The 48786-nt window shown below is 61.8% G+C and carries 52 protein-coding genes and 2 pseudogenes; 33 read left to right on the top strand and 21 right to left on the bottom strand.

The features are described 5' to 3' along the window. Together ACIPSK_RS30835 and ACIPSK_RS30830 are read left to right on the top strand one after the other, a co-directional pair. Positions 1-112, top strand: a pseudogene (locus ACIPSK_RS30835) (IS630 family transposase); the annotation flags it as partial. Between the two features lie 42 nt (positions 113-154). Continuing rightward, on the top strand, positions 155-649 hold the full coding sequence (locus ACIPSK_RS30830) for a hypothetical protein (protein WP_246709579.1): 495 nt from the start codon (positions 155-157) through the stop codon (positions 647-649). 86 nt (positions 650-735) lie between these two features. Here ACIPSK_RS30830 and ACIPSK_RS30825 read toward each other — a convergent pair whose 3' ends face one another. Continuing rightward, complete coding sequence (locus tag ACIPSK_RS30825; RefSeq protein ID WP_162115442.1) at positions 736-1200, bottom strand: Lrp/AsnC family transcriptional regulator; 465 nt, start codon at positions 1198-1200, stop codon at positions 736-738. A gap of 99 nt (positions 1201-1299) precedes the next feature. On the opposite strand from ACIPSK_RS30825, the gene ACIPSK_RS30820 reads away from it, so the two are divergent. Next, a complete protein-coding gene (locus ACIPSK_RS30820) occupies positions 1300-2214 on the top strand; it encodes a DMT family transporter (protein WP_170257355.1) in 915 nt (304 codons plus the stop codon). Between the two features lie 43 nt (positions 2215-2257). On the opposite strand, the gene ACIPSK_RS30815 is transcribed toward ACIPSK_RS30820, so the two are convergent. Continuing rightward, on the bottom strand, positions 2258-2776 hold the full coding sequence (locus ACIPSK_RS30815; protein WP_162115444.1) for a Dps family protein: 519 nt from the start codon (positions 2774-2776) through the stop codon (positions 2258-2260). 230 nt (positions 2777-3006) lie between these two features. Between ACIPSK_RS30815 and ACIPSK_RS30810 the strand changes: the two genes are divergently transcribed. After that, positions 3007-3624, top strand: a complete 618-nt coding sequence (locus ACIPSK_RS30810; RefSeq protein WP_162115445.1) for a LysE family translocator — start codon at positions 3007-3009, stop codon at positions 3622-3624. A gap of 144 nt (positions 3625-3768) precedes the next feature. Next, positions 3769-4731, top strand: coding sequence for a cysteine synthase A (gene cysK, locus ACIPSK_RS30805; RefSeq protein ID WP_162115446.1), 963 nt, complete (start codon positions 3769-3771; stop codon positions 4729-4731). Between the two features lie 157 nt (positions 4732-4888). Here cysK and ACIPSK_RS30800 read toward each other — a convergent pair whose 3' ends face one another. From ACIPSK_RS30800 to ACIPSK_RS30775, 6 genes are all read right to left on the bottom strand, one after another. Beyond that, complete coding sequence (locus ACIPSK_RS30800) at positions 4889-6421, bottom strand: YifB family Mg chelatase-like AAA ATPase (RefSeq protein ID WP_162115447.1); 1533 nt, start codon at positions 6419-6421, stop codon at positions 4889-4891. A 269-nt stretch (positions 6422-6690) separates the two neighbouring features. Further along, complete coding sequence (gene gshB, locus ACIPSK_RS30795; protein ID WP_162115448.1) at positions 6691-7638, bottom strand: glutathione synthase; 948 nt, start codon at positions 7636-7638, stop codon at positions 6691-6693. An 85-nt stretch (positions 7639-7723) separates the two neighbouring features. Continuing rightward, positions 7724-8227, bottom strand: a complete 504-nt coding sequence (locus ACIPSK_RS30790) for a cupin domain-containing protein (RefSeq protein WP_162115449.1) — start codon at positions 8225-8227, stop codon at positions 7724-7726. Between the two features lie 115 nt (positions 8228-8342). Beyond that, positions 8343-8711, bottom strand: coding sequence for a YraN family protein (locus ACIPSK_RS30785; protein WP_162115450.1), 369 nt, complete (start codon positions 8709-8711; stop codon positions 8343-8345). Beyond that, positions 8701-9618 (bottom strand): 16S rRNA (cytidine(1402)-2'-O)-methyltransferase, encoded by a 918-nt coding sequence (gene rsmI, locus ACIPSK_RS30780; protein WP_162115451.1) that lies wholly within the window; start codon positions 9616-9618, stop codon positions 8701-8703. The genes ACIPSK_RS30785 and rsmI overlap by 11 nt, the downstream gene beginning before the upstream one ends. Beyond that, entirely contained in the window at positions 9615-9785 is a 171-nt protein-coding gene (locus ACIPSK_RS30775; protein WP_168724646.1) for a hypothetical protein, read from the bottom strand. The genes rsmI and ACIPSK_RS30775 overlap by 4 nt, the downstream gene beginning before the upstream one ends. A gap of 93 nt (positions 9786-9878) precedes the next feature. Here ACIPSK_RS30775 and dnaN point away from each other — a divergent pair, with 93 nt between their 5' ends. From dnaN to ACIPSK_RS30735, 8 genes are all read left to right on the top strand, one after another. Continuing rightward, positions 9879-10997 (top strand): DNA polymerase III subunit beta, encoded by a 1119-nt coding sequence (gene dnaN / locus ACIPSK_RS30770; RefSeq protein WP_162115452.1) that lies wholly within the window; start codon positions 9879-9881, stop codon positions 10995-10997. A gap of 54 nt (positions 10998-11051) precedes the next feature. Next, a complete protein-coding gene (locus ACIPSK_RS30765; RefSeq protein WP_162115453.1) occupies positions 11052-11963 on the top strand; it encodes a DUF72 domain-containing protein in 912 nt (303 codons plus the stop codon). Positions 11964-12058: 95 nt separating this feature from the next. After that, positions 12059-12658, top strand: coding sequence for a phospholipid N-methyltransferase PmtA (gene pmtA / locus ACIPSK_RS30760; RefSeq protein ID WP_162115454.1), 600 nt, complete (start codon positions 12059-12061; stop codon positions 12656-12658). A gap of 1 nt (position 12659) precedes the next feature. Continuing rightward, positions 12660-13241, top strand: a complete 582-nt coding sequence (locus ACIPSK_RS30755; RefSeq protein ID WP_162115455.1) for a histidine phosphatase family protein — start codon at positions 12660-12662, stop codon at positions 13239-13241. Positions 13242-13247: 6 nt separating this feature from the next. After that, positions 13248-13955 (top strand): orotidine-5'-phosphate decarboxylase, encoded by a 708-nt coding sequence (pyrF, locus tag ACIPSK_RS30750; protein ID WP_017966664.1) that lies wholly within the window; start codon positions 13248-13250, stop codon positions 13953-13955. Positions 13956-13984: 29 nt separating this feature from the next. Then, positions 13985-14272: a DUF1330 domain-containing protein gene (locus ACIPSK_RS30745; RefSeq protein WP_017990037.1), complete on the top strand. Its 288-nt coding sequence runs from the start codon at positions 13985-13987 to the stop codon at positions 14270-14272. 113 nt (positions 14273-14385) lie between these two features. Then, positions 14386-15366 carry a complex I NDUFA9 subunit family protein gene (locus ACIPSK_RS30740; RefSeq protein ID WP_162115456.1) on the top strand — a complete coding sequence of 327 codons (981 nt, stop codon included), beginning with the start codon at positions 14386-14388 and terminating at the stop codon, positions 15364-15366. A 287-nt stretch (positions 15367-15653) separates the two neighbouring features. After that, positions 15654-15806, top strand: coding sequence for a hypothetical protein (locus tag ACIPSK_RS30735; RefSeq protein WP_003544729.1), 153 nt, complete (start codon positions 15654-15656; stop codon positions 15804-15806). Positions 15807-16050: 244 nt separating this feature from the next. On the opposite strand, the gene ACIPSK_RS30730 is transcribed toward ACIPSK_RS30735, so the two are convergent. Next, the gene (locus ACIPSK_RS30730) at positions 16051-16848 is read right to left on the bottom strand and encodes an undecaprenyl-diphosphate phosphatase (protein ID WP_162115457.1); all 798 of its coding nucleotides are present in this window, start codon (positions 16846-16848) and stop codon (positions 16051-16053) included. Positions 16849-17080: 232 nt separating this feature from the next. Between ACIPSK_RS30730 and ACIPSK_RS30725 the strand changes: the two genes are divergently transcribed. From ACIPSK_RS30725 to ACIPSK_RS30685, 9 genes are all read left to right on the top strand, one after another. Continuing rightward, the gene (locus ACIPSK_RS30725) at positions 17081-17773 is read left to right on the top strand and encodes a glutathione S-transferase family protein (protein ID WP_162115458.1); all 693 of its coding nucleotides are present in this window, start codon (positions 17081-17083) and stop codon (positions 17771-17773) included. 12 nt (positions 17774-17785) lie between these two features. Continuing rightward, positions 17786-18943, top strand: coding sequence for a tRNA epoxyqueuosine(34) reductase QueG (gene queG / locus ACIPSK_RS30720; protein ID WP_162115459.1), 1158 nt, complete (start codon positions 17786-17788; stop codon positions 18941-18943). Next, positions 18943-19812 (top strand): SDR family oxidoreductase, encoded by an 870-nt coding sequence (locus ACIPSK_RS30715; protein ID WP_162115460.1) that lies wholly within the window; start codon positions 18943-18945, stop codon positions 19810-19812. Before queG ends, ACIPSK_RS30715 begins: the two co-directional genes overlap by 1 nt. 406 nt (positions 19813-20218) lie before the next feature. Next, positions 20219-20581 carry a septal ring lytic transglycosylase RlpA family protein gene (locus ACIPSK_RS30710; protein ID WP_162115461.1) on the top strand — a complete coding sequence of 121 codons (363 nt, stop codon included), beginning with the start codon at positions 20219-20221 and terminating at the stop codon, positions 20579-20581. Positions 20582-20725: 144 nt separating this feature from the next. After that, a complete protein-coding gene (locus ACIPSK_RS30705; protein ID WP_162115462.1) occupies positions 20726-22015 on the top strand; it encodes an RsmB/NOP family class I SAM-dependent RNA methyltransferase in 1290 nt (429 codons plus the stop codon). Between the two features lie 283 nt (positions 22016-22298). Then, positions 22299-23576, top strand: a complete 1278-nt coding sequence (locus tag ACIPSK_RS30700; protein ID WP_162115463.1) for an imelysin family protein — start codon at positions 22299-22301, stop codon at positions 23574-23576. Positions 23577-23623: 47 nt separating this feature from the next. Further along, complete coding sequence (locus tag ACIPSK_RS30695) at positions 23624-25162, top strand: di-heme oxidoreductase family protein (RefSeq protein ID WP_162115464.1); 1539 nt, start codon at positions 23624-23626, stop codon at positions 25160-25162. Then, positions 25162-26262, top strand: coding sequence for an imelysin family protein (locus ACIPSK_RS30690; RefSeq protein ID WP_162115465.1), 1101 nt, complete (start codon positions 25162-25164; stop codon positions 26260-26262). Before ACIPSK_RS30695 ends, ACIPSK_RS30690 begins: the two co-directional genes overlap by 1 nt. A gap of 4 nt (positions 26263-26266) precedes the next feature. Next, a complete protein-coding gene (locus ACIPSK_RS30685) occupies positions 26267-27346 on the top strand; it encodes a DUF1513 domain-containing protein (protein WP_162115466.1) in 1080 nt (359 codons plus the stop codon). Between the two features lie 118 nt (positions 27347-27464). Here the strand turns inward: ACIPSK_RS30685 and ACIPSK_RS30680 are convergent, their stop codons facing one another. Further along, positions 27465-28541, bottom strand: a complete 1077-nt coding sequence (locus ACIPSK_RS30680) for a DUF2252 family protein (protein WP_162115467.1) — start codon at positions 28539-28541, stop codon at positions 27465-27467. A 267-nt stretch (positions 28542-28808) separates the two neighbouring features. Between ACIPSK_RS30680 and ACIPSK_RS30675 the strand changes: the two genes are divergently transcribed. After that, the gene (locus ACIPSK_RS30675; RefSeq protein WP_003544704.1) at positions 28809-29258 is read left to right on the top strand and encodes a PaaI family thioesterase; all 450 of its coding nucleotides are present in this window, start codon (positions 28809-28811) and stop codon (positions 29256-29258) included. Then, positions 29255-29893: a 5'-methylthioadenosine/S-adenosylhomocysteine nucleosidase gene (locus tag ACIPSK_RS30670; protein ID WP_162115468.1), complete on the top strand. Its 639-nt coding sequence runs from the start codon at positions 29255-29257 to the stop codon at positions 29891-29893. Before ACIPSK_RS30675 ends, ACIPSK_RS30670 begins: the two co-directional genes overlap by 4 nt. A gap of 240 nt (positions 29894-30133) precedes the next feature. On the opposite strand, the gene ACIPSK_RS30665 is transcribed toward ACIPSK_RS30670, so the two are convergent. The 3 genes from ACIPSK_RS30665 to ACIPSK_RS30655 all read right to left on the bottom strand — a co-directional run bounded on the left by ACIPSK_RS30665 (position 30134) and on the right by ACIPSK_RS30655 (position 34349). Then, a complete protein-coding gene (locus ACIPSK_RS30665; RefSeq protein WP_162115469.1) occupies positions 30134-30916 on the bottom strand; it encodes an ATP-binding cassette domain-containing protein in 783 nt (260 codons plus the stop codon). After that, positions 30909-33164: an ABC transporter permease gene (locus ACIPSK_RS30660; protein ID WP_162115470.1), complete on the bottom strand. Its 2256-nt coding sequence runs from the start codon at positions 33162-33164 to the stop codon at positions 30909-30911. Before ACIPSK_RS30660 ends, ACIPSK_RS30665 begins: the two co-directional genes overlap by 8 nt. A gap of 102 nt (positions 33165-33266) precedes the next feature. Next, the gene (locus ACIPSK_RS30655; protein WP_024322249.1) at positions 33267-34349 is read right to left on the bottom strand and encodes a substrate-binding domain-containing protein; all 1083 of its coding nucleotides are present in this window, start codon (positions 34347-34349) and stop codon (positions 33267-33269) included. A gap of 285 nt (positions 34350-34634) precedes the next feature. Here ACIPSK_RS30655 and guaA point away from each other — a divergent pair, with 285 nt between their 5' ends. Beyond that, a complete protein-coding gene (gene guaA, locus ACIPSK_RS30650; protein ID WP_162115471.1) occupies positions 34635-36197 on the top strand; it encodes a glutamine-hydrolyzing GMP synthase in 1563 nt (520 codons plus the stop codon). Positions 36198-36218: 21 nt separating this feature from the next. Here guaA and ACIPSK_RS30645 read toward each other — a convergent pair whose 3' ends face one another. Next, positions 36219-36830, bottom strand: a complete 612-nt coding sequence (locus ACIPSK_RS30645) for a TetR/AcrR family transcriptional regulator (RefSeq protein WP_162115472.1) — start codon at positions 36828-36830, stop codon at positions 36219-36221. A 161-nt stretch (positions 36831-36991) separates the two neighbouring features. Between ACIPSK_RS30645 and ACIPSK_RS30640 the strand changes: the two genes are divergently transcribed. The 6 genes from ACIPSK_RS30640 to ACIPSK_RS30615 all read left to right on the top strand — a co-directional run bounded on the left by ACIPSK_RS30640 (position 36992) and on the right by ACIPSK_RS30615 (position 41241). Then, complete coding sequence (locus ACIPSK_RS30640; protein ID WP_206120204.1) at positions 36992-37765, top strand: alpha/beta hydrolase; 774 nt, start codon at positions 36992-36994, stop codon at positions 37763-37765. Positions 37766-37958: 193 nt separating this feature from the next. Then, positions 37959-38393, top strand: coding sequence for a YybH family protein (locus ACIPSK_RS30635; RefSeq protein ID WP_162115473.1), 435 nt, complete (start codon positions 37959-37961; stop codon positions 38391-38393). A gap of 35 nt (positions 38394-38428) precedes the next feature. Next, positions 38429-39217 (top strand): enoyl-CoA hydratase/isomerase family protein, encoded by a 789-nt coding sequence (locus tag ACIPSK_RS30630; RefSeq protein WP_162115474.1) that lies wholly within the window; start codon positions 38429-38431, stop codon positions 39215-39217. Positions 39218-39310: 93 nt separating this feature from the next. Further along, a complete protein-coding gene (locus ACIPSK_RS30625; RefSeq protein WP_162115475.1) occupies positions 39311-39820 on the top strand; it encodes a nuclear transport factor 2 family protein in 510 nt (169 codons plus the stop codon). A 14-nt stretch (positions 39821-39834) separates the two neighbouring features. Continuing rightward, on the top strand, positions 39835-40611 hold the full coding sequence (locus ACIPSK_RS30620; RefSeq protein ID WP_162115476.1) for an alpha/beta fold hydrolase: 777 nt from the start codon (positions 39835-39837) through the stop codon (positions 40609-40611). A gap of 138 nt (positions 40612-40749) precedes the next feature. Further along, complete coding sequence (locus ACIPSK_RS30615; protein ID WP_162115477.1) at positions 40750-41241, top strand: DUF302 domain-containing protein; 492 nt, start codon at positions 40750-40752, stop codon at positions 41239-41241. A 480-nt stretch (positions 41242-41721) separates the two neighbouring features. Here the strand turns inward: ACIPSK_RS30615 and ACIPSK_RS30610 are convergent, their stop codons facing one another. Then, complete coding sequence (locus ACIPSK_RS30610) at positions 41722-42324, bottom strand: NADPH-dependent F420 reductase (protein ID WP_162115478.1); 603 nt, start codon at positions 42322-42324, stop codon at positions 41722-41724. A 195-nt stretch (positions 42325-42519) separates the two neighbouring features. Next, the gene (locus ACIPSK_RS30605; protein WP_162115479.1) at positions 42520-43254 is read right to left on the bottom strand and encodes an SDR family NAD(P)-dependent oxidoreductase; all 735 of its coding nucleotides are present in this window, start codon (positions 43252-43254) and stop codon (positions 42520-42522) included. Positions 43255-43527: 273 nt separating this feature from the next. Here ACIPSK_RS30605 and ACIPSK_RS30600 point away from each other — a divergent pair, with 273 nt between their 5' ends. Beyond that, positions 43528-44424: a LysR family transcriptional regulator gene (locus tag ACIPSK_RS30600; protein ID WP_162115480.1), complete on the top strand. Its 897-nt coding sequence runs from the start codon at positions 43528-43530 to the stop codon at positions 44422-44424. A gap of 79 nt (positions 44425-44503) precedes the next feature. Here the strand turns inward: ACIPSK_RS30600 and ACIPSK_RS30595 are convergent, their stop codons facing one another. Next, positions 44504-45034: a dihydrofolate reductase family protein gene (locus tag ACIPSK_RS30595; protein ID WP_162115481.1), complete on the bottom strand. Its 531-nt coding sequence runs from the start codon at positions 45032-45034 to the stop codon at positions 44504-44506. Between the two features lie 208 nt (positions 45035-45242). Continuing rightward, complete coding sequence (locus tag ACIPSK_RS30590; protein ID WP_162115482.1) at positions 45243-46124, bottom strand: AraC family transcriptional regulator; 882 nt, start codon at positions 46122-46124, stop codon at positions 45243-45245. A gap of 289 nt (positions 46125-46413) precedes the next feature. On the opposite strand from ACIPSK_RS30590, the gene ACIPSK_RS30585 reads away from it, so the two are divergent. Then, positions 46414-46905 carry a GNAT family N-acetyltransferase gene (locus tag ACIPSK_RS30585; RefSeq protein ID WP_162115483.1) on the top strand — a complete coding sequence of 164 codons (492 nt, stop codon included), beginning with the start codon at positions 46414-46416 and terminating at the stop codon, positions 46903-46905. 105 nt (positions 46906-47010) lie between these two features. Here the strand turns inward: ACIPSK_RS30585 and ACIPSK_RS30580 are convergent, their stop codons facing one another. The 3 genes and pseudogenes from ACIPSK_RS30580 to ACIPSK_RS30570 all read right to left on the bottom strand — a co-directional run. After that, a complete protein-coding gene (locus ACIPSK_RS30580; protein WP_162115484.1) occupies positions 47011-47556 on the bottom strand; it encodes a YbhB/YbcL family Raf kinase inhibitor-like protein in 546 nt (181 codons plus the stop codon). 39 nt (positions 47557-47595) lie between these two features. After that, complete coding sequence (locus tag ACIPSK_RS30575) at positions 47596-48450, bottom strand: helix-turn-helix transcriptional regulator (RefSeq protein ID WP_162115485.1); 855 nt, start codon at positions 48448-48450, stop codon at positions 47596-47598. A 230-nt stretch (positions 48451-48680) separates the two neighbouring features. After that, a pseudogene (locus ACIPSK_RS30570) lies at positions 48681-48786 on the bottom strand (IS5/IS1182 family transposase); the annotation flags it as partial.

Below are 48786 nucleotides of genomic sequence, written 5' to 3'. Positions count from 1 at the left end.
GCAGGCTCGAACCCGACAGGCCATCGACGACGCGCTGGCAGCCACCCTTCAAACCGTCTCGCCGAAAGAGTGCCAAAACTACTTCAAGGAAGCCGGATATGAACGGACATAAAACAATCCCGCTCTAGAGTTTTTCCGCGCGTTTTTTGGGCTGATGGCTTACGCAGACGTTCGTCTCAATTTCAACGCCAGCCAGTCGATAGATTACTCAGTTGGAGCGCCATATGCCCCTTTCGGTGATCAGAACCAGCCGTCAAACACCCAGACCGTCGAAGTATTCGTTGATCGTGATGCGGTCAAGCTGGCAAAATTGGGCCAGATAGCAGTGCACGATATAGACATGCTTCGAAGCAAGCCGGACACATTAGAATGCTACCATGAGCGCCGAAAAGGATACCCGGTTATCAACGTGATCGTTGACCGTGATATTAATCCGGTAGGCTGCCTTTACTCAGTGTTGCTGCAGTCGATCGGAATTGAGGGACCTTTCGGTGGGGTTGCTCCAACATATCGCGCCGGGGACATTCCCGGCTTCAGACGCAATGCCGAAATGGCGGCAGCATATGCCATTCGCGAATGCCGATCTGTCGTCGATAAAAAAGATCAGCTTGAGAAATGCCTGAGAGGAGTTCTCAAGGAAGGGAACTAAGGACCGCGGATTGGCCGATGCCGCCTCGAATTTCCGCGCGAGGCGCCGTCGATGGCAAATTTCCAGGGCTCCTGTTCAGCCAATACCTACCTTTTCCGTGAAAGCGGTGGCAGGCGGCGCTTGACGGGAGAGGCTTTGATCATCGCGGTGTTGGTCTCCGCCCTTTCGGCGACCTTATCGAGGATGCCGTCGAGGTCGGCCATCGAGCGGATGACCAGGCGGGCGATAAAACAATCCTCGCCCGTCACCTTGTCGCATTCGATGATTTCGGGAATGTCCTGGATGATCCGCTCGACGATGTGCAGCTGTCCCGGCAGCGGACGCACGCGCACGATCGCCTGCAGGGGATAACCGACGGCGGCGGGATCGAGATCGATGGTGAAGGCCTTGATGACGCCGCGCTCCTCCAGCCGGCGCAGACGCTCGGCGGCACTCGGTGAGGACAGGCCGACCTGCTGCGCCAGTTCTTTCAGCGAGATCCGCGCATTGCCGGCCAGCGCCTCCAGAATGGCCTGATCGATTTCGTCGAGCGATTGCACATCATTAGCCATGGCGATATATTTTCCTATTATGATTAGGCCAAGTCGGTTATTTTCTTTCTTATTATTATATAAAATCGCCTCCCGTCGCAATATTCTTCTGCCACCAAAATGGAGGCAATCATGGGCAGCGACATTAGACGAGGCACGGCGGAAATGACGGCAGCGATGCTGATCTCGGGGACCATCGGCTGGTTCGTCGTCATGTCGGGTCAGCCGGTCAGCGGGGTGGTCTTCTGGCGCTGCCTGTTCGGCGCGGTCACTTTGCTGGTCATCTGCGGCGCTCTCGGGCTGCTGCGGCCCGGCATCATCACGCTGCGCGCCTTCGGCATCGCCATATCAGGCGGCATCGCCATCGTCTTGAACTGGCTGCTGCTGTTTGCCTCCTATTCTCATGCGACGATCTCGATCGCGACGACCGTCTACAACACCCAGCCCTTCATGCTGCTGGTGCTCGGCGCGCTCTTTCTCGGCGAGAAGATCACCGCCACCAAGCTGTTCTGGCTGACACTCGCCTTCGCCGGCATGATTGCCATCGTCGAGGCAAAACCGGGGGCAGGCGGGGCGGCCTCTGACAGTTACGGCCTCGGCATCCTGATGGCGCTCGGTGCGGCTTTCTTCTACGCGCTCGCCGCCCTTGCTGCGAAATGGCTGAAAGGCACGCCGCCGCATCTGATCGCGCTCATCCAGGTCGCCACCGGCATGCTGATGCTGGCGCCGATCACGGACTTTTCAAATCCGCCGCAAGATGCAGGAGGCTGGGCGATCCTGGTGACCGTCGGCGTCGTCCATACCGGGCTGATGTATGTGCTGCTCTATGGCGCGATCCAGAGGCTGCCGACGCATCTGACAGGCGCCCTGTCCTTCATCTATCCGATCGCGGCGATCATGGTCGACCGGCTGGCCTTCGGCCACGCGCTGCAGCCGATGCAGATCGCCGGTGCCGCGATCATCCTGCTTGCCGCCGCCGGCATGAATCTCGGTTGGACGCCGCGTTGGCTGCGGCCGCGGGCGCTGGAGAGCTGAACCGGGCGTTCCGATAGGGAGGGCTGAGACGCCCGGGCCGACATTACCTCTGCGGGCGCGTCGTTTCGAACAGGAACCAGGTGCGGCGCTCGCCCTCGTCGATCCAGTTCTCGATCAGGCTGGCGGTCGCGACGTCATTATGCTCGTCGCAAAGGCCATGCACCTCGCGCAGCAGCGAAACCAGCTGAGCGTTATCCTCGCGCAGTTCCGACAACATGTCCTCGGGCGTGACGAAATCCGCGTCATTGTCCGAAAGGCGCTGCTGGCGAGCGATCTGGCCGATGGAGCGCAGCGTCGCGCCGCCGATCTTGCGGGCACGCTCGGCAATGTCGTCGGTCATGGCGAAGATCTGTTCCGCCTGTTCGTCGAGCAGCAGATGATAGTCGCGAAAATGCGGGCCGGACATGTGCCAGTGGAAATTCTTGGTCTTCACATAAAGCGTAAAGACATCGGCGAGCAGTGCGGTCAGCGCCGCCGAAATATCGGTAATGGCGTTGGTCGACAGGCTGGACGGCGTCTTGAGTGGCGAAAGTCTGCGGGCTTCGGCCGGCGTATGGGACATTTAATCTCTCCTTGGTGATGAAAATCTCCAGCGTCACCGGCCGGGAAACCGCGGCGGGCGCGCTGATCGCGCATTTGCAGAGAGAGAAATAGCAAGGCCTGGTCGCTTTCCAAGTAGATCATGGTCCAGCAGACCTATTCCTTATGGTTATGGACCGATCAGCGCCAATGCATTGATGAGGAAGCAGCGCTTGCCTATAGATGGGCGGTTGAACCCTGAGGGTTAAGAAGATGAGCCTCACCGTCCTGATCACCTATGCCGGAGCGCTGTTCATCGCCGCGGCCATTCCCGGACCCGGGATTACCGCGATCGTCGCACGCGCGCTCGGCTCGAATTTCCGCGAGACCTTCTTCATGGGTCTCGGCCTGGTGCTCGGCGACATGACCTATCTGACGGCGGTCATTCTCGGCCTTGCCTTCGTGGCGCAGACCTTCACCGAGGTTTTCATCGTCATTAAGATCGCCGGCGCCCTTTATCTCGGCTACATTGCCTGGAAACTCTGGACAGCGGGGCTGCTGCCGCAGGATATCACGGCACGCAAATCCACCAATATCGGCCTATCCTTCCTCTCCGGCCTGCTGGTGACGCTCGGCAATCCGAAGACGATGCTCTTCTATGTCGCCCTGGTGCCGACGCTGATCGACATCGGCAATATCGGCCTGCGAGACTATGCGATCCTGCTCGCCGTCACCTTCGTCGTGCTGATCGTCGTGCTCGTGCCCTATATGCTGCTTGCCTCGCGGGCCCGGACGATGCTGAAACAGCCGCGCGCCCTGCAGGCGCTGAACCGGGTTGCCGCCGGCATTCTCGCCGGCACGGCCGCCTTCATCGCCACGCGGGCCGCCTGAAATAAACATTCGGCAAGAAACGGTTTTCAAAGGTTTTTTTCTCTCCTGACCGCTCCTCCAGGTCGAACGCGGTCTGGCCTAGAACGGCCTTTGACCCTATTCTCCCCTTCGATTTCAGGAGCTGGATTTCAAAGGGAGAGCACCATGTCGCACAAGCCCGGCCGCGGCCGCATCTATTCTTCGATCACCGAGACCATCGGCGACACGCCGCTCGTGCGCTTCGACAAGCTGGCGCGGGAAAAGGGCGTCGTGGCGAACCTGATCGGCAAGCTCGAATTCTTCAACCCGATCGCCTCGGTCAAGGACCGCATCGGCGTCGCGATGATCGAAAGCCTCGAAGCCCAGGGCAAGATCACCCCCGGCAAGACGGTGCTGATCGAGCCGACCTCCGGCAACACCGGCATCGCGCTTGCCTTTGCCGCCGCCGCCAAGGGTTATCGGTTGATTCTCACCATGCCGGAGACGATGTCGGTCGAGCGCCGCAAGATGCTGGCGCTGCTCGGCGCCGAGCTGGTGCTGACCGAGGGACCGAAGGGCATGAAGGGTGCCATCGCCAAGGCCGAGGAACTGGCGTCCTCGCTTCCCGATGCCGTCATTCCACAGCAATTCGAAAACCCGGCCAATCCGGAGATCCACCGCAAGACGACGGCCGAGGAAATCTGGAATGATACCGAAGGCACGGTCGATATCGTCATCTCGGGCATCGGCACCGGCGGTACGATCACCGGCGTCGGACAGGTGCTGAAGAGCCGCAAGCCCGAGATCAAGATCATCGCCGTCGAGCCGGCCGATTCGCCGATCCTCTCCGGCGGCAATCCCGGCCCGCACAAGATCCAGGGCATCGGCGCCGGCTTCGCGCCAAAGATCCTCGATACCGGCATCTACGACGAGGTCGTCACCGTAACGAATGACGAGGCCTTCGAACAGGCGCGCCTGGTCGCCCGGCTCGAAGGCGTGCCGGTCGGCATCTCCTCGGGTGCGGCGCTAGCCGCCGCCATCAAGGTCGGCATCCGTCCCGAGAATGCCGGCAAGAACATCGTCGTGATCATCCCCTCCTTCGCGGAACGGTATCTCTCGACGGCGCTGTTTGAAGGGCTTGGGAGCTGAATAGCGAATAGTGAATAGTGAATAGTGAATAGCGAATAGCGAACAGCGAATAGCGAATAGCGAATAGCGAATAGCGAATAGGATGCGAATGGGTTTGGCATTCAGGCAAGCCAATTAGCTAACTATTCCCTATTCGTACTCCTATTCGCTTCTATCCTCACGCCGCCGCCGTCAATCTCTCCCCAGCAATCCGGTAGGAAATCGCTTCGGCGAGATGGATGCGGCCGACGGTCGGTTTGCCGTCGAGATCGGCCAGCGTGCGGGCGACCTTCAGGACACGGTGGTAGCCGCGAGCGGAGAATTTCATCTTTTCGGCGGCGTCGCGCAGCAGCTGCAGGCCGCTGGCATCGGGCTCGGCCAGTTTCTCGATCATCGCGGTTGAGCAGCGGGCATTGGTGCCGATGCCTTTTGCGCCTGCGCTTTCGAAGCGCTCCTGCTGGATCTCGCGGGCGCGGGCGACGCGGCGGGCGACGTCGGCGCTGGTTTCGGCGGCCATCGGCCGGATGAGATCGGCGGCGGAGACGGCCGGCACGTCGATGCGGATATCGATGCGGTCCATCAGCGGGCCGGAGATGCGGGCCTGGTAATCGCTCATGCAGCGCGGGCCGCGGGCGCAGGAATGGCCCGGCTCGCCGGCCATGCCGCAACGGCAAGGGTTCATTGCCGCGATCAGCTGGAATTTTGCCGGATAGGAGACGCGGTGGTTGGCGCGCGCAATGACGCATTCGCCGCCTTCGAGCGGCTGTCGCAGCGCATCGAGCGCCTGCGGCGTGAATTCGGGAAACTCGTCGAGAAACAGCACGCCGTGATGGGCAAGCGACGCTTCGCCCGGGCGGGCGCGTATCCCGCCGCCGACGAGGGCCGCCATGGTGGCGGAATGATGCGGGGTGCGGAAGGGCCGGCGATCGGAAAGCTTGCCGCCGGAGAGCTGGCCGGCGATCGAATGGACCATCGACACCTCCAGCAGCTCGGCGGCGGAAAGCGGCGGCAGGATCGACGGCAGCCTGGCCGCCAGCATCGATTTGCCGGAGCCCGGAGGACCGACCATCAAAAGATTATGGCCGCCGGCGGCCGCCACTTCGAGCGCGCGCTTGGCGCTTTCCTGGCCCTTGATCTCGGCAAGATCCGGCAGGTTTGCGGCATTGGCGCGGATCGACGCCTCCGGCCTGGAGAGGACCTGCGTGCCGCGGAAGTGATTGGCAAGGGCAATCAGGCTGCGCGGGGCGAGAATATCGACCTCGGCGCCCGCCCAGGCGGCTTCGGCGCCGCTTTCGGCCGGGCAGATCAGCCCCTTGCCGAGCGCATTAGCGCCGATCGCCGCCGGCAGCGCGCCTGAGATGGCGGCGATCGTTCCGTCGAGATTGAGTTCGCCGACGACGACAAAATCCGACAGCGCATCGGCGGGAATGGCGCCGAGCGCCGCCATCAGGGCAAGCGCGATCGGCAGGTCGAAATGCGAACCTTCCTTCGGCAGGTCGGCCGGCGCCAGATTGACGGTCACGCGCTTGGCCGGCAGCGCCAGGCCGGAGGCGTGGAGGGCCGCCTGCACGCGCTCGCGGCTTTCGGCAACCGCCTTGTCGGGCAGACCGACGATCTGCATGCCGACCTTGCCGGGCGCGACCATGACCTGAACCTCGACCGGCACACCTTCGATGCCCTGAAATGCCACCGTACTGACACGCGCGACCATATGCCCATCCCCTTGCCGCAAACTCTACGATACCGCCCGCCGACCCTTGAAGCGCGTCGCATCGATGCGATGCGCTTCAGGTCTTTATTTGATGCATGTCGTGGCCCCAAAACCGTTTCGCACTTTTGGGCGACAGGCATTAAGGCCAGCGGTTGCAATCTGGCATGGACGCCGGAATAAAACAAGAACAATCAAAGAACGTAGTCAGGCATTCGTTGTGACCTTGGTTGCGCTCGGCCGCGGGACCAGAACGGTCATGGGCAGCAGGCTCAGCCGCGCTTGCGCTCGATCGCGTCCCAAAGCAGGCTCGCGATATCGGCGCCGCCGAATTTCTTCACCTCGCGGATGCCGGTGGGCGAGGTGACGTTGATTTCGGTCATGTAATCGCCGATCACATCGATGCCGACGAGCAGGAAACCGCGTTCCCTCAGCGCCGGGCCGATGCGGGTGCAGATTTCCTGTTCGCGCGGCGTCAGCTCGGTCGCCTCGGCGCGGCCGCCGACATGCATGTTGGAGCGGCTGTCGTGTTCGGCCGGCACGCGGTTGATGGCGCCGGCGAATTCGCCGTCGACCAGGATGATGCGTTTGTCGCCCTTGCGCACGTCAGGCAAATATTGCTGGGCGATGAAGGGCTCGCGGAAAAGCTGGCCGAACATTTCGAGCAGCGAAGAGAGGTTGCGATCGTCGCGGGTCGAATGGAAGACGCCGGCGCCGCCATTGCCGTAGAGCGGCTTCAGGATGATATCGCCCATCTCGTCGCGGAAGCGGCGGATCTCGTCGGCATCCTTGGTGATCAGCGTCTTCGGCATCAGGTCGGAGAATTCGGTGACGAAGATTTTTTCCGGCGAGTTGCGCACCCAGGCCGGATCGTTGACGACGAGCGTCTTTGGATGGATGCGCTCGAGCAGATGCGTCGAGGTGATATAGGCCATGTCGAAGGGCGGGTCCTGGCGCAGCAGCACGACATCCATAGTCGAGAGATCGACGCGCTCCGGCGCGCCAAGTTCAAAGTGATCGCCCTTGACGTCGCGCAGCACCATCGGCTCGACGCTGGCATAAAGCTTGCCGTCGCGAAAGCTCAGGCGCTCGGGGGTGTAATGGAAGAGCCTGTAGCCGCGCGTCTGCGCTTCCAGGCTCATGGCGAAGGTGGAATCACCTGCGATATTGATGCCGGCGACATGGTCCATCTGGACCGCTACATTGGTGATCTTGGCCATTTCCATCCCTCGCTGAATGCCGGACAGATGTAGGTCGGCCAGATATCAAACGCAACGGGCAATCAAGGGCTTCCGGTCGCGGTTTTCAGGCAGCGATGCCCTGGTTGCCGCCGTTGCGCAGCATGTTGCGGAGGCGGTAGGCGATCGCCAAGGGCTTCGGGAAGGGCTTGCGCAGGAAGGCGACCTTGCGGACGTAATTGTCAACCCGCCAGCTCGCCCAGGTTCCGCCGGCAAAAAAGGCAACGTCGCCGGCGCAGAGCGTTCGTTCGGTGCCGTCCTCGGCGGTGATATGGACCTTGCCTTCGAGGATCATCACCGTCTCGTCCCAGCCGAAATACCAGCGGAATTCGCCCGCCGTGCAATCCCAGATCGCCGTTAGTGACGCCTCGTCATGGCCGCGCGAATGTTCGGCGGTGCGGGCCTGCGGATTGCCGCTGACGATCCAGTCCGGATTGATCGGCGTGGATTTCAGCGGCAGTAGATCGCTCGCATGTGCGACGAAGGATTTTCCGGCCGGCTTCGCCACGACATACGGCACGGAGCGCGCGGCCGTGGCGACCGCACTTGCAAGCATCAGCTTCCAGGCCATGAAACAACCCCCAATTGTTATCCCTACCGAGGGGGTAGCAGAGAGTCGTAAGAACCTGGTTCACGCGGGGACTAAAAGTTTAACGATCCGGAAATCCAATGGGGTCGAAAGGAGGTCAGAAGGCATCAATAAAGTGCCGCGGCAATCGGCCGGGCATGATTGCGACGATATCATAACGCTGGGAAAGGCGGACCTGATCCGCCTGACGGGCGAGCCAGAGATCGCTTGCCGCCCGTATGCGCTTCTGTGCGGCGGTAGAGACGGCATCGACTGCCGCGGCCTCGCCATGGCGGGCCTTGACCTCGACGAAGACGGCGAGATCACCCTTGCGGGCGATGATATCGATCTCGCCGAGCCGGGTGCGATGGCGCAGCGCCAGGATGCGATAGCCCTTCAGCATCAGGAAGACGGCCGCGACATATTCCGACATGCGGCCCCGGCGGAGCGCCTTCCTTCTGATGGCGGTGAGATCACTATCGCCCATCAGCGTTCTTGATCTCCAGCAGGCGCTGGTAGAGCACCTTGCGCGGCAAGCCGGTGAGGCGGGCGGCCTCGGTCGCGGCGCTGGCCGTCGGCATCGACTTCGACAGGTCGGCCAGCATGGCTTCGACATCGGCCGCATCAGTTTCGATCGGCTCCGGCGGACCGATGACGAGGACGATCTCGCCCTTGACGTTTTCCACCTGCTGATAATGCGCCGCAAGGTCGGCAAGCGTGCCGCGACGGAACTCCTCATAGGTCTTGGTCAGCTCGCGGCAGACGGAGGCGAGCCGAGCGGCGCCCAGCACATCGGCGGCGGCGAGAAGCGTTGCGCCGATGCGGTGCGGCGATTCAAAGAAGATCAGCGTTGCGGGTGCCGTAGCAAGTTCACCCAGACGGTCGCGGCGGGCCTTGTCCTTGGCCGGCAGGAAACCGGCGAAAAGAAAGGCATCGTTCGGCAGGCCGGAGCCGACAAGGGCTGCGAGCGGGGCCGACGCCCCGGGAATGGGAATGACGCGGTAACCTGCCGTTATCGCCTGCTGCGCCAGCCGATAACCGGGATCGGAGACCAGCGGCGTGCCGGCATCGGAAACCAGCGCCACCGAGCGGCCAGCTTCGAGCGCCTGCAGCAGCCTTGGGCCAGCCTCATCGGCATTATGCTCGTGATAGGCGAAAGGGCGGTTCTGGATGCCGTAGCGGTCGAGCAGCACGCGGGTGACGCGCGTATCTTCACAGGCGAGCACATCCGCGCCGGCCAGCGTTTCCAGCGCGCGCAGGGTGATGTCGCCGAGATTGCCGATGGGGGTGGCGACGAGATAGAGCGCCGGCTCCAGCGGCCGCGCCGGCACCGCCATATTGTGCAGGCGGAAGCTTCGCCGGCTGGCGGCGTCCGCTGTGGTTTCCTCAGTCATGCCATTTGCTTTCGTCCCGCCGGCTCGTCGTCGGCATCGAAGCCTTTATGGGCGAGCCGCACCGCTTCGGCAAGGGTTCGGATTTCTGTGAGCATTGCTCTGGAAAACCGCAAATGCAGGGGCGCCGGCGTCCATGCCTCTTGCAAAGCAATGCTGAAGTCTGCCATTTTGCCCGTCCACTCCCCCGGCTTCAGGCCGGGACAGCATTCTTCGGGTGCTCGACGCGCCCGGACAGTCACGGTCGAAAGCGGTAGCATCCCATGCGTATTACTATTGAGCGGTCAAACCTGTTGAAATCGCTGAACCACGTCCACCGCGTGGTCGAACGTCGCAACACGATCCCGATCCTGTCCAACGTATTGCTCAAGGCCGACGGCCAGAAGCTCGACATGAAGGCGACCGACCTCGACCTCGAAATCACCGAGGCGACCCCGGCAAGCGTCGAGCAGCCCGGCGCCACCACCGTTCCCGCCCATCTTCTCTACGATATCGTGCGCAAGCTCTCCGACGGCTCGGAAGTGCTGCTTGCCACCAGCACCGATGGCGGCTCAATGACCGTGCAATCCGGCCGCTCGAAATTCTCGCTGCAGTGCCTGCCGGAATCGGACTTTCCGGATCTCACAGCCGGCACCTTCACGCATTCCTTCAAGCTGAAGGCGACCGATCTGAAGATGCTGATCGACCGCACCCAGTTTGCGATCTCGACGGAAGAGACCCGTTATTATCTGAACGGCATCTTCTTCCACACGATCGAGAGTAACGGCCAGCTGAAACTCAGGGCGGTTGCGACCGACGGCCACAGGCTGGCGCGCGCCGATGTCGATGCGCCCTCCGGCTCCGAGGGCATGCCCGGCATCATCATTCCCCGCAAGACGGTCGGCGAACTGCAGAAGCTGGTCGACAATCCCGAGGTGACGGTGACCGTCGAGGTCTCCGACGCCAAGATCCGCCTGACGATCGGCTCGATCGTCATGACCTCGAAACTGATCGACGGCACCTTCCCGGACTATCAGCGCGTCATCCCCACCGGCAACGACAAGGAAATGCGCGTCGACTGCACGAGTTTCGCCCAGGCCGTCGACCGCGTCTCCACCATCTCCTCCGAGCGCGGCCGCGCCGTCAAGCTGGCGCTTTCCGAGGGGCAGCTGATGCTGACCGTCAACAATCCGGATTCCGGCAGCGCGACGGAGGAAGTTGCCGTCGGCTACGACACGGATGCGATGGAAATCGGCTTCAACGCCAAATACCTGCTCGACATCACCGCCCAGCTTTCCGGCGAGGAAGCGATCTTCCTGCTTGCCGATGCCGGCTCGCCGACGCTGATCCGCGACACGGCGGGCGACGATGCGCTCTACGTGCTGATGCCGATGCGCGTCTGACCGGAACGAAGGCCGCCCATTGCCGTTTTTCCTCCTGTCAAAATGGAGGATCCCATGACCAAAAAGACGGCAACGGTGCGCATCGGCGTATCCGGCTGGACCTATGCGCCCTGGCGCGGTCAATTCTACCCGAAGGACCTGCCGCAGAAGCAGGAACTTTCCTACGCCGCCCGGCACTTCCGGTCGATCGAGATCAACGGCACTTTCTATGGATTGCAGCGGCCCGAAAGCTTCGGCCGCTGGCGCGAGGAAACGCCGGATGATTTCGTCTTCGCGATCAAAGGACCGCGCTTCATCACCCATATGCTGCGGCTGCAGGATATCCAGACGGCGCTCGCCAATTTCCTCGCCTCCGGCGTTTTGCGGCTCGGCCCCAAGCTCGGGCCGATCCTCTGGCAATTCCCGCCGAACATGGTCTTCGACCCATCCCTGTTCGAAAGCTTTTTGTCGCTGCTGCCGCACACCCGCGACGCGGCGATCGCGCTGGCGAGACGGCACGACTGGCATATCAAGGCACCGGCCTGGCTTACATGCGACGGACATCAGCCGATCCGCCATGCGCTGGAGATTCGCCACGAAAGCTTCCGCGCACCCGCTTTTATCGAGATGCTTAGGCGCCACAAGGTCGCCCTCGTCTGCGCCGATACGGTGCAATGGCCGCTGCTGATGGATATCACCGCCGATTTCATCTACTGCCGCCTGCATGGCTCGGAAAAGCTCTATGTCAGCGGCTACGAGGACGAGGCGCTGGACATGTGGGCACAACGCATCCGCGCCTGGGCCACGGGCGGGGAACCGGAGAATGCGACGCGGGTGCTGGCGCCCGTACCGGCGCGCAACAAGGGCCGCGACGTCTATCTCTATTTCGACAATACCGACGTGAAGCTTCGCGCGCCCGTCGACGCCGATCATTTGAGCGAAAGGCTTGCCGACCTCATGCCGGGTTCGGCGCCGAAAGCCGCATGAGCTGTTGATGTCGATATCCTTGTTGCGAAAATCCTTGTCCCTTAAGCGACAAGCGGCATATTAAGGCATTCGATCAACATGCGGATGGGTGGAGAATGAGCTTACGGGTCAAGGTGAAGGAACGGCTGGGCAAGAGGTTCGACGACGAGATCCGCTTCTTCCGGGGAATGATGCAGGGGCCGAAGACGGTGGGCTCGATCGTGCCGACCTCCTCGATCACGGCGAAGCGCATGGCAAGCGTCGTCGATATCCATTCCGGGCTGCCGGTGCTTGAACTTGGACCGGGCACGGGCGCCATCACCAAGGCCATCCTCGGCCGCGGCGTCCGGCCGGAAAATCTCGTCGCAATCGAATATTCGACGGATTTTCATAAACATCTCAAGCGGACCTATCCCGGCGTACACTTTATCAACGGCGACGCCTTCGATCTGCAGAAGACGCTCGGCGATTTCACCGATCAGATGTTCGATTCCGTCGTCTCGGGCATTCCGCTGCTGAATTTCCCGATGGCGATGCGGATCTCGCTGCTTGAAAGCCTGCTCGATCGCCTGCCTGCCGGCCGGCCGGTGGTGCAGATTTCCTATGGCGCGATCTCGCCGATCGCCGCCAATCCCGATCGCTACCATATCCAGCATTTCGATTTCGTCATGCGCAATATTCCGCCGGCGCAGCTCTGGATCTATAAGCGCGGCTGAGATGTTCGGGATCTACATTACCCATCCGCAAGTCAGGATCGATGCCAACGTGCCCGTGCCGAAATGGGGGCTTTCCGATGTCGGCGCGGCGCGCGCCCGCAAAGCGGCCGAGAGCGGCTGGGCGAGGCAATTGCGGCGCATCGTCTCCAGCGACGAGACGAAGGCGATCGAGACGGCCGAAATACTGGCGGAAGCTTCCGGCGTGCCCGTCGAGGTCGTGCACGGCATGCACGAGAACGACCGCTCCGCCACCGGCTTCCTGCCACCGCCGCAATTCGAAGAAGCCGCCAACTGGTTCTTCGCGCATCCGGAGCAGAGCTTCAAGGGTTGGGAGCGCGCCGTCGATGCGCAGACCCGCATCGTCGAGGCCGTTAATGCCGTTCTTGCCACGCATGATGCGACGGCGCCGATCGCCTTTGTCGGCCATGGCGGCGTCGGCACGCTGCTCAAATGCCACCTGGCGGGCAGGCCGATCGGCCGTGACCGCGACCAGCCCGGCGGCGGCGGCAATCTCTATGCTTTCGGCCTTGCGGATCGCCGCTTATCATGCGACTGGACACCCATCGAAGACTGGCAAGGGTGACTTCAGATGGACGCACGCGAGCGGTTGATCGTCGGCCTGGATGTTCCAACGATCGGCGAGGCGGAAAGACTGGTTTCCACGCTCGGCGACGACATTCTCTTCTATAAGATCGGCTATCAGCTGGTCTTTGCCGGCGGCCTGGAATTCGCCCGCGATCTTGCCGCCAGCGGCAAGAAGATCTTCCTCGACATGAAGCTGCTCGACATCGACAACACTGTCGCCTCCGGCGTCGAGAACATCGCCAAGATGGGCATGTCGATGCTGACGCTGCACGCCTATCCGAAAGCAATGAAGGCGGCGGTCGAGGCCGCGGCCGGCTCCGGCCTCTGTCTGCTCGGCGTGACCGTGCTGACCTCGATGGATGCCGATGACCTTGCCGAGGCCGGCTACAGCCAGGATCCGCACAGCCTGGTGCTGCGCCGCGCCGAACAGGCGCGCGCAGCCGGCATGGGCGGTATCGTCTGCTCGGCGGAGGAAGCGACAGCAGTGCGCGAAATCGTCGGACCCGACCTGGCGATCGTCACCCCCGGCATTCGCCCTGATGGTAGCGACAGGGGCGACCAGAAGCGGGTGATGACACCTTTCGACGCGCTGAAGGCGGGAGCGACGCATCTCGTTGTCGGCCGGCCTGTCGTCAAGGCGCCGGATCCCCGAGATGCCGCCCGCGCGATCCTCAGCGAGATGGTGAGCGCACTCTGGCCGGCAAACCGCTAACCAGATTCAGGGACAAAAGGGAGAAGACCATGGCCAAAGGATACTGGATCGCCCGCGTCGACGTTCGCGATGCCGAGCGCTACAAGGATTACGTGACGGCGGCCAAGCCGGCCTTCGAAAAATATGGCGCGAATTTCCTGGCACGCGGCGGCGCCTTCACCGAACTCGAGGGCAAGGCGCGCGTCCGCAACGTGGTGATCGAATTCCCCTCGATGCAGCATGCGGTCGACTGCTATAATTCGCCGGAATACCAGATCGCCGCGAAAATCCGCCAGGAAGTCGCGGATGCGGAAATGGTCGTCGTCGAAGGCGTCTAGAGCGACGTTGTACCCTAAAAAACTGACGGTGTGATGGGCCTTCCCGTCGCGCCGGGATTCGGCTAAGACGAGAGCCAATCAAGCATCCCGCAAAGCCTTTCGAGGAGCCTGCCATGACCCTTGCCAACCTGCCGCCGCTCGTCACCGTATTCGGAGGGTCTGGCTTCGTGGGCAGGCACGTGGTTCGGGCGCTGGCCAAGCGCGGCTATCGCATCCGCGTCGCCGTGCGCCGTCCCGACCTCGCCGGTTTCCTGCAGCCGCTCGGCAATGTCGGTCAGATCTCTTTCGTGCAGGCGAACCTGCGCTATCGCAGCTCGATCGACCGCGCCGTCGACGGTGCGAGCCACGTCGTCAACTGCGTCGGCATTCTGCACGAAACCGGCCGCAACACTTTCGACGCCGTGCAGGAATTCGGCGGCCGTGCGATTGCTGAGGCGGCGCGCGGCGCAGGTGCGACGCTGACGCATATTTCGGCGATCGGCGCCGACGCGAAATCCGATTCCGACTATGGCCGCACCAAGGGCCGCGCCGAAACGGCCATCCTCTCGGTCAAGCCCGATGCAGTGATCTTCCGTCCGTCGATTGTCTTCGGACCAGAGGACAGCTTCTTCAACAAATTCGCCGAGATGGCACGCATGTCGCCGATCCTGCCGCTCGTCGGCGGCGGCAAGACGAAATTCCAGCCCGTCTATGTCGAGGATGTCGCCGAGGCCGTCGCCCGCGCCGTCGACGGCAAGGTCGCCGGCGGCCGAGTCTATGAGCTTGGCGGGCCGGAGGTGCTCAGCTTCCGCGAATGTCTCGAGACGATGCTGAAAGTAACGTGCCGCAAGAACCGGCTGATATCCCTGCCCTTCGGCATCGCTTCGATGATCGGCAGCATCGCCTCGCTGATCCCCTTCATAACGCCGCCGATCACGCCGGATCAGGTGCGCCTGCTGAAGCGCGACAATGTCGTCTCGAGAGAAGCGGAGGCGGAGGGCCGCACGCTGAAGGGCATCGGCATTGCGCCCACCATGGTGGCATCGGTGCTCGGCTCCTATCTCGTGCACTATCGTCCGCACGGCCAATACACCGGCACCGGCAAGGCCGCCTGAGCATCTTTTCCAGACGATGAGATTTGGCCGTCTGCGGATCCCGCGGGCGGCCTTTTTTGGCGTTGCCGTGTCCCGCAAAGCCCGGCGCAAGTTTGAAGTGTTCTGGTGCTCGGCATATTCAGCGGCGTTGCATAAAAGACGCATCGGAATTTTTGTGGAATTAACGCCAAATTTAGCGGGAACGTTTATTGCTATTTGCCATTCCACTGACTACCAAACCCGCGCGTCTTCCAACGGACTCAACGCCTGTGGTCGCGCGCGACAATCACTGTGAAAGGCAATTCTCGATGGGCAAGTCAATCGCGCTCCTGTTTGCGTGTGCGGCGCTGGTTATCCTTGCAGGCTCTTTCGTTGCGCCCGGTTCGGTCGCGGCGGTGAAGGGCGATTGCTCGCCGGCCTACGGCGTCGATCCTTGCTCGACGGCTTCGATCATCCATTGACGAAAAGCCCAGCCCCGCGCCGGCATCCTGCTCCAAGCAAGCAGTCGATCGGAATGCCTGAAACAGGGCACTCCACAGTGAACGTTACGTCTCGCCTGCATCGAAAGGGCGACGGGAGCGTATCCCCTTAATGGCTAACTGAAAGATCGGCACCTTGCCGGTAATCGGGTGCCTGCTTGTGCGGTCCGGCGGGGCATTTGCATTCGCGCCGGGAGTTGCGCGAATGCAATGCGGGATGGATGTCTCAGGCAATCAAGCCGGTCGCGGCCATGCCGAGCAGCAAGACACCGAGAATGATGCGGTAGATGGCAAACAGGGTAAATCGGTTGCTTCTGATGTAAGCAAGCAGCCATTTGACCGCGATGAAGGCGACGACGGTGGAAACGACGAAGGCGATGCCGAGCGCCGTCCAGTCTTCGCCTGCCGCTCCGCCATCCTTAAACGTCTTCAGCAATTCATAGCCGCTGGCGGCATACATTGTGGGTATGCCGACGAGAAAGGCGAATTCGGTCGCCGCGGCGCGGTTACCGGTACCCGCCAGCATCGCGACGAAAATCGTAGCGCCGGAGCGCGAGGTTCCCGGGAAGACGCCGGCAACGATCTGGGCGATGCCGACCAGGATGGCGACAAGCCAGGTGATCTCCTTATGCGGCGGCCTGCGGGCGGCGGCCCATTCGGCAAAGATCATCCAGATACCGCCGATGATGAGCGCCCAGGCGATCGGTGTTGCGGTCTCCGGAAGTTCAAAGCCGAGCTTCTTGACGATAAGTCCGAGAATCGCGGTGATGAGAAAGGCGACGATCAGCTTGGCGGCATAATCGCGGTTGGCGGGGTCGCGCCAGCCAAGCACCAGATCCAGCAGACGACGCCAGTAGATGATGGTGACGGCGAGGATAGCGCCCGCCTGAATGACGATGTTGAACATATCCGACCGATGTCCGAGCCATTGCTCGGCAATGATCAGATGGCCGGTGCTCGAGATCGGCAGGAACTCGGTGATTCCCTCTATGACACCGAGAATTGCAGCATTTATATAATCCATACATTGTCTCCGGTTTAAAGTTCGGTCGGGCCTGAGCGCTTGGGCCGATCGGGCTGCCGCTTCCATTCGTTCGTTAGACCGTGTTTCGCCATTATCAGATGGCCCGAAAAATCCGATTCGCTTGTATTGGCGGGGTCAAACTCCTATAGCTTCAACCAATGAGTCATGACTAGGGCGCTATAATCGAGCTCCCACACGGTCCTGTAACAGCAATCACAACGCCCGAGTATCGATGCCCACGCTTTATCATCATCCCATGTCATCCGCATCTCGCTTCGTTCGGCTGATCCTGGCGGAATACGGCTATCAGGCGGATCTGATCGAGGAGCAGACATGGGAGAAGCGCCGGGATTTCCTAGCGCTCAATCCGGCCGGCACCCTGCCGGTCTATGTCGACGACAGCATGCGCGCGCTTTGCGGCACGAGCGTCATTTCCGAATATCTGGACGAGACGCACGGCGTCTTGAAACGCGACCGGCGGCTGCTCGCCGAAGACCCTTTCCAGCGGGCGGAAATCCGCCGGCTGACCGAATGGTTCATGCAGAAGATGGAAAACGACGTGACCAAGCCGCTCGCCCGCGAGCGTGTCTATAAGTTGCAGATGAGCGCCGATCAGGGCGGCGGAGCGCCGGATTCGAAGGTTTTGCGCACGGCCCGCGCGAATATCCGCCAGCACATGCGTTATCTCACCTGGCTTGCCGGCTCGCGTCAGTGGCTGGCCGGCGAGCGGATGAGCTATGCCGACCTTGCCGCCGCGGCCTCGATCTCGATCCTCGATTATCTCGGCGAAATCGAGTGGGCGGATTCGCCCGTCGTCAAGGACTGGTACCAGCGGCTGAAGTCGCGTCCATCCTTCCGGCCGATGCTGACCGAGCGCGTACGCGGCCTGACGCCGGTTTCCCACTATGCCGATCTGGATTTCTGACGAGGGCTCTTCATGCCCGAAGCTAACAATGATGACAAAGAGCGCCGGCGCCGCGACAATTTGACCGAGTTCGTCCGGACGGAATCTGCCGCCAAGGGCTTCGATCTCTGCCGTATCACGCGCCCGGACGCGATCCCCGAAGCCAAGGAGCGTCTCGGCCAGTTCATCGATGCCGGGCGCCACGGGACGATGGACTGGATGGCGGAGACGCGCGAGCGGCGCGGCGATCCGCGCACGCTGTGGAGCGAGGTGCGATCCGTCGTCGTCTTCGGCCTCAACTACGCCCCGGAGGAAGATCCGCGCGGCATTCTCGACAAGCCTGATAAGGCAGCGATCTCCGTCTATGCCCGCAACCGCGATTATCACGACGTCATCAAGGGCCGGCTGAAGGAGATCGCCACGCGCTTTGCGGCGCGGGCGGGCGCCGATGTCAAAGTGTTCGTCGATACGGCGCCGGTCATGGAGAAACCGCTGGCGGCGGCGGCCGGGCTCGGCTGGCAGGGCAAACACACCAATCTCGTCAGCCGCACGCACGGTTCCTGGCTGTTCCTCGGCACGATGTTCACCACCGCCGATCTCGTGATCGATGAAGCGGAAATCGATCATTGCGGTTCCTGCCGCGCCTGCCTTGACATCTGTCCGACGGCTGCCTTCCCGGCGCCTTACCAGATCGATGCGCGGCGCTGCATCTCCTATCTCACCATCGAGCACAAGGGACCGATCGATCCCGATCTGCGCGGGCTGATCGGCAACCGCATCTATGGCTGCGACGACTGTCTTGCCGTCTGTCCTTGGAACAAGTTCGCAAGGTCTGCCTCCGAGATGAAGCTACAGGCGCGGGAAGATCTGAAGGAGCCGTCGATCGCCTTTCTGCTGACGCTTGACGATGCCGCCTTCCGTGCCTTTTTCAGCGGCTCGCCGGTGAAGCGGATCGGCCGCGACCGCTTTATCCGCAACGTGCTGATCGCCGCCGGTAATTCCGGCGACAAGGCGCTCATCGGGCCTTGTCGTCTGCTTTCGGAGGATCCCTCGCCCGTGGTGCGCGGCATGGCGGTCTGGGCGCTTTCGCGGCTGATGGAGGCTGGCGAATTTGCGGCCTTTGCCGCACAAAGGGCGGATGAGAGAGATGACGACGTCCTGAACGAATGGCGATTGGCGGGAGTGGGCTGATGCATGTGATGATCTTTGGCTGCGGTTATTCCGGCACGGCGATCGCCAAGGCCTTTACCGGCGACGGCGTGCGGGTTTCCGGCACCACGCGCTCGCCTGACAAGATGGACGCGCTCCGCCAGAACGGCATCGAAGCTTTCCTTTTCGATGGAGAGAGTATGGAAGGGGGGCTGCGCCAGGCTTTGGACGGCGTCACTCATCTGGTGCAGTCGATCGCCCCTGGCAAGGCCGACCCACTGCTGCGGCTGCTCGGTAAAGACGGCGCATACCTGCTGCCGAAGCTCGAATGGATCGGTTATCTCTCGACCGTCGGCGTCTATGGCGATCACCAGGGCGCCTGGGTGAGTGAGGAAACGGCGTGCCTGCCCGTTTCCGGCCGGTCGACCGAGCGGCTCGAGGCGGAAGAGGGCTGGCTGGCAATGGGCCGGGAGCGCAGCGTGCCGGCGGCGGTGCTTCGCCTTTCCGGAATCTATGGGCCGGGACGCAACGCCTTCTGCAATCTGGACAAGGGCACGGCGCGACGGCTGATCAAGAAGGACCAGGTGTTCAACCGCATCCGCGTCGAGGATATCGGCGCGGCGACGCGTTTCCTGTCGGAGCGCGGCCTCGGCGGCATCTATAATGTCACCGACGACCGACCCGGCCCGCCGCAGGATGTGATCGTCGAGGCAGCCCGCCTGATGGGGGTGGAACCGCCGCCGGAGCAGAACTTCGAGACCGCCGAATTGACGCCGATGGCGCGCACTTTCTACGGCGAGAACAAACGGGTTTCGAATGCGAAACTGAAGGCCGCCGGCTTCGCATTTTCCTTCCCGAACTATCCTATGTCGCTTGCGCAATTGTGGCGGGACGGATGTTGGCGCGGTTAGAACGCAGTCTTGTTTGCGACGGACGCACTCACCCAGAATGAGTAGGAAATTCCTACTTTCCCGCTTTGGCCGGACAATTTTCGCCGCATCTTATGGTTAACGGCCTTTGAATTTGCCCAAATGTGGCAGTAAATATGGCGAAATCGGAAAAATATTTTCGCGATTTTCGTGAACGCCGAGGCGTTAACTATCCCTTCGGAAAATTCGTTCGGATTTTAGCTGATTTTATTAGGTTTTTTCCACTCTTGGGCGCGGCGTGCATTCTCGGAATCCCGACATCACACTCACGAATGTTACAGATTGTAATATTCCGTGAAGATGCGCGGCACTTTTTCGCCACTTTTTCACAGATTTAAGCCCCGCCGCCTGCAAGGGCGCGAGTTCAATAGTTGAGGGATACTCTGTTTTGAAGAAAACACGTCGTTCTATTGTCGCCGCTGTAACTATTGCAGCCTGTTCTTCCATGCTTCCAGCGGAAGGTTTTGCTGGCAATGGCTGTGGCGGTGCTTCATGGTACGCACTTCGCTCCAAAACTGCTTCCGGGGAACGTATGAACCCTGCCATCTTGACTGCCGCACATCGTTCGCTTGCTTTCGGCACCAAGGTGAAGGTCACCAACAGCAACAATGGCCGCACCGTCGTCGTTCGCATCAACGATCGTGGTCCGTTCATCCGCGGTCGTGTGCTCGACCTGTCGCGCGCCGCCGCACAGAATATCGGCATGGTGAGCTCCGGCACTGCGAAGGTCTGCTACCAGATCATCAGCTGAGGCCAGCACTGACTGCGCCGGAAGCGGCGCTTGCTCTTGCCGTCAATCGCGGTTACCACGCGGTTGAGACTTGTGAACAATTGACTGCGTGACACTCGCGTTTGCGCTGGTCGTTCCCACGCCACGGCAACAGGAGACATGTGAATGCGTCTGGGCGGCCGCCTCGAAGGGGCGATTTCTGTGCTCGCGGACATCGATGCCCGCAAGCGGCCCGTCGCCGACGCGCTGAAGGACTGGGGCCTCGCGCACCGCTTCGCCGGCTCCGGCGATCGTGCAGCGATCGGCAACATCGTCTATGACGCACTGCGCATGCGGCTTTCCCACGCCTGGCTGATGGATGATGACAGTGCGGCGGCCATTGCCCATGCCGTCATGTTCCGCCAATGGGGTTTCACGCCAGACAGTCTTGCCACTGAGCTGGCAGATGACAAGTTCGCGCCGGCGCCGCTTTCAGCCGACGCCGTCTCGGCTTTTCAAAGCCGCTCGCTCGACGATGCGCCGCCGCATATCCGCGGCGATATTCCCGAATGGGTCCAACCCTCCTTCGAGCAGGCCTTCGGCGCCGCCTGGCTCGCCGAGGCACAGGCACTCGCGGCGCGCCCGACGCTCGATCTGCGCGCCAACCTGCTCAAAGCCTCCCGCGACAAGGTCGTCAAGGCGCTCGAAAGAGCCAACGCGCATGCAGCGAAGATCGCCCGCCACGGTATCCGGATTGCCGCCGGCGAAGGCGCCTCGCGTCTTCCCAACGTAACAGCCGAGCTATCGTTCCAGAAAGGCTGGTTCGAAGTTCAGGACGAGGGATCGCAGATCGTCGCCGACCTGGTGCTCGCCCATGATGGCGAACAGGTTCTCGACTATTGCGCCGGCGGCGGCGGCAAGACGCTCGCCATGGCGGCGGCCATGCAGAACAAGGGACAGGTTCACGCCTATGACGCCGACCGCAAACGGCTGGCGCCGATCATCGAGCGGCTGAAGCGGGCGGGCACACGCAATGTCCAGGTGCATGACGACGCCAGGGCGCTCTCCGGCCTTGCCGGACGCTGCGACAAGGTGCTGGTCGACGCACCCTGCACCGGCACCGGCACGTGGCGCCGCCGCCCCGATACGAAGTGGCGGCTGACGGCGAAGAACCTCGACGAGCGCACCGCCCAGCAGCAGGACGCGCTGGCGCAGGCGAGCGGCTTCGTCAAATCAGGCGGCGACCTGATCTATGTGACCTGCTCGGTCCTGCCTCGGGAAAACGAGGAACAGGCGCGCCGCTTCACGGCTGACAATCCTGATTTTCAGATCGTCAGTGCCCTGCCTGCCTGGGATCAGCTCTTCGGCAAGGACGCCCCGCGTCCGCACTCTTCCGACGGCCTGTCGGTGACTTTGACCCCCGCCTCCACCGATACCGACGGCTTCTTCTTCTGCCGCATGCAGCGCAAGGGTTGACGCGGTTTAGCGGAGGCCTACGCAGCTGCCGGTTTTTCAAGCAAATTCCGTTCAAAATGACCGGTTAGCCGCGCCTGTCCATTCTTAAAATCATTCCAAACTAGAGTGTTTGACACCAGTTTGCTTTTGCGCGAAGAGACGAAGCCCGATGACAGCGCCGCGCGTCTGATCAGACGCGCAAAGGACGCTGTAACACTTTGAATCGACGCATCGCGCTTTCCGAAAATCGATTCCGATTTTCGGGCCGGTGCGGTAGACGGAAAATCCGTCACAGGAGAGGATCATGAAGCTCAACCGCAAATTCCGCGCAGCCGTGCTGGCGATCGCCCCCGCCGCCCTGCTCGCCCTTCCCGCGCATGCCGAGACCGATGCCGCTAGCGTGGTGAAACACTATGCCGATGTGGCGCATGCGAAATACGAGGACTCGCTGACGACGGCCAAGGCGCTCGACGCTGCGATCGACGCCTTCCTGAAGGCGCCGACCGATGCGACGCTCAAGGCCGCCAGGGAGGCCTGGATCAAGGCGCGCGTTCCCTACCAGCAGACGGAAGTCTATCGCTTCGGCAATCCGATCGTCGACGACTGGGAAGGCAAGGTCAATGCATGGCCGCTCGATGAAGGCCTGATCGACTATGTCGATGCCTCCTACGGCACCGAGAGCGACGAAAATTCTCTCTATGTGGCCAATGTCATCGCCAACAAGACGATCAAGATCGACGGCAAGGATGTCGACGCCTCCAAGCTGACGCCGGAATTCCTCTCCGGCACGCTGGCCGAGGCCGGCGGCATCGAAGCCAATGTCGCGACCGGCTACCACGCCATCGAATTCCTGCTCTGGGGACAGGATCTGAACGGCACGGGCCCTGGCGCCGGCGACCGCCCGGCAACCGATTACGACCTCAAGAATTGCACGCACGGCAATTGCGACCGGCGCGCCGAATATCTGAAGTCCGCCTCCACCCTGCTGGTTTCCGACCTGCAGGAAATGACCGACAACTGGACGCCGGACGGTGCGGCGACCAAGAACATCGAAGCCGATCCGAAGGCCGGCCTCGTGGCGATCCTGACGGGCATGGGTTCGCTTTCCTATGGCGAGCTTGCCGGCGAGCGCATGAAGCTCGGCCTCTTGCTGCACGATCCGGAAGAAGAACATGATTGCTTCTCGGACAATACCTACAACTCGCATCTCAACGACGCGATCGGCATCGCTGCTGCCTATACCGGCAACTATACCCGCGCCGACGGCACCAAGCTCAGCGGCCCGTCGCTGCACGATCTGGTGGCCGCCAAGGACAAGGCGCTCGATGCCGAAGTGGAAGGCAAGCTCAACAAGACGCTCGATGCGATGAATGCCATGGCAAAGCGCGGCGAGACCGTCGAGAAGTACGACCAGATGATCGGCGAGGGCAACAAGGACGGCAACGCCGTCGTCCAGGCCGCCATCGACGGCCTGATCGACCAGACGAAATCGGTGCAGCGCGTCATTGCCGCACTCGATCTCGGCACGGTTCAGCTTGAAGGTTCCGACAGCTTGGATAATCCTAACGCCGTCTTCAAATAAGCAAAAAGGCGGGCCGCTTCGAAAGCCGGGGCGGCCCGGACCCTGAAATGTCGCATGTCCCGGCCCGCCGATTGATCGCCAGCGCAGCGCTCTGCGCCACACTTGCCGGTTATTCCGTCAGCATCGCCGCCGGTTTCGATCTGCCGACGAAACGCACCGACCTTTCCGAAGCCGATCTGCAACGTGTCGCCGACGTCACCCGGCCGACGGCGGATTTTTCCAAGGCCGAACAATACGAAGCGATGCAGGCAGGGGCGGCGACCTCGATCGACCCTGTCACCGAGGACAGCTTCTCGCATATTTCGGCCAATATCCCCTTCGAGGAAGAGCAGAATTTCAAGCTCGGCAACGCGCTCTTCCGCAAGCTCTGGGTGTCCGCTCCGTCCTCGACGCAGGCCTCCGATGGTCTCGGGCCGCTGTTCAACGCCCGCTCCTGCATGAGCTGCCATGTCAATGACGGCCGCGGCAGGCCGCCGGAGGGAGGCCCAAGCGCCACCTCGATGTTGCTGCGGCTTTCGCGTGCGGCCAGGACGCCGGAGGAAGAAAAGGCGGTTGCGCGCGCCGATGTCGTCAATTTTCCCGATCCGGTCTACGGTCATCAACTGCAGGACCTCGCCGTTCCCGGCCTTGCTGCCGAGGGGAAGATGGCGATCAGCTACCGCGAAGAGAGGGTGACGCTCGGCGACGGCGAGATCGTGTCGCTGCGCCGGCCGAGCTATGCGGTTGTCAATCCCGCCTATGGACCGCTCGATCCCGCGACGACGATTTCGCCACGTGTCGCCTCGGCGATGATCGGCCTCGGACTGATCGAGGCCATTCCCGAAGCCGATATCCTCGCCCATGCCGATCCGGACGATGCCGATGGCGACGGCATTTCGGGGAAGGCTGCGGTTGTGCGCGACCATCGCAGCGGCAAGATCGCCCTCGGACGATTCGGCTGGAAGGCGCAGAACGCCACGGTGCGCGACCAGAGTGCCGATGCCTTCGCCAATGATATCGGCATCTCGACGCCCGATCAGCCGGATGCGCAGGGCGACTGCACCAAGGCGGAAGAAAAATGCCTTCCAATGCCCACCGGCGTGCAGAAACGGCTGGGCGCAGAAGAAGCGCCGGGTCCCATTCTCGACCTCGTTACCTTCTATTCCGAAAACCTTGCCGTTCCGGCACGGCGCAAGGCAAGCTTCGCCGAAACGCTGCAGGGCAAGCGGATCTTCTACGAAAGCGGCTGCATTTCCTGCCACGTGCCGAAATTCGTCACCCGGCGGGACACGCCTGAAAAAGCACAGTCCTTCCAGTTGATCTGGCCCTATTCCGACTTTCTGCTGCACGACATGGGCGACGGGCTTGCCGACGGGCAGCAGGTCGGTCTTGCAAGCGGACGTGAATGGCGCACGCCGCCGCTATGGGGTATAGGACTGACCCGGACTGTCAGCGGACACAGCTTTTTCCTCCATGACGGCCGTGCGCGGAGCCTCACCGAAGCGATGCTCTGGCATGGCGGCGAAGCTGAAAAGGCCCGCAACGCTTTCTCCTCCCTGCCGAAAGACGACAGGGCGGCCCTGATTACATTCCTGGAGTCACTTTGATGCGCCTTTGGCACCCTCTGCTCTGCCTTACTCTGATCGGCCTCGCCACATCAGCAGCCGCCCAGACCGTAGCTCCCCCGGCAGGGCTGAACGAGGATGCCGTTCCCGCCGTCATGCAGCGCGCCGTCGACGAGGTGATCCGTCCCGGCTATCGCAACATGCAGCAATCGGCCGCCCGGCTGACGACGGCGATGAAAGATCTTTGCAGCGACGGCACGCAGCAGACGCTCGACAAGGCGAAATCCGCCTTCGACGATACGATCCGCTACTGGTCGATCATCGAAATCGTCCAGACCGGACCGATTATCCAGGACAATCTCTTCGAGCACATCCTGTTTTATCCCGACCGCAAGGGCGTCGGCCTCAAGCAGGTGCAGGCGCTGATTGCCAAGGCCGATCCGAAGGATGCGACGGTCGATGCGATCGCCGGCAAGAGTGTTGCGCTGCAAGGCCTGACGGCGCTGGAATACGTGCTCTACGGCAATGGCTCCAACGATCTCGTCGGGCAGAAAAACGGCTTCCGCTGCCTTTACGGCCAGGCGGTCGCCGGCAATATCCAGCGTGAAGCCGGCGAAGTCGTCGCCGCCTGGGAAAAGCCCGACGGCGTGCAGGCGAGCTGGAAACATACAGGCCCGCAGAGCAACGATTTCATGGACAACAAGGAAGCGGTGACAGCGCTGCTCGGCATTCTCGTCCATGGTGCGGAGAATGTCCGCGACCAGCGGCTGGAGCAGTTCTACAAGGGCAAGGACGCTGCGCCACGGCCGCGCATGGCGATCTACTGGCGCTCCAAGAATACCTGGAAATCGATGGCCGCCAATCTGGAAGGCCTGCGCACGCTCTGGCAGAAGGCCGGCATGGCCGAGCTTCTGCCGCCGGACAAGCAACCGATTGCCGCCTCGATCGACGAGGACTTCAAATCGCTGCTCGACAGCGTACCGAAGCTCAATCCCGACATCGACGTCGCCACCAGCGATGCAGAGAAGGCCAAGCTCGATACGCTGCTTGCCGACAGCCGCAACCTGATCACCCGGATCAGCGACGAATATGGCGCAGCGATCGGCCTTTCGGCCGGCTTTTCCTTTTCGGACGGAGATTGAGACGATGATGCGAAGTGCCGCAATCAACCGACGCAGCTTCGTCAAGGCGGCCGGCCTCGGCTTCCTTGCCACCTTGACGCCAAGGTCGCTGATGGCGCTGGAGCGGACTGATGCGGTCTATGCCTCGGGCATTCGGGCAGCCGACGGCTCCTTTGCCATTGCGACCGTGACCGAGCGCGGCGAGATCGTCGATCAGGTGGCGCTGCCCGCCCGCGCCCACGGCATGGCCTTCAGCGCCAGCACCGGCAAGACGGTCGCCTTCGCGCGCCGGCCGGGCACCTTTGCGATGATCTTCGATCCCCGGAACAAGGGCGAGCCGATCGCCATCAGTTCGCCAGAGGGCCGGCATTTCTATGGTCATGGCGCTTTCTCTCCCGATGGTTGTCTGCTCTATGCCAGCGAGAACGACTTCGACGGCAATCGCGGCATGATCGGACTCTACGACGCCACCGACCGCTTCACCCGCATCGGCGAATTCGAGACCTACGGCATCGGCCCGCACGACATGACGGTTTCCGACGACGGACGCCTGCTCATCGTCGCCAATGGCGGCATCGAGACACATCCGGATTTCGGCCGCACCAAGCTCAATCTCGGCGAGATGCAGCCGTCGCTGGCGCTGATCGATGCGGCGACCGGGGCGCTGATCGAAAAACATGTGCTGCCGGCGGAATGGGCGGAACTCTCCACCCGCCACGTCGATCTCGACGGCGAGGGCCGCATCTGGTTCGCCTGCCAGTATGAAGGTCACCGCAAGGATTTGCCGCCGCTTGTCGGCCATTTCGCCAAGGGCGAGAATCTCTCCTTCATCGACCTGCCGGAGGAGACGACGCGCCGGCTAGCCAATTACGTCGGAGCGATCGCGGTCAATCGCAGCGAAGGTCTCGTCGGCATCACCTCACCGAAGGGCGGCGCCTCGGTGACGATCGACGCAAGGACGGGCAAGGTGCTGGCCGAAGCGACCATTCCGGATGCAGCGGGCATCGCGCCGGCAAAGAGCGGCTTTGCCGTCTCCTCCTATGACGGCGATTTCCTGTCGACCCGCAGCGACGTCGCCTGGGATCAGCACATCGTGCGGATCTGATCACGGAAGCAGAGCTTCAGAGCAATTCCAGGAAAAGTGTGAAGCGGTTTTCCGTCCGGAATTGCGTAAAAACCAAAGCCTAGAGCGGTCCTGCGTTTCCGTTAAAAGCTGAACCGCTCTAGCCGGAACGCGAATAGGCTTTCTGCTCGGCGCTGACGCTCGATGCCGCGGCTCTTGCCGCCTCGTGCAGCCATTCGTTTCCCCGCACCGCCAGATCCTTCAGGATCGCCGCAACCGCTGCCGCATCGTCGGAATGGCAATTGGCGATCTCAAAGCCCATCAGTTCGAGCATTGTCGGCGAAAGCAGGATCTCGGGACGCCGGTCGATTTCGATCTTGCAGCTGTTCGGCGAGAGCCGGCGCACGAGGATGCGGCCGGAAACCCGGTAGTGCGGATCGGCTGAGCGCGCCCGCCCATTGGCGATCTCGCTTGCATGGATCGCCACGTCCTGTGGCCTGTGGCGAAGCGACCAGGCCGACGGCAGCAGCGCCTTTGCCTCACGCAGCACCGGCCCGCCCTGCCATTCGGCATAGGCGACGAAACGCGGCCGGCCGAGACTGCCGGTGCCGCCGCTGCGCGGCTTTGGCACGAAGGGCTCCGCCCCGGACGGCAGCGCGGCGGCGAGCGCCTTGGCGTAGGCTGGTGGCGGCGGCTTGCTGCCGGGAAGCAACATTTCGTATTTCTCCCAGAATTCCCTGCGTCCGGAATTCGGCAGCATCAACGCCTTGCGCAGCCATTTGTGGTCGCGCTCGAGGATGACGGGCAGCGGATTTTCAAGGCCCCTGCGATAGCCGCTCAAGATCAATTCGCCGATCATGCGAACCGAGGGACCGTCGTCACCGCGCGCCAAGACGGCGCTTGCCGCAAGCCGAACGAGATCAAATGCATAGGGCATCACCGCCGCGTCGTCGAAATCATTGACGCCCCAGACGAGCCGGCCCTCGATATCGCGCCAGGTGCCGAAATTCTCCAGATGCGTATCGCCGATCGCCAGCACCTCGGGCGCGCCTGTGAGTTCCGGACAGATATCGAGGATGATCTCGCACCAGCGCCAATAGGTGGCGCGCAGGAAGACGAAATCGCCGCTTCGCATCTTCTCGTGCTTCTCCCTGAGATCGTCCTTGACGAGATCGTCGCCGAGTTCGCCGGCCAGCCAGGTCTCGAAATTCCGGACCGATTGCGATATCGTCGTCATGCCGGCGCTCCATCATTTCGCGACCCGATGCGGAGAATACGCACACCGCGCGAAGCTGCAATCGTCTTCGCATCGGATCGCCATAATCAAGCGGTACTGGCCAGCGGTATTGGCCAGCGGTACCGGCTTGCCCGGCGACGGAAAGGTGAAAGGTTGCCCCGGCGACACGGTCCCGGGTTTCCATCGGCGCCCGGACCGATTTCAGCAATGTCCAGCTTGTCGAATGCGGCGCGCCATGCCACTTTCGCGGCTGTAAGAGGGGCAGACATGAGCGAGACTGACAGGGGCGATTTCCGCGCGCGAATCCGCCGCAATTTTGCGCGGCAGGCGGCGATGGAGACAATCGGCGCGGAGCTGACGCGCGTCGAGCACGGCGTCGTCGAGATCGAGCTGCCCTTCGACGTCAAACTGACACAGCAGCACGGCATCCTGCACGCAGGCATCATTTCCGCAGCGCTCGATTCGGCCTGCGGTTTTGCCGCCTACAGCGTCATCGACCCGGAGGCCTCGATCCTGACGATCGAGTTCAAGGTCAATCTCATGTCGCCGGGGCGTGGCGATCGTTTCCTGTTTCGCGGGGAAATCACCAAACCCGGCTCCACCATCATCGTCGCCGACGGACGAGGCTACGCGATCAGCGACGGGCCGGCGAAACTCATCGCCTCCATGACCGGAACGATGATGGTGATCCGCGGTAGAGAGGGCATTACGGGATGAAGTTCGAACTGAAATCGGTCGCGGGGAAATCCATCCTTTTCGTCATGGCGGCGGAGGCCGAATACGGTCCCTTCCTGCGTTCGCGCATCGAACCTTTGATGACCGGCGTCGGCCCGGTCGAGGCGGCCATCGCGCTGAGCAAGACATTGGCGCGGCTGGATGCCGTCGATGACCTGCCTGATCTCGTCGTCTCCCTCGGCTCGGCCGGCTCGGCGAAACTGGAGCAGACCGAAATCTATCAGGTGACCTCGGTTTCCTACCGCGACATGGACGCCTCGCCGCTCGGCTTCGAAAAGGGCAAGACACCCTTTCTCGACCTGCCGGCAACGCTCGAGCTGCCGCTGCGCATTCCCGGCATTGCCGAAGCAAGCCTTTCCACCGGCGGCAACATCATCTCGGGCGCCGCCTATACGGGCGTCGACGCCGACATGGTCGATATGGAGACCTATGCGGTACTGCGGGCCTGCCAGGGCTACAAGCTGCCGCTGATCGGCCTTCGCGGCATTTCCGACGGCGCCGTCGAACTGCAGCATATTTCGGGCTGGACCGAGTATCTGCACATCGTCGACCGCAAGCTCTCTTACGGCGTCGACAGCCTGTTCACGGCGCTGGAAGACGGGGTTTTCTGGTTCTGAGCCCCTGAATGGATCGTGTCCGGGCAGGTGGTGTAGGGGTCGGGAGATAGCAATGACCCGCGCTTGCTCAGGAACGTCTTTGCACTGTGAACCTCTTCAGGGCCGCGAGCGTTTTCCGGGCTGACATGATGCTCGATCGGTGCCGGTCGTGACCCGCCTGCGCGTCGAATTACGATCGACAATACATGATGCGTTTCACCAGACCGGTGTCAACCTTCGCTTCTGATTCACAGTGGCTATTCAAATGGATCTTGCCTCATCGGCTGTCAGCGCATTCTCTCGCGTGCCGGAAACGATAATCTCCAGCACTTCATGCTCGTCGGTATTCCTGATGTACCGATCGCCGACATATTCGCCGCGCTTGAGGACCATGACGCGATCGCCCACGGCAAAGATATCGATAAGGCGGTGTGAGATGATGATCTGGGCAACGCCCTGCTTCTTCAGTTCCAGCATGGTTTCGAGCAGCCGTTCCGTCGCCATCACGGAAAGGTTGGCGGTTGGCTCGTCGAGGATCACGACGCGCGGCTCGAACGAGATTGCGCGGGCGATTGCGACGGATTGCTGGCGGCCACCCGACAGGCTTTCGACCTTCTGATAGACGGAATTCACGTCGACCTTCAGCCGTTTCAACACGCTGTCGGCTTCCGCATACATCTTCCGCCTGTTAACGAAAGGGCCTTTGAGCGGCCAACGGCCAAGGAAGATGTTCTGGCCGACATCCATATTGCCGCAGAGCGCGAAATCCTGGTAGATCATCTCGATGCCGACGTCGCGGCTCTCGTGCGGGCTCTTGAACCGCACCGGCTGCCCGGCAACGAGGATATCGCCCGCATCGCGCTGATAAGCGCCGGTCAGGATCTTCATGAGCGTCGATTTGCCGGCGGAATTGTCGCCGACCAGGCCGAGGATCTCGCCGGGATACAGCGTCAGATCGACCTTGCGGAGCGCCTGCACGGCCCCGAAGGCCTTTTCGATGCCCTGCATTTCCACGATCGGCGCGGATGGTGTCGCATCAGCCATGACTGCTCTCCCGTGCTGTCGCGCTTCTTGCGAGGCGGGTTCGCAGGCGCCCGAAAATATTGGCCTGGCGCACCCATATGTCGATCAGCACCGCGACGATGAGGATGACGCCGATAAAGACGTTGATCCAGTGCTGCGGCATGCTGAACCCCTGAACGTTGAGTTGAAGCAGCGCCCGCACGAGCGTGATGACGGCGGCGCCCGCAAGCGAGCCGATCATCGTGCCGTAACCGCCGAAGATCGATCCGCCGCCGATGATGACAGAAGCGATCGCATCGAGCTCGCGAAACTGGCCGGCAACCGGGTTGAAGCTGCGAAAATAGGCGACGTTGATGATCCCGGCCATGGTGGCGCAGAGCGCCGACAGCATGAGCGCGATGAAGCGCACGCGGTTGGTGTTGATGCCGGCATAAGCGGCGGCGCGCACGTTGCCGCCGGCCGCGCAGACCTTCAGCCCGAACGGCGTATAGGCAAGCACGATACCGGCGATCACGGCGATGAAAAACATCCAGATCGTCTGGATGCTGACGACCTCGGCCACCGTGCGAATGATCCCCGGCGGCAATGCAAGGCCGAAATGCAGGAGAACGTCATTCACCTTGCGCCCGAGCAGGTTATAGCCCTCTGGCCAGCCGGTCAGCTGCTGTCCCGCGACGAACCAAGCGGCGAGCCCACGGGCAATGTAGAACATGCCGAGCGTGGCGATGAAGGCAGGCAGTTTGAAGCCGACGACGACCATGGCGTTGACGGCTCCGGCCGCCGTCCCCGCAAGCAGGCCCATCGTCACGGCGGTGAGCGGATCGGCGCCGAGCACCTTCAGGAAATAGGCCGCGGTGCTGCCGGCAAGGGCAAGCACCGCGCCGACGGAGAGATCGATATCGCCGGCTGCGATGACATAGGTGAGCCCGACGGTGATGAGGGCCAATTCCGTGTAATTGAGCAGGATGGCAAAGGTGTTGGGCAGGTTCCACCAGTAGTCCGGCCTGAGCACGAGGCCCGTCAGCCACAACACGACGGTCAGGATGATGGCCAGTGCGTCGCGGCGGGCGAGAAACTTGCCGAGCCCGGTGGCAGACAGCGCCATGTCGGTCGCCATCGCCCCCTTTGTCTGGACACCTTCGATCGCCACGCCGCCGATCTCGTAGGCCGGCGGGGGTGGCCGGCCGCGCAGCCATGCCCATAGCCGGGCCGCGACCTGGCGCCGAATGAGTAAGGGCTCGATCAGCACGGCGATGACGAGAAGCAGACCCAGGAAAACCAGCACGGCGCCCGCCGGCAGGGTGAACTTGGCGCCGACCGAGACATTTTCACCGTCGATCACGACGATGCGCGTGATCGGCCATCCCTCGCGCAGCACCTTGTCGATCAGCACGACGACCGCGGCACCCAAGCAAGACCCGATCACGCGCCCGCGCCCGCCAAGGATCGATGCTCCGCCGATGACGACCGATGCGATGACGGTGAGTTCCCAGCTGACACCATAGAGGGGGGTGACGCCCTTGTCCTGCGCTGCCGACAGGAGAGCTGCAAGGGTCGCGCAAAGCGAGGAGAGCAGATAGGCGCGAATGCGCACCCAGCGCGTGCGAATGCCGGCATAGGCCGCCGCCTGCTCGTTTCCGCCGGTGGCGAAAGTCTCATAGCCCCAGCGGGTCTTGGCAAGCACATAGGCCCCAACCATGGCGATGAGGAAGAAGATCGCGATCTGGTTGTTGAAGCCGAGGATATTCGTCTCGCCTAGGTGGAAGAACAGCGGATGGTCTTTCGCCTTGTCGGAGTAATAGATTGCCTGGCCATGCGTCAGCGCCAGCACGAAACCGCGGCCGATGAAGAGGATCGTCAGCGTCGCGATGAAGGCCGGCACTTTCAGGAGGGTGACGAGCACGCCGTTGATCAGGCCGATCGCCGTGCCCAGCAGCACGCACAGGAGCACCGACTGGATCACGCCGAAATCGAGAAAGCTCGGGGCAAAAAGCCTGGCGAAGACGACGGCGACCAGGCCGTATGTCGAGCCGACCGAAAGATCGAGATCCTTGTTGGCGATGACGAACGTCATTCCGACCGCGATGATCCCCACGCGGGACGTATCGCGCAGCAGCGCGTGAAGGGCTTCCGTCGATCCGAAGAAGGCCGGGTTGACGATGGCCCCGGCGAAGTAAAGCAGCGCAAGGAACAAGAGGAGTCCCGCCTCCCAGCCGCCGACGAGCTGGGGTGGCGCACGGCCGAGCGATGTCGTCGTGGAGGGCTCCATGAGTTTCTACCGACCAAATGCGTTTCTACCATCCGATCCTTGCTGTTGCTTGGCGGGGAGGCTCGCGCCCTCCCGCCACAATTTCAGGCGTCCCAGACGAAATCAGTTCTCGAAGCGCTTGCCGACCTTGGCGACGTTATCCTTCGTCACAAGCTGGGCGCGCGTGTCGAGATTGGCAGCCGAAATTCCGCGATCGATCTGGAGATAGAGCTGCATGACGGGCCAGAAGCCCTGCAGGAAGGGCTGCTGGCCGAGCGAGCCGGTCAGATTTCCCGCCGCGATGCCTTCCTGCTGTGCCGGGCCGAGATCGAAACCAAAGGCGCAGAACTTGCCGGTCTTCCCCATCTGGGCAACCGCCTTGACCAGCGGCGGCGTAAAGACGTTGTTGGCCGTGAAGGCGCCGACCACGTCGCCACGGGACTCGAAGAGCGAAACGAGTGCGTTGACAGGGTCGTTCGGGTTCGTGTCGATGCCGACATTCTCCGGGCCGGCGTCAACCTTGAAGGCATCGAGCTTGCCGGCATTCTTCAACGTCTTGACGATGGCATTGAAGGCGGCGGTGACACGGTTGTTCACCTCGATATTGCCCATCGCGGTGGAGGACGGCAGCACGATCGAGCCGCTGGCAGCACCACTGGCAATAACGCAATTTGCGAGCGCCTCGCCGCCGATTGCCGCCGCCGACGCATCCTGGCCGGTGTGGCTGATCGCGCTGCGGTGCAGGATGGTGGCGTCGAACGAGTTGGTCGTCGCTATCGGGATGCCGGCCGCCTCGGCAGCCTTGACGATGTCGTTATAGGCACCGACCTGCGGCGTCGTCATGATGATGCCGTCGATCGTCGGGTCCTGAACGATCTGGTTCAGGATCTCGATCTCGCGGGCGGGGTCGTCCACCGGCGACTCCGAACCGAGCAGCAATATCTTGGCACCGATCATATTGCCGGCGACGGTCGCGCCGACGTAGACAGGGTCAAAGAAGCCATTGCCTGCCGTGTGCGTCACGATCGCGAAGGTCAGATGACCATCAGCCGAATGGAAATCCTTCGTGCCGGGGGCCTCTTTTGCCGCTTCCTCGAAGTTATAGCCGCCAACCGCTTTCTCGACACCGCCCGACTGCGCAAATGCATGCGAGACACCGAGCGACAGTATCGCGGCCGATGCCGCGTAGAACAATACCCGCCTCATGATTGGTCCTCCCTTGAAACTAAGGGAGGAAAGCCGTTCGAGCGCAATCTATCGAGAGTGGGGCCGAAGGCTTATCCTCCCATTCTCTAATATTCCGCGCAATTCTGGTTCAAGTAAACCGCAAACCCATCGTACTTGTGAACTTTTCGCTTTTGGAAGCGTCCGATAACCGTTTTTGAATGGCAGGTGACAGGTTGGTGGGCTCGGGACAATTGGAACAATAAAAACCTGATGCCGCCGATTTCCCGGATTGCCAGGCGAAGCGCTTTTCATTAAAGCCTCGCCATGACCCAGACAGCACATCCCGACTCCGTTCTCATCGTCGATTTCGGCAGCCAGGTGACCCAGCTCATCGCACGACGCGTGCGCGAGGCCGGCGTCTATTGCGAGATCGTCCCCTTCCAATCGGCCGAAGAGGGCTTCCACCGCCTGCAGCCGAAGGCCGTGATCCTGTCCGGCAGCCCGGCATCCACGGTGGACGAGGGATCGCCGCGAGCGCCTCAGATCATCTTCGACAGCGGCCTGCCGGTGTTCGGCATCTGCTACGGCCAGCAGACGATGTGCATGCAGCTCGGCGGCAAGGTCGAGAGCGGCCATCACCGCGAATTCGGCCGCGCCTTCCTCGACGTCGACAAGGACTGCCAGCTGTTCGAGGGCCTCTGGTCCTCCGGCTCGCGCCACCAGGTCTGGATGAGCCATGGCGACCGCGTCACGGCGCTGCCCGACGGTTTCGAGGTGGTCGCCACCTCCTCCAACGCGCCCTACGCCTTCATCGCCGACGAGAAGCGCAAATATTACGGCGTGCAGTTCCACCCGGAAGTCGTGCATACGCCTGACGGCGCCAAGCTGATCGGCAATTTCATTCACAACATCGCCGGCATCAAGGGCGACTGGTCGATGTCGGCCTACCGCCAGAAGGCGGTCGAGCAGATCCGCGAGCAGGTGGGCGACAAGCGCGTCATTTGCGCACTTTCGGGCGGCGTCGACAGTTCCGTCGCAGCCCTCCTGATCCACGAGGCCGTCGGTGACCAGCTGACCTGCATCCTCGTCGATCACGGGTTGATGCGCAAGGACGAGGCGGCCGGCGTCGTCGCCATGTTCCGCGAGCACTACAATCTGCATCTGCTGCATGTCGATGCCGCCGATCGCTTCATCGGCGAGCTCGAAGGCGTCAGCGACCCGGAAACCAAGCGCAAGATCATCGGCCGGCTGTTCATCGAGACCTTCGAGGAAGAAGCAAAGAAGCTCGGCGGCGCCGATTTCCTCGGCCAGGGTACGCTCTATCCCGACGTGATCGAGAGCGTTTCCTTCACCGGCGGCCCGTCGGTGACGATCAAATCGCACCACAATGTCGGCGGTCTGCCGGAGCGCATGAAGATGCAGCTCGTGGAACCCTTGCGCGAACTCTTCAAGGACGAAGTGCGCGCGCTCGGCCGCGAACTCGGCCTGCCCGACAGCTTCATCGGCCGTCACCCCTTCCCAGGCCCCGGTCTTGCGATCCGCTGCCCCGGCGGCATCACCCGCGAAAAGCTGGAGATCTTGCGCGAGGCCGATGCGATCTATCTCGACGAAATCCGCAAGGCCGGCCTCTACGACGCCATCTGGCAGGCCTTTGCCGTGCTGCTCCCCGTCCAGACCGTCGGCGTCATGGGTGATGGCCGCACCTATGAATTCGTCTGCGCGCTGCGCGCCGTCACCTCCGTCGACGGCATGACGGCGGACTTCTACCACTACGACATGGAATTCCTCGGCCGCGCCGCCACCCGCATCATCAACGAGGTGCGCGGCATCAACCGCGTCGTTTATGATGTGACGTCGAAGCCGCCCGGCACGATCGAGTGGGAGTGAAGGGGAGTAGTGTGGAAATGCTTATACAAGTATCTTGCCGAATACGACTTCCTTAAAATCTAATAGAGGGCCGTCACTCTTTTCGGCGCGCATCCGCAATAGAGTTCCCTCCCAACTATTTAATATGAAGCGCGCCAGTGACGATGCAGCGAATTGACGATCGATCGCTCCCTGGTCCTGCGCTTCCGAAATGCAATTATCAATTACACTGCACCAGGCTTCGAAATGCTGGGCCAAGCGCTCGCGTATCAATGAGCTGTGATCCGCAGCCTCGGCGCTGAAATTACCCATCAAGCAACCACGAACATAGTTCGAGGCCCTGAAGCTCTCGATCCTGTCGTCAAAAAACGCCTCCAACCGGGCGAGTGGCGCGATCTTCGGATTACATAGGAACTCACGCAGTTTGATCTGGCCGCGCTCAGAATATCCATCGATCACCTCGGCCCCAAACGCCTCCTTGCTGGCAAAGTAGGTGTAGAACGACCCTTTGGGCGTGCCGGCTCCCTCGACGATGCTCTGTATGCCAGTCGCGGCATATCCTTCAGCGTGAATCATCCGGATGCCCGCCGCGACGAGATTGTGCCGGGTGTCAGGCTTCGGCTTCGGGCCTCGTCGGGCTGGATGAGATTTCATGGAAAATCCTCTTGACTAATTGCAGACGACCGGTCATCTGATATTTATGGTCGTTCAAGCGACGCGTGTCAACAGGGACGTTCCTGCCGTCCAAGGCATGCGGCGAGGTTGAGAACGCGAGTATTGCGCCGATGACGAAAGCTGCCGTTGGGAGACCGAACATGGTTCGCAAAATTGACGTGACGGTGCCAGCGGAAGGTGGAATCGACCTCGGTGCTTGGTTGTTCGTGCCCGAAGGCGTCGGCGCTCGCCCGGCTATTACGATGGCCCACGGCTTTGCCGGGACCAGGGAGCACGGCATCGAGCGGTTCGCCCAAGCCTTTGCCGTGGCAGGATTTGTCGTTCTGGTTCATGACCATCGCAATTTCGGGACGAGTGGGGGCGATCTTCGAGGGGATATCGATCCGTGGCGGCAAGTCGCGGACTGGCGTCGCGCAATCTCCTATCTCGAGGCGCGACCGGAAGTTGATCCAACGCGCATCGGCTTGTGGGGCACGAGCTATGCCGGCGGACACGCTCTTGTGTTGGGCGCCACAGATCGACGTCTGCGCTGCATCGTCGCGCAAGTTCCGACGATCAGCGGCTATGAGCAGGGATTGCGGCGAATCTCGCCCGACGCTCTGCCAACGTTGGAGCACGCCTTCGACGAGGATGAGCGAGCGCAGTTGCGTGGAGAGCCGCCTCGCCGACAGGCCGTTGTGAGCGCCGATCCTTCGGTGCCGGCCGCCTACCGGTCTCAGGACGCCGTCGATTTTTTATCTACAGCCTGTTCCCGCAGGCCTTTGGGAAAACGAAATCACTCTGCGCTCGACACGGGCAGCGCGCATGTACGAGCCCGGCAATTGGATTGCCCGCGTTTCGCCGACGCCGTTGCTGATGATTGTCGCGCGCGACGACCGGATGACCGTGGCAGATCTGGCGTTTGCTGCATATGAGCGGGCGCAGGAACCCAAACGGCTCGCCTTGATAGCAGGCGGTCATTTCGATCCTTATCTGGACCAGTTTTCGCTCGCCGAAGGCGCGGCAACTGAGTGGTTTTGCGAGCATCTCGGCGACCCGCTTCGACGCTCCAGCGTCGTTCACCGGTCGTAGCAATCCATGTCAATCGAAAATGAGGCGAGTGAGATCATGACAAATGCCAAGTATTCCACTGCGGTCAGTGCGGCAGACCTCGAGGAAATTCGCGCTCTGTTCTTGCGCCAAGCCGCGGGCGAAACCGCCCATGATATTGAGGTGATCGACGCTGTGCTTGCGCGCGCACTGCCGGGACAGCCGGATCCCGTGAACTTCGTAGCCCGCGCCTATCGCTTCTGGGGGCGCGAGGCGGTCATCGATCACTTCCGTACCGTCTTCACCGGGACCTGGCGCTTCGAACCGGACGAGGAAGCGATCCGGATCATGCCCCTCGGCCCTGACGTGGCGCATATCTATGCGCCGACGCGCGTCACCGCGGGTCCGGCTGGCCAGGAGGCGGCGACCTACACGTTTCTCGTCAATGAGTTCGCGATCCGCACCCCCGAAGGCTGGCGCATCTCGGCCATCGTTCCCGTCCCGGCGCAGTGAGTGGCATCACCGATAGCAAGCATGAGGCGCTCACTATGACCCATCTGACCTGCACCATCGACCATCATGTCGCAATCATCACACTCGACAACGCTCCGCAGAACCGCATCGGAGACCAGATGGTCGAAGAGCTCGCTGCCGCGATGGCGCGTATCGCAAGCAGCGAAGCCAGGGCTGTACTGCTGTGCGCCGCAGGGCTCGACTTCAGCTTTGGTGGCGATATCTTACCCTGGCCTGAGCGCAGCCGGTCGGAGCTCCGGGCGATCTTCGAGCGCTACATGGACGTATTCAACCAGTTCGAGCGTCTGCCGTTGCCTGTCGTGGCGGCGGTGCAGGGACTTTGCTTCGGAGGCGGGCTTGAGCTCGCCTTGCGCGCCGACATGATATTCGCGTCGAGCTCGGCCCGGTTCGGCCATCCTGAGCAGACGCTGGGCATCGTGACTTTGCTCGGCGGTATCTACCGCGTTGCCGAACGGGCGGGTCGTGCGCGCGCATCGGAATGGGCGCTTACGTCCGAGCAGATCTCCGCCGCAGCCATGGAGCACGTCGGCGTCGTCAACAAGGTTTTCCCAGACGCCGACCTGCTCGCGGAGTCGCGCGCCTTCGTGGAAAAACTCGCGATCGGGCCAACCCGCGCCTACGCGGCGCACAAGGTGTTGCTGCGCGCCTGGGCAAATGGCGGGGTCGCTGCGGCGGACGAAATCATGTTCGACATCGCAATGCCGGTTTTCGATACGCGGGACGCAACCGGTGGCATTGCATCGGCCGTGGATGCGATGAAAGCGGGGAGGCCGCGACCGTCCTTTCCTTTCGAAGGCCAGTAGAGACGTTCGCCGTAGCGAGCGAACCTTGCCGGCGATCGCCGTAGGTACGCTCTATCAGCGAAATGACTGTGAATCACACAAGGGATTACTGAAATGCGCAAGACGCTCTTTGCCGCTGTCGGTCTGATAGCGCTCGCCAGTGAATCTGTCTCCGCCGCACCGGCCGATTATAAAGATCCTCTCGACCCGTCCACCCTGACGATCATCAGGTCACAGTTCACCAAGGTCATGGAGCTGGCTAATCGACATGATGTGAACGCTCTGCACGAGATGTTTTGGCAATCGCCGTCGGCCCTTATTGTCGCAAAGAGCGCGAATCCGTCGTCAGAAGGGAATTGGGCGGGCTTTTGGGGCAACGAGGCAATCGATCAAAAACTCCACGCTATCGCTGCATCTGGGCCAGTCGTGCTTCAGCCAGATTTTTCAAAACTCAAGGTCGTTGGCCTGACGCAGGACGTCGCGGAATCCTATGCGCCGATAACCATTACGGTTTCGTATGCGGGTCAGGACGGCACGCCGAAGCCGTTTCTGATGATCATGAACTGGATAAAGGTAGGAAAGAACTGGAAGATCGCCTCCGAAGTGATCCTGCCGGTCCCGTGAAGGAGTGAACCGCGATGATGAACAGGCGAACATTCTCTGCCACCATGGTTGCCGGCGCTGCCGCCTCCCTGGTCGCCAGCCGTGGCCTGGCCGCAATTCCCGTTCCTGCGAAGGCGCGCAATGTCGTCCTTGTCCATGGGCTATTCGCCGACGGCTCATGCTGGTCCGAGGTCATCGCGCGCTTGCAGGCGGCCGGGCTTAACGCCACTTCCGTGCAAAATCCCCTGACGACGCTCCCGGAAGCAGTGGCGTCAGCACAGCGCGTGCTGGATCGGCAGGACGGCCCGACCGTGCTCGTTGGGCATTCATTCTCCGGAATGATCGTGACGGAAGCCGGCGTTCATCCGAACGTCTCGGCCCTTGTCTATGTGGCGGCGCGAGCGCCGGATGCCGGTGAGGACTATACGGCTCTGGCGAAGACTTTTCCGACGCCCCCGGCATCCGCCGGCATCGTCTTCGACGGTGATGAGGGGCGTCTCAGCGAAACGGCGTTCCTGCGTGACTTCGCGGGCGACCTGCCGGAAGCGAAGGCCAGGGTCCTCTATGCTGTCCAGGAGCCGTACCAAAAGGCCCTGCTGACGGGAAAGACCACGCACGCGGCCTGGCGATCGAAACCGAGTTTCTATGCCGTCTCGACGGAAGATCGAACGATCAACCCCGATCTCGAACGCTTCATGGCCAAGCGCATGGGTGCCAAGACTGTCGAACTCAAGGCGAGTCATCTCTCACTGATCTCTCATCCAGACGAGATAACCCAGCTCATTCTGGAAGCCGCAGGACAACCCACGTAATCGCGCGAGAGACTTTTGCTGACCCAGGCGACCAGCGCGGGTTCGCCTTCCATCGATCGGCGAGGCCGGCCGGGAGAAACGATCTGGCTGGGCACATGTCGAGCAAGCTTCAAAGCAGTAGTGAAAGTGGAGTCTACAATGGCCGAAAGCCTCAGCACCGAAGTGACAATACCTGTGAAACATGTGAAGGTCGTGGTGAACCGGCCATTCGACCAAGTACGCGATGCGTTTCAAGCGGCTTTGCCGCAGCTCGACGACACCGTACCGACGCTGCTGCACGCCGGTAATATCGATCGTGCGCGCGCAGCCCTCGAAGCACTCCCCGAACTCTCGATTTTTCAAAGCCGCAATCATGGAGATGTGCTGAAAATCGCCGGCTTGATGCGCAAAGCCCTCCAGTACGACATCGGCAATCCGAATACGGCGTCGAAGATGACGAGGCATCAACTCGCCGCCGCGCAGTATGCGCCTTTTCGCGTCGTGCTCTACGAAGATGCCGAGGGCCGCGCCGTCTTCGAGTACGACAAGCCCTCTTCACTCTTCGGGCAGTTTGGCGATCCCGCGGTGACGGCAATCGCCGAAGGCCTCGATCGCGCTCTCGAGCGGGCCATCAGCCAGGCAGTGGGCTGAAGCGGCGCTAGGGCAGCGCCGAGGCAGCCCTGGCCTGCTAGCCACCAGAGCAAAATCCAGCCCGCGCTGGCGATCTCTGATCGCGTATCTAAACTGGACAGAGTCGTGACAGGCATGACGGTACTTTTCGCCCGGTAGCGGAGCGGCAAGCAGCCGCCGAAAATTGGGTTCCGAGAAGCAATCGACCTCGATAGATGCCGAAGCCACACAAAAAATTTTCGTTCGATTTGTCCTTTAAAATCAGCACCTTAAGATGTTGACGGCCCGTGGGTCGGCTTTCGGCGCCGAAGAAAAGAAAAAAACCAGGTAGATCAATTGCATAACTGGGTTTTAAACAATCGAGTGGGAGTGAGGGGGAGTACCACCGTCGGCCCCCCAACCTTCGCGACTTTATGGTCTTCAAATATTCGGTCGCGCGCTGCTCGAAGACGTTAGCGCGCGCGACCAGTTCTCGGCGTCGATCACGCGGTCGTAGATCGATTACTGCTCCTTCTTGAACAAATCCTGGAAGATGAGCTGGCCCCAAGTGCGGCCGCGTGCGTGCACCAGCGCGCCACCCTCGTCGAGCCTTCCCAGCTTGACGGGTGCGAAGCCGAGTTGTTTGGCCAAGTCCGCCACGGGAGCGATCGCGTCCTCGTCGTCGCTCGAGAGAAAGACGACCCGGTGGCCGCCCTCGACGATCGGATCGGCAGCCAGGGTGGCGGCAATCAGGTGATTGAAGCCTTTCACGAGCTTGGCGCCGGTGAACGACTTCGCGACGAAGGCGGAGGACGGGAGACCGTCCAGCTCTTCAGGGGGAACTCCAAACGTGTTCGTCGCGTCGATGACTGTCTTGCCTTCCCAGCTCGGCAGGGCCTTCGCAACCTCGCGATGCTCGCCGAACGGGACCGCCAGGATGATCGTGTCGGCCTCGAGTGCATCCCGCAGCGACTTGGCGACGACGGTGGGTCCAATCGCGTGAGCCTGCGGCGCCAACGCCTCGGGCGGACGGCGGCTCGCGACGGCCACCTCGATGTTATTACGGGCGAAGGCCTGGGCAAGGGCCTGGCCTATCTTGCCGAATCCCACAATCGCATAGCTCATAATGTTTCTCCTATGTTGTATTGGCATTGATTCCCGGCCTTCAACGGCGCTGGGTTACTGTGTGGCGACCTTTGCGTAGACGTCCCGTCGTGAACGCCTTCCGCGCGGCCGGTCCGACTGTTCAGCGCGGAAGTCATTTCACCATGGACACGCTCGTTCCCGCCGATCAGCCGCTTCTCGCGATCCGGCGCGAATTCAGATGGCCGAGAAGCCGCCGTCGACAGACAACTCCACCCCATTCACGAAGCTCGAATCGTCTGAAGCGAGAAACAGCGCGGCCGCCGCAATTTCCTCAGGACGACCCATCTTTCCCCGCGGGATCAAGGATTCGAACATTTGCTTCGCCTCCTCGGTGAGAACTTGGTCCTGCATCGGCGTGGCGATCGGCCCCGGGTGCAGCACGTTCACCCGGATATTCCTGCCCTTGAGTTCGTTGAGCCACCCGCGCGCGAACGCGTGCAGCGCCGCCTTGCTCGCCGCATACACGCTGTAACCAGGAAAACCTTTCAGCGAAGCAACTGACCCGGTCATGAAGATCGATCCGCCGTCGTTGAACAGCGGCAACGCCTTCTGAACCGTGAACAGCGTGCCTCGCGTATTCAGGTTGAAGGTCGCGTCGAAATGCTGCTCGGTTATCTCGCCCAGTGGGACGGCTTCGCCCGTGCCGGCGCTCGCGTACAGGATGTCGATCTTACCCTTTTCCCGTTTGACTATATTGAACAGGCGGTCGAGATCGTCGAGTTTGGATGCGTCGCCGCGCACGCCGGTTACGTTCCGGCCGATCAGCTTGACGGCGTCGTCCAGCGATTCCTGTCTCCGGCCCGTGATGAAAACATAGGCGCCTTCTTCAACGAACCGTTTGGCGCTCGCCAGCGCCATGCCGCTCGATCCGCCCGTGATGACCGCAACCTTACCTTCAAGCTTTCCCATGACTTCTCTTTCACCTTGTCTTTGGTTGTTCGGGGACGCTCCCGAGGACCTCTACATAGGTCCGCCGGAGTCAGGCATTGAGTGCGGAAGCGCGCACATCGGTGGTGCAAAATCGATCCGGCCGGACCACTGACGCCAGCCGCGACGATCGGTGTCCGCCGTTCGGGATTGGGCTGCGCTCGTCGACATAGGCTATGATGACCGCCCGCAATGCTGTACGAATGCGTTAAATACGGGCTTTGGAAGGCGCGCCGGGCGGTGCCGGATTGCACCATGATCGACTGGGATGACATTCGCTACTTTCTTGCCGTGGCGCGCGGAGGCTCAGTGCGGGCTGCCGCCGGGCGTCTCGGGGTCAATCACGCGACCGTGCTGCGACGCATCGCGCAACTCGAGGAACGCCTCGGAGCGCAGATGTTCGAAAAGCTGCCTTCGGGCTACCGCCTGACGGCTGCGGGCGAGGAGGTGCTCGAGCTCGCGAACCAGATGGAAGCGTCGTCGCACGAGCTGGAGACGCGTGTCTTTGGGCGCGACCAGAGCGTGCGCGGGCTTCTGCGGGTGACGTTGGCTCCGCCCCTCGCTACACACCTGCTGATGCCTGATTTCGCCGATTTCGCGCGGCTGCATCCGGATATCGAGATGGAAATCGTGTCGTCCGGCGAGCTCGCAAATTTGACCAACCGAGAGGCCGACGTGGCGATCCGCGTCGTCTACGACCGCAAAACCCTGCCGCTCAATCTGCACGGCCTGAAGGGACCGGAGCTGTTCGGCGGCGTCTACATGTCCTGCGATCGACTGGCCGCATGGCGTGCGGGCGCGCTTGATCCCATCCGGTGGATCGTCATAAGCATGCATGGAATTCCGAATTGGGCCAGCGAGGGCGAGGTTCGCACCACGGAGGTTCCATTCAGGATCACGGACGCCGAAGCGCAGATCGTTGCTGTACGGCAAGGGCTTGGGATCACGACACTGCCGTGCTTCGTCGGAGACGCCGACCCCCACCTGGTTAGGGTGCCGGGCACCGACCTGCACATGTACGGAACGCTCTGGCTTCTCACACAGGGGGAGACACGCAAGACGAAGCGCGTGCGGCTCTTCACGGAGTTCGTATCCCACAGGCTCGCCGCGTACGCTCCGCTTCTCGCGGGGCTGTCCATATCGCGCGACTGACACCCGGCAGGTCGCCGGCGACGCTTGCCGTCATCCGGTCAGAAGCCGAGCCGCGATTTTCATCTGGCGAGTCGCGTGATCAAGCCGGAACGTAGGTCAACCTGATCACATCCTCGGCAATCCGGTCATGAGCCATCAGGCGGAGCGGTGGCCGGGGTCCGGCGAAATATGGCTTGCCGTGACCGAGCACCACGGGGTGCAGGTAGATCCGATACTCATCGATCAGCCCAAGTTCGGTGAGGCTTTGCGCCAAATTGGGGCCGGCAACTTCGATCTCCCCGTCGCGTTCCGCCTTCAGCGCGCGAATTGCGGCCTCAAGATCTTCTCCAACGAGCCTGGCATTGGGACCGACCGACTTCAACGAGCGCGAGATGACCCATTTCGGCTGGTTCCGCCACGCCGCCGCGAAGGCCTGTTGCTCTGCATCCCATTCAGGATGTTCGTCGTCCCAGTAACGCATGACCTCATACATCTGGCGACCGTACACACTGCCCGCCTGCCGCTCCGCCTCCTCGATGAAGTGGCGGAAGAGCGTGGGGCTTGGCGCAAACCCCACATGATCGACGTAGCCGTCCAGGGACTGGTTCATTCCGAACACGAGCTTAGCCATCCTCACTTCCTTTCCTTAAACGGCATATCCGCGCAGTCCCGATTGCATATGCAATCGGTGGTAAGTTAGCCAAACTGGTTTTGTATTGCAATTGGTTTTTGAGTGCGCATAAGTCCGCGACCTGATGGGCGTCAACCGGCCGGCCTAGCGTGGACAACGGCCTGTCCGCTTCCGGCGATCAGAATGGACAAGCCGCCGTCCGAGGGCGCTATTTCAGCGGCAGAAACAACTCCGCCACCGCCTCACGCTCCGCCACCTCCGGGAAGAGGCTCAGCCGCTGGCAATAGATCGGGAAGTCGCGTGCTTCCTCGCCGCTGGCCGGAAGCCAGTCGCGATAAAGGTAGAGCGCGGCGGGCTCCAGATTGTCGGTGTTGCCGACGACGCGCAGCACCGCGCAGCGTCCGCCAGGGATCTCGCCGGCTTTGATCTCTTCGCCGTTCGCCTCGATCGGTTGGTCGGTCCCGACACAAAGGTCTACGCTATAGCAGGCGGGCGACTGAGGACGCCGCTCGGAACGCCAGACGTTGAAGGTCGGACTTGTCCTGGGGTGCAGGCCAGCGGCCTTGCGCCAGGCGATGAACCGCTGGATGGTGGCGCCGAGCGTCGCCGGGTCGCCCCGGTGCTCCATGATCGCCACCGGCGTGGTGGGTACATTGCGAATTATCACGTCGTCAGTGGTAAAAGTCTTCTGCATGAGCTTGCTCCTTGCATTGTCGAGAGGCTCGAAGGCGGCAAGCCACGGCTCCCAATCGGGAGACTTCCGAAACGACGAAGGCGATTGACCGAACCGTTGCCGAAAGGCGCGGGCAAAGGCATCCGGTGCATTGTAACCGGCATCCATCGCTATATCAGTGACGCGTTCTTCGTCCCTGTAGGCCAGCCGGTATGAAGCGCGCTTCATGCGGGAAAGCCCGATATAGCGATGCACTGACAATCCGAAGCTCGCCGTGAACTGCCGGTGGAAATGAAACTTCGAGAAGGCCGCGACACCGCTCAGAACGTCAAGATCGAGATCGTCATCGAGGTGCTGGTCGACATAATCCAGCACTCGCTGCATCCGCTCATGATAGTTCCGAAGCGCTGCGGTCATTCGTCTTGGTCCCCGTGGCAGCTCAAACTAGTTTCCTTCGGCAACGCAGCGCTCGACGGATCTTGCGGTTTGGCATGCATCATGCCGGCGTGCCGACCGATCCGAGTATCTTGCGATCCTCGCCCGGCACTGTTATTCGCATTTCCGTCTTAGAGGAGAATGCCTTTGTTTGCCGTCGCAACGATCCAGAACTCACCGGCTGCGGCGGTAGGGGTAAAGATGCTCGGCATCGTCACTGAGAGCTGATCCTCACTCTTATCGCTCGGCCTTAGCGCACCCATGCTGGCGCATGTCCAATGTCGGGAAAACTATGATCATAGAACTCATTTCCAGTGATTTTGACGCGCTGCTGAAGGGCACCGCGCCTCACAATCTGCACCTTGTCCAAGACAGCGCCATTGCGCCTCCTGAAGTACTGGCGATGTTGAACCGCCTCGCGGCTGACATCGGCGCAGAATTTTCGCCGTCGGCCTGGATGATTGTGGAGGATGGCGAGATCGTCGGCCTCTGCTCCATCGTTCGGGTTCCACATAATGGAAACATCCATATCGGTTATGGGGTTGCGCCTTCACGCCAGGGCCGTGGATGTACCACGCGGGCCATAAGGCAGTTGCTGGAGTGGGGCCGAAACGATCCTCGCGTGGCCCTGATCTCTGCAGAGACCGGGGTCGACAACATCGCGTCCCAGCGTGTCCTTGAACGCAATGGCTTTGTCCAAATCGGCGAGCGGATCGATGCTGAAGACGGTCCGTTGATCTGCTGGCAAGCAATGACTGTCTAGGTTTACAGGCCAGAGAAGCCCGCATAGGAAACGGTCGGCCGAGGTTCAGTCACCTCGGCCGACCGTTGTCATAAAGGGAATGACGACTACGATCCGAAGCCGGCTTCAGCGGCCGTAGGTAACCTCGACGGAGGCCTTGTCGAGCGTGTTTGCCTTGACATAGAAGCCGACCATGGCGCCCGGTGCGGTCTCGGGAAGCGGAAGTTTGTCGACCTTGAGCGCGTAGACGGTGAACTGGTAGCGGTGCGGCTTATCGCCGGCCGGCGGGCAGGCGCCGCCATATCCCGACGTGCCAAAATCGGTATGGCCTTCCACGGCGCCTGCGGGAAGCTTCTTGTCACCGCTTGCGCCGGTGGCAATCTTCGAGGCATCTGCGGGGATATTGAACACCGACCAATGCCACCAGCCGGAACCTGTGGGCGCATCCGGATCGTACGCCATGACGGCGAAGCTCTTGGTACCTTCGGGAGCGCCCGACCAGGTCAGTTCCGGCGAAATGTTCCTGCCCGAGCAGCCGAAACCGTTGAAGACCTGCGCGTCGGCCATGGCCTTACCGGCGACCAGGTCCTTCGAGGTGAGCTTCATTTCGGCGTGGGCGGCCGTGGCGCCGGAGACGGAGGCGGCCATAAGTGCTGCTGTGATCAAACGCATTGCTGTTCTCCTGTGGTTGACGATGCCGGGAAACTACCGTCACCGCGCAAGCGCATCTGCCCCGCTCTGCGCAATTTCTGCCCCGATCCGCTCAAAGTGCTCGGTGCCGCTGCGTACATGGCGCGGGCTGACGCCAAACCGCTCCTTGAAACGTGCTGAAAATTGCGAAGGTGAGTCATAGCCGACCTCCAGCGCAACCTGGGCCATCGGCAATGTCGTGGTCTGAATGAGTGCAAGAGCGCGGTTCATTCGGGTATCGCTCAATATCTCGCTGAAGGCGGTATTCTCTGCGGAGAGCCTGCGCCTCAGCGTCGCCTCGCTCATATTGAACAAGCGCGCAGCTTGCGCCAACGTCCAGGCGGAGGCGGGATCAGCTTCGATCATCTGCCTCAGCCGGTCCTCAAGCCGGGAGCTTTCGCATCGGCCGAGCACCGCCCCGTGGAGCGCGAACCAGGTGACGAGTTCCATCAGACGAGCCTTGGCGATAGCGCCAGGAAGGCGCGCCAGATTGCCCGGCTGGCAGCAATACTCAAACAATGCCGCAGCTTCCTCCGGCAGGCTGGAGGCGCCTGCCGGCACAGGCCTCGATGGAACGGCGATCGATCCCATCCTGGTATAGGCCTCCTCGAACAGCGGTCGCGGAACGGGAAGCGCCAGCGTCTGATACTTCTGCGGCGCCTTGGGAATGTTCTCCATCGTCAACGGTCTGTAGTCGGGCAGCAAGCCATAGGCGCCCGCCTCGAGGCGCAAAGCCTTGTCATCTGCCATGACAATCTTCGTTCCCGATTGCACCTGTATCAACAAGGGGCTCGTATTGACGAGACGAAAGAAACAGGCCCGCCCGCCTTGGCGGACCAAGGCCCTGGCCGGAATGGGAAAGACCTCGTCGAGCATATATTCTCCGGCAAAAGGATGGATAAGAGCGGCAACACCGGCAGAGCCGGCATGAAGACATCCGTTGTGCCGCGAATACCAAAACCGCGTGCCGGCGGCAACCTTTCGCCAGGAGCCGCAGCCATATCTGCCGGCTGTCGAAACTGCGTATATTTCTCGGAAGAGAGGGTGCATCGGGCTTCGAATCTGGATAATTCTTGTGCGGCCTAAGAACCTGACTCGAAAAGGTTTCAACGATATCCGTATCTTGCCAAGCGTCGTGTCAGGACGCGGATGTGGGCGATAGTGATCCATGCTTCGGCTGAAGCGAGGGACTTTTCCCAATCCTTGGCCAAG

The organism is Rhizobium sp. LARHSG275, from assembly GCF_052871115.1.
This window is presented reverse-complemented; position numbering and strand designations above follow the sequence as displayed.

Bases quoted from the DNA above. Each gene is read 5' to 3' on its own strand.
- ACIPSK_RS30830 (WP_246709579.1), top strand. From the start codon at position 155: ATGGCTTACGCAGACGTTCGTCTCAATTTCAACGCCAGCCAGTCGATA.
- ACIPSK_RS30825 (WP_162115442.1), bottom strand. From the start codon at position 1,200: ATGGCTAATGATGTGCAATCGCTCGACGAAATCGATCAGGCCATTCTG.
- ACIPSK_RS30820 (WP_170257355.1), top strand. From the start codon at position 1,300: ATGGAGGCAATCATGGGCAGCGACATTAGACGAGGCACGGCGGAAATG.
- ACIPSK_RS30815 (WP_162115444.1), bottom strand. From the start codon at position 2,776: ATGTCCCATACGCCGGCCGAAGCCCGCAGACTTTCGCCACTCAAGACG.
- ACIPSK_RS30810 (WP_162115445.1), top strand. From the start codon at position 3,007: ATGAGCCTCACCGTCCTGATCACCTATGCCGGAGCGCTGTTCATCGCC.
- cysK (WP_162115446.1), top strand. From the start codon at position 3,769: ATGTCGCACAAGCCCGGCCGCGGCCGCATCTATTCTTCGATCACCGAG.
- ACIPSK_RS30800 (WP_162115447.1), bottom strand. From the start codon at position 6,421: ATGGTCGCGCGTGTCAGTACGGTGGCATTTCAGGGCATCGAAGGTGTG.
- gshB (WP_162115448.1), bottom strand. From the start codon at position 7,638: ATGGCCAAGATCACCAATGTAGCGGTCCAGATGGACCATGTCGCCGGC.
- ACIPSK_RS30790 (WP_162115449.1), bottom strand. From the start codon at position 8,227: ATGGCCTGGAAGCTGATGCTTGCAAGTGCGGTCGCCACGGCCGCGCGC.
- ACIPSK_RS30785 (WP_162115450.1), bottom strand. From the start codon at position 8,711: ATGGGCGATAGTGATCTCACCGCCATCAGAAGGAAGGCGCTCCGCCGG.
- rsmI (WP_162115451.1), bottom strand. From the start codon at position 9,618: ATGACTGAGGAAACCACAGCGGACGCCGCCAGCCGGCGAAGCTTCCGC.
- ACIPSK_RS30775 (WP_168724646.1), bottom strand. From the start codon at position 9,785: ATGGCAGACTTCAGCATTGCTTTGCAAGAGGCATGGACGCCGGCGCCC.
- dnaN (WP_162115452.1), top strand. From the start codon at position 9,879: ATGCGTATTACTATTGAGCGGTCAAACCTGTTGAAATCGCTGAACCAC.
- ACIPSK_RS30765 (WP_162115453.1), top strand. From the start codon at position 11,052: ATGACCAAAAAGACGGCAACGGTGCGCATCGGCGTATCCGGCTGGACC.
- pmtA (WP_162115454.1), top strand. From the start codon at position 12,059: ATGAGCTTACGGGTCAAGGTGAAGGAACGGCTGGGCAAGAGGTTCGAC.
- ACIPSK_RS30755 (WP_162115455.1), top strand. From the start codon at position 12,660: ATGTTCGGGATCTACATTACCCATCCGCAAGTCAGGATCGATGCCAAC.
- pyrF (WP_017966664.1), top strand. From the start codon at position 13,248: ATGGACGCACGCGAGCGGTTGATCGTCGGCCTGGATGTTCCAACGATC.
- ACIPSK_RS30745 (WP_017990037.1), top strand. From the start codon at position 13,985: ATGGCCAAAGGATACTGGATCGCCCGCGTCGACGTTCGCGATGCCGAG.
- ACIPSK_RS30740 (WP_162115456.1), top strand. From the start codon at position 14,386: ATGACCCTTGCCAACCTGCCGCCGCTCGTCACCGTATTCGGAGGGTCT.
- ACIPSK_RS30735 (WP_003544729.1), top strand. From the start codon at position 15,654: ATGGGCAAGTCAATCGCGCTCCTGTTTGCGTGTGCGGCGCTGGTTATC.
- ACIPSK_RS30730 (WP_162115457.1), bottom strand. From the start codon at position 16,848: ATGGATTATATAAATGCTGCAATTCTCGGTGTCATAGAGGGAATCACC.
- ACIPSK_RS30725 (WP_162115458.1), top strand. From the start codon at position 17,081: ATGCCCACGCTTTATCATCATCCCATGTCATCCGCATCTCGCTTCGTT.
- queG (WP_162115459.1), top strand. From the start codon at position 17,786: ATGCCCGAAGCTAACAATGATGACAAAGAGCGCCGGCGCCGCGACAAT.
- ACIPSK_RS30715 (WP_162115460.1), top strand. From the start codon at position 18,943: ATGCATGTGATGATCTTTGGCTGCGGTTATTCCGGCACGGCGATCGCC.
- ACIPSK_RS30705 (WP_162115462.1), top strand. From the start codon at position 20,726: ATGCGTCTGGGCGGCCGCCTCGAAGGGGCGATTTCTGTGCTCGCGGAC.
- ACIPSK_RS30700 (WP_162115463.1), top strand. From the start codon at position 22,299: ATGAAGCTCAACCGCAAATTCCGCGCAGCCGTGCTGGCGATCGCCCCC.
- ACIPSK_RS30695 (WP_162115464.1), top strand. From the start codon at position 23,624: ATGTCGCATGTCCCGGCCCGCCGATTGATCGCCAGCGCAGCGCTCTGC.
- ACIPSK_RS30690 (WP_162115465.1), top strand. From the start codon at position 25,162: ATGCGCCTTTGGCACCCTCTGCTCTGCCTTACTCTGATCGGCCTCGCC.
- ACIPSK_RS30685 (WP_162115466.1), top strand. From the start codon at position 26,267: ATGATGCGAAGTGCCGCAATCAACCGACGCAGCTTCGTCAAGGCGGCC.
- ACIPSK_RS30680 (WP_162115467.1), bottom strand. From the start codon at position 28,541: ATGACGACGATATCGCAATCGGTCCGGAATTTCGAGACCTGGCTGGCC.
- ACIPSK_RS30675 (WP_003544704.1), top strand. From the start codon at position 28,809: ATGAGCGAGACTGACAGGGGCGATTTCCGCGCGCGAATCCGCCGCAAT.
- ACIPSK_RS30670 (WP_162115468.1), top strand. From the start codon at position 29,255: ATGAAGTTCGAACTGAAATCGGTCGCGGGGAAATCCATCCTTTTCGTC.
- ACIPSK_RS30665 (WP_162115469.1), bottom strand. From the start codon at position 30,916: ATGGCTGATGCGACACCATCCGCGCCGATCGTGGAAATGCAGGGCATC.
- ACIPSK_RS30660 (WP_162115470.1), bottom strand. From the start codon at position 33,164: ATGGAGCCCTCCACGACGACATCGCTCGGCCGTGCGCCACCCCAGCTC.
- ACIPSK_RS30655 (WP_024322249.1), bottom strand. From the start codon at position 34,349: ATGAGGCGGGTATTGTTCTACGCGGCATCGGCCGCGATACTGTCGCTC.
- guaA (WP_162115471.1), top strand. From the start codon at position 34,635: ATGACCCAGACAGCACATCCCGACTCCGTTCTCATCGTCGATTTCGGC.
- ACIPSK_RS30645 (WP_162115472.1), bottom strand. From the start codon at position 36,830: ATGAAATCTCATCCAGCCCGACGAGGCCCGAAGCCGAAGCCTGACACC.
- ACIPSK_RS30640 (WP_206120204.1), top strand. From the start codon at position 36,992: ATGGTTCGCAAAATTGACGTGACGGTGCCAGCGGAAGGTGGAATCGAC.
- ACIPSK_RS30635 (WP_162115473.1), top strand. From the start codon at position 37,959: ATGACAAATGCCAAGTATTCCACTGCGGTCAGTGCGGCAGACCTCGAG.
- ACIPSK_RS30630 (WP_162115474.1), top strand. From the start codon at position 38,429: ATGACCCATCTGACCTGCACCATCGACCATCATGTCGCAATCATCACA.
- ACIPSK_RS30625 (WP_162115475.1), top strand. From the start codon at position 39,311: ATGCGCAAGACGCTCTTTGCCGCTGTCGGTCTGATAGCGCTCGCCAGT.
- ACIPSK_RS30620 (WP_162115476.1), top strand. From the start codon at position 39,835: ATGATGAACAGGCGAACATTCTCTGCCACCATGGTTGCCGGCGCTGCC.
- ACIPSK_RS30615 (WP_162115477.1), top strand. From the start codon at position 40,750: ATGGCCGAAAGCCTCAGCACCGAAGTGACAATACCTGTGAAACATGTG.
- ACIPSK_RS30610 (WP_162115478.1), bottom strand. From the start codon at position 42,324: ATGAGCTATGCGATTGTGGGATTCGGCAAGATAGGCCAGGCCCTTGCC.
- ACIPSK_RS30605 (WP_162115479.1), bottom strand. From the start codon at position 43,254: ATGGGAAAGCTTGAAGGTAAGGTTGCGGTCATCACGGGCGGATCGAGC.
- ACIPSK_RS30600 (WP_162115480.1), top strand. From the start codon at position 43,528: ATGATCGACTGGGATGACATTCGCTACTTTCTTGCCGTGGCGCGCGGA.
- ACIPSK_RS30595 (WP_162115481.1), bottom strand. From the start codon at position 45,034: ATGGCTAAGCTCGTGTTCGGAATGAACCAGTCCCTGGACGGCTACGTC.
- ACIPSK_RS30590 (WP_162115482.1), bottom strand. From the start codon at position 46,124: ATGACCGCAGCGCTTCGGAACTATCATGAGCGGATGCAGCGAGTGCTG.
- ACIPSK_RS30585 (WP_162115483.1), top strand. From the start codon at position 46,414: ATGTCCAATGTCGGGAAAACTATGATCATAGAACTCATTTCCAGTGAT.
- ACIPSK_RS30580 (WP_162115484.1), bottom strand. From the start codon at position 47,556: ATGCGTTTGATCACAGCAGCACTTATGGCCGCCTCCGTCTCCGGCGCC.
- ACIPSK_RS30575 (WP_162115485.1), bottom strand. From the start codon at position 48,450: ATGCTCGACGAGGTCTTTCCCATTCCGGCCAGGGCCTTGGTCCGCCAA.